59 protein-coding genes and 2 pseudogenes (2 of these 61 cut by a window edge) are annotated in these 54,664 nt (G+C 63.2%); 22 read left to right on the forward strand and 39 right to left on the reverse strand.

The annotated features are described in order from the left end of the window. The 5 genes from FJV77_RS17065 to FJV77_RS17085 all read left to right on the forward strand — a co-directional run. A protein-coding gene (locus FJV77_RS17065) for an amino acid ABC transporter permease (RefSeq protein WP_142867945.1) crosses the window boundary here: on the forward strand, window positions 1–422 show its 3' portion. The gene continues 226 nt to the left of window position 1, outside the view; the window shows 422 of its 648 coding nt (coding positions 227–648); its start codon lies beyond the left edge, outside the window; its stop codon occupies window positions 420–422. Window positions 423–501: 79 nt separating this feature from the next. Beyond that, window positions 502–1,581: an extracellular solute-binding protein gene (locus FJV77_RS17070; protein ID WP_142868000.1), complete on the forward strand. Its 1,080-nt coding sequence runs from the start codon at window positions 502–504 to the stop codon at window positions 1,579–1,581. A 69-nt stretch (window positions 1,582–1,650) separates the two neighbouring features. Next, entirely contained in the window at window positions 1,651–2,688 is a 1,038-nt protein-coding gene (locus FJV77_RS17075) for an ABC transporter ATP-binding protein (protein WP_142867946.1), read from the forward strand. Beyond that, window positions 2,685–3,539: an ABC transporter permease gene (locus FJV77_RS17080; RefSeq protein ID WP_142867947.1), complete on the forward strand. Its 855-nt coding sequence runs from the start codon at window positions 2,685–2,687 to the stop codon at window positions 3,537–3,539. The genes FJV77_RS17075 and FJV77_RS17080 overlap by 4 nt, the downstream gene beginning before the upstream one ends. Further along, window positions 3,536–4,339: an ABC transporter permease gene (locus tag FJV77_RS17085; RefSeq protein WP_142867948.1), complete on the forward strand. Its 804-nt coding sequence runs from the start codon at window positions 3,536–3,538 to the stop codon at window positions 4,337–4,339. The genes FJV77_RS17080 and FJV77_RS17085 overlap by 4 nt, the downstream gene beginning before the upstream one ends. 496 nt (window positions 4,340–4,835) lie before the next feature. Here FJV77_RS17085 and FJV77_RS17090 read toward each other — a convergent pair whose 3' ends face one another. Beyond that, window positions 4,836–5,729, reverse strand: coding sequence for a LysR family transcriptional regulator (locus FJV77_RS17090; protein WP_142867949.1), 894 nt, complete (start codon window positions 5,727–5,729; stop codon window positions 4,836–4,838). Between the two features lie 154 nt (window positions 5,730–5,883). Here FJV77_RS17090 and FJV77_RS17095 point away from each other — a divergent pair, with 154 nt between their 5' ends. The 3 genes and pseudogenes from FJV77_RS17095 to FJV77_RS17105 all read left to right on the forward strand — a co-directional run. Further along, window positions 5,884–6,537, forward strand: coding sequence for a hydrolase (locus FJV77_RS17095; RefSeq protein WP_142867950.1), 654 nt, complete (start codon window positions 5,884–5,886; stop codon window positions 6,535–6,537). Between the two features lie 328 nt (window positions 6,538–6,865). Then, window positions 6,866–7,605 (forward strand): annotated as a pseudogene (locus tag FJV77_RS17100) (SDR family oxidoreductase). A gap of 355 nt (window positions 7,606–7,960) precedes the next feature. Further along, window positions 7,961–8,533, forward strand: a pseudogene (locus FJV77_RS17105) (ABC transporter permease subunit); the annotation flags it as partial. Window positions 8,534–8,795: 262 nt separating this feature from the next. Here FJV77_RS17105 and FJV77_RS17110 read toward each other — a convergent pair. From FJV77_RS17110 to FJV77_RS17150, 9 genes are all read right to left on the reverse strand, one after another. Beyond that, window positions 8,796–8,954, reverse strand: coding sequence for a DUF1127 domain-containing protein (locus FJV77_RS17110; protein ID WP_112560041.1), 159 nt, complete (start codon window positions 8,952–8,954; stop codon window positions 8,796–8,798). Window positions 8,955–9,083: 129 nt separating this feature from the next. Continuing rightward, on the reverse strand, window positions 9,084–9,380 hold the full coding sequence (locus FJV77_RS17115) for a nickel-binding protein (RefSeq protein WP_112560016.1): 297 nt from the start codon (window positions 9,378–9,380) through the stop codon (window positions 9,084–9,086). Between the two features lie 193 nt (window positions 9,381–9,573). Beyond that, window positions 9,574–11,373, reverse strand: a complete 1,800-nt coding sequence (locus tag FJV77_RS17120; RefSeq protein ID WP_142867951.1) for a winged helix-turn-helix domain-containing protein — start codon at window positions 11,371–11,373, stop codon at window positions 9,574–9,576. Window positions 11,374–11,513: 140 nt separating this feature from the next. Beyond that, window positions 11,514–12,917, reverse strand: a complete 1,404-nt coding sequence (locus FJV77_RS17125; RefSeq protein ID WP_142867952.1) for an MATE family efflux transporter — start codon at window positions 12,915–12,917, stop codon at window positions 11,514–11,516. A 290-nt stretch (window positions 12,918–13,207) separates the two neighbouring features. After that, on the reverse strand, window positions 13,208–13,969 hold the full coding sequence (locus tag FJV77_RS17130; protein ID WP_142868001.1) for a glucose 1-dehydrogenase: 762 nt from the start codon (window positions 13,967–13,969) through the stop codon (window positions 13,208–13,210). Between the two features lie 11 nt (window positions 13,970–13,980). Further along, a complete protein-coding gene (locus tag FJV77_RS17135; RefSeq protein ID WP_142867953.1) occupies window positions 13,981–14,793 on the reverse strand; it encodes an ABC transporter permease in 813 nt (270 codons plus the stop codon). Further along, window positions 14,793–15,656 carry an ABC transporter permease gene (locus FJV77_RS17140; protein WP_142867954.1) on the reverse strand — a complete coding sequence of 288 codons (864 nt, stop codon included), beginning with the start codon at window positions 15,654–15,656 and terminating at the stop codon, window positions 14,793–14,795. The genes FJV77_RS17135 and FJV77_RS17140 overlap by 1 nt, the downstream gene beginning before the upstream one ends. Before the next feature lie 62 nt (window positions 15,657–15,718). Further along, complete coding sequence (locus tag FJV77_RS17145; protein WP_142867955.1) at window positions 15,719–16,882, reverse strand: spermidine/putrescine ABC transporter substrate-binding protein; 1,164 nt, start codon at window positions 16,880–16,882, stop codon at window positions 15,719–15,721. Further along, entirely contained in the window at window positions 16,863–17,999 is a 1,137-nt protein-coding gene (locus FJV77_RS17150; protein WP_142867956.1) for an ABC transporter ATP-binding protein, read from the reverse strand. The genes FJV77_RS17145 and FJV77_RS17150 overlap by 20 nt, the downstream gene beginning before the upstream one ends. A 119-nt stretch (window positions 18,000–18,118) precedes the next feature. Here FJV77_RS17150 and FJV77_RS17155 point away from each other — a divergent pair, with 119 nt between their 5' ends. The 7 genes from FJV77_RS17155 to ugpC all read left to right on the forward strand — a co-directional run bounded on the left by FJV77_RS17155 (window position 18,119) and on the right by ugpC (window position 25,493). Beyond that, window positions 18,119–18,922: a LuxR C-terminal-related transcriptional regulator gene (locus FJV77_RS17155; protein WP_142868002.1), complete on the forward strand. Its 804-nt coding sequence runs from the start codon at window positions 18,119–18,121 to the stop codon at window positions 18,920–18,922. 194 nt (window positions 18,923–19,116) lie between these two features. Further along, a complete protein-coding gene (locus FJV77_RS17160; protein ID WP_142867957.1) occupies window positions 19,117–20,034 on the forward strand; it encodes an AraC family transcriptional regulator in 918 nt (305 codons plus the stop codon). Window positions 20,035–20,263: 229 nt separating this feature from the next. Further along, the gene (locus FJV77_RS17165) at window positions 20,264–21,535 is read left to right on the forward strand and encodes a sugar ABC transporter substrate-binding protein (RefSeq protein WP_142867958.1); all 1,272 of its coding nucleotides are present in this window, start codon (window positions 20,264–20,266) and stop codon (window positions 21,533–21,535) included. A gap of 103 nt (window positions 21,536–21,638) precedes the next feature. Continuing rightward, a complete protein-coding gene (locus FJV77_RS17170; RefSeq protein WP_142867959.1) occupies window positions 21,639–22,505 on the forward strand; it encodes a sugar ABC transporter permease in 867 nt (288 codons plus the stop codon). Then, the gene (locus FJV77_RS17175; protein WP_246691291.1) at window positions 22,502–23,329 is read left to right on the forward strand and encodes a carbohydrate ABC transporter permease; all 828 of its coding nucleotides are present in this window, start codon (window positions 22,502–22,504) and stop codon (window positions 23,327–23,329) included. Before FJV77_RS17170 ends, FJV77_RS17175 begins: the two co-directional genes overlap by 4 nt. 14 nt (window positions 23,330–23,343) lie before the next feature. After that, a complete protein-coding gene (locus FJV77_RS17180; protein WP_142867961.1) occupies window positions 23,344–24,390 on the forward strand; it encodes an NAD(P)-dependent alcohol dehydrogenase in 1,047 nt (348 codons plus the stop codon). A 2-nt stretch (window positions 24,391–24,392) separates the two neighbouring features. Next, window positions 24,393–25,493 carry a sn-glycerol-3-phosphate ABC transporter ATP-binding protein UgpC gene (gene ugpC / locus FJV77_RS17185; RefSeq protein ID WP_142867962.1) on the forward strand — a complete coding sequence of 367 codons (1,101 nt, stop codon included), beginning with the start codon at window positions 24,393–24,395 and terminating at the stop codon, window positions 25,491–25,493. Here the strand turns inward: ugpC and FJV77_RS17190 are convergent. From FJV77_RS17190 to FJV77_RS17235, 10 genes are all read right to left on the reverse strand, one after another. Next, on the reverse strand, window positions 25,486–27,072 hold the full coding sequence (locus FJV77_RS17190; RefSeq protein WP_142867963.1) for an FGGY-family carbohydrate kinase: 1,587 nt from the start codon (window positions 27,070–27,072) through the stop codon (window positions 25,486–25,488). The genes ugpC and FJV77_RS17190 overlap by 8 nt on opposite strands. Next, on the reverse strand, window positions 27,069–27,752 hold the full coding sequence (locus FJV77_RS17195) for an HAD family hydrolase (protein WP_142867964.1): 684 nt from the start codon (window positions 27,750–27,752) through the stop codon (window positions 27,069–27,071). The genes FJV77_RS17190 and FJV77_RS17195 overlap by 4 nt, the downstream gene beginning before the upstream one ends. An 11-nt stretch (window positions 27,753–27,763) precedes the next feature. Further along, window positions 27,764–29,242 carry a mannitol dehydrogenase family protein gene (locus FJV77_RS17200; RefSeq protein WP_142867965.1) on the reverse strand — a complete coding sequence of 493 codons (1,479 nt, stop codon included), beginning with the start codon at window positions 29,240–29,242 and terminating at the stop codon, window positions 27,764–27,766. 172 nt (window positions 29,243–29,414) lie between these two features. Continuing rightward, a complete protein-coding gene (locus tag FJV77_RS17205) occupies window positions 29,415–30,185 on the reverse strand; it encodes an L-iditol 2-dehydrogenase (protein WP_142867966.1) in 771 nt (256 codons plus the stop codon). After that, window positions 30,182–31,186, reverse strand: coding sequence for an ABC transporter ATP-binding protein (locus FJV77_RS17210; RefSeq protein ID WP_112560003.1), 1,005 nt, complete (start codon window positions 31,184–31,186; stop codon window positions 30,182–30,184). The genes FJV77_RS17205 and FJV77_RS17210 overlap by 4 nt, the downstream gene beginning before the upstream one ends. 106 nt (window positions 31,187–31,292) lie before the next feature. After that, a complete protein-coding gene (locus tag FJV77_RS17215) occupies window positions 31,293–32,117 on the reverse strand; it encodes a carbohydrate ABC transporter permease (RefSeq protein ID WP_112560002.1) in 825 nt (274 codons plus the stop codon). Between the two features lie 208 nt (window positions 32,118–32,325). After that, on the reverse strand, window positions 32,326–33,198 hold the full coding sequence (locus FJV77_RS17220; protein ID WP_142867967.1) for a sugar ABC transporter permease: 873 nt from the start codon (window positions 33,196–33,198) through the stop codon (window positions 32,326–32,328). A 119-nt stretch (window positions 33,199–33,317) separates the two neighbouring features. Continuing rightward, window positions 33,318–34,628, reverse strand: a complete 1,311-nt coding sequence (locus tag FJV77_RS17225; protein WP_112560000.1) for a sugar ABC transporter substrate-binding protein — start codon at window positions 34,626–34,628, stop codon at window positions 33,318–33,320. Window positions 34,629–34,861: 233 nt separating this feature from the next. Continuing rightward, entirely contained in the window at window positions 34,862–35,143 is a 282-nt protein-coding gene (locus FJV77_RS17230) for a hypothetical protein (protein ID WP_142867968.1), read from the reverse strand. A gap of 179 nt (window positions 35,144–35,322) precedes the next feature. Continuing rightward, a complete protein-coding gene (locus tag FJV77_RS17235; RefSeq protein ID WP_142867969.1) occupies window positions 35,323–36,231 on the reverse strand; it encodes a LysR substrate-binding domain-containing protein in 909 nt (302 codons plus the stop codon). 110 nt (window positions 36,232–36,341) lie between these two features. Between FJV77_RS17235 and FJV77_RS17240 the strand changes: the two genes are divergently transcribed. Next, the gene (locus FJV77_RS17240) at window positions 36,342–36,527 is read left to right on the forward strand and encodes a hypothetical protein (RefSeq protein ID WP_142867970.1); all 186 of its coding nucleotides are present in this window, start codon (window positions 36,342–36,344) and stop codon (window positions 36,525–36,527) included. 40 nt (window positions 36,528–36,567) lie between these two features. On the opposite strand, the gene FJV77_RS17245 is transcribed toward FJV77_RS17240, so the two are convergent. Next, window positions 36,568–37,524, reverse strand: coding sequence for a sugar-binding transcriptional regulator (locus FJV77_RS17245; protein ID WP_142867971.1), 957 nt, complete (start codon window positions 37,522–37,524; stop codon window positions 36,568–36,570). Between the two features lie 215 nt (window positions 37,525–37,739). On the opposite strand from FJV77_RS17245, the gene FJV77_RS17250 reads away from it, so the two are divergent. Further along, window positions 37,740–38,372, forward strand: a complete 633-nt coding sequence (locus tag FJV77_RS17250; RefSeq protein ID WP_142867972.1) for an HAD family phosphatase — start codon at window positions 37,740–37,742, stop codon at window positions 38,370–38,372. Between the two features lie 217 nt (window positions 38,373–38,589). On the opposite strand, the gene FJV77_RS17255 is transcribed toward FJV77_RS17250, so the two are convergent. The 9 genes from FJV77_RS17255 to ureC form a co-directional block, all read right to left on the reverse strand. Then, a complete protein-coding gene (locus FJV77_RS17255; RefSeq protein ID WP_142867973.1) occupies window positions 38,590–39,357 on the reverse strand; it encodes a class II aldolase and adducin N-terminal domain-containing protein in 768 nt (255 codons plus the stop codon). Between the two features lie 80 nt (window positions 39,358–39,437). Beyond that, on the reverse strand, window positions 39,438–40,070 hold the full coding sequence (ureG, locus tag FJV77_RS17260) for an urease accessory protein UreG (protein WP_142867974.1): 633 nt from the start codon (window positions 40,068–40,070) through the stop codon (window positions 39,438–39,440). Then, window positions 40,067–40,507, reverse strand: a complete 441-nt coding sequence (locus FJV77_RS17265) for a DUF3995 domain-containing protein (protein ID WP_142867975.1) — start codon at window positions 40,505–40,507, stop codon at window positions 40,067–40,069. Before FJV77_RS17265 ends, ureG begins: the two co-directional genes overlap by 4 nt. Next, a complete protein-coding gene (locus tag FJV77_RS17270) occupies window positions 40,504–41,175 on the reverse strand; it encodes an urease accessory protein UreF (protein WP_142868003.1) in 672 nt (223 codons plus the stop codon). The genes FJV77_RS17265 and FJV77_RS17270 overlap by 4 nt, the downstream gene beginning before the upstream one ends. Then, complete coding sequence (gene ureE / locus FJV77_RS17275) at window positions 41,168–41,743, reverse strand: urease accessory protein UreE (protein WP_142867976.1); 576 nt, start codon at window positions 41,741–41,743, stop codon at window positions 41,168–41,170. The genes FJV77_RS17270 and ureE overlap by 8 nt, the downstream gene beginning before the upstream one ends. Window positions 41,744–41,836: 93 nt before the next feature. Next, window positions 41,837–42,445, reverse strand: coding sequence for a glutathione S-transferase family protein (locus FJV77_RS17280; RefSeq protein ID WP_142867977.1), 609 nt, complete (start codon window positions 42,443–42,445; stop codon window positions 41,837–41,839). Between the two features lie 44 nt (window positions 42,446–42,489). Continuing rightward, entirely contained in the window at window positions 42,490–43,083 is a 594-nt protein-coding gene (locus FJV77_RS17285; RefSeq protein WP_142867978.1) for a hypothetical protein, read from the reverse strand. Window positions 43,084–43,105: 22 nt separating this feature from the next. Continuing rightward, window positions 43,106–43,624: a hypothetical protein gene (locus FJV77_RS17290; protein WP_142867979.1), complete on the reverse strand. Its 519-nt coding sequence runs from the start codon at window positions 43,622–43,624 to the stop codon at window positions 43,106–43,108. Further along, on the reverse strand, window positions 43,573–45,288 hold the full coding sequence (gene ureC, locus FJV77_RS17295; protein ID WP_185970356.1) for an urease subunit alpha: 1,716 nt from the start codon (window positions 45,286–45,288) through the stop codon (window positions 43,573–43,575). The genes FJV77_RS17290 and ureC overlap by 52 nt, the downstream gene beginning before the upstream one ends. Before the next feature lie 176 nt (window positions 45,289–45,464). On the opposite strand from ureC, the gene FJV77_RS17300 reads away from it, so the two are divergent. After that, window positions 45,465–45,827 carry a hypothetical protein gene (locus FJV77_RS17300; protein WP_112559985.1) on the forward strand — a complete coding sequence of 121 codons (363 nt, stop codon included), beginning with the start codon at window positions 45,465–45,467 and terminating at the stop codon, window positions 45,825–45,827. 129 nt (window positions 45,828–45,956) lie between these two features. Beyond that, window positions 45,957–46,442 carry a hypothetical protein gene (locus FJV77_RS17305; RefSeq protein WP_142867981.1) on the forward strand — a complete coding sequence of 162 codons (486 nt, stop codon included), beginning with the start codon at window positions 45,957–45,959 and terminating at the stop codon, window positions 46,440–46,442. Window positions 46,443–46,468: 26 nt separating this feature from the next. Here FJV77_RS17305 and FJV77_RS17310 read toward each other — a convergent pair whose 3' ends face one another. The 5 genes from FJV77_RS17310 to FJV77_RS17330 are packed head-to-tail and all read right to left on the reverse strand — an operon-like array spanning window position 46,469 to window position 48,844. Next, window positions 46,469–46,774 carry an urease subunit beta gene (locus tag FJV77_RS17310; RefSeq protein WP_142867982.1) on the reverse strand — a complete coding sequence of 102 codons (306 nt, stop codon included), beginning with the start codon at window positions 46,772–46,774 and terminating at the stop codon, window positions 46,469–46,471. Window positions 46,775–46,782: 8 nt separating this feature from the next. Beyond that, complete coding sequence (locus FJV77_RS17315) at window positions 46,783–47,376, reverse strand: HupE/UreJ family protein (RefSeq protein WP_142867983.1); 594 nt, start codon at window positions 47,374–47,376, stop codon at window positions 46,783–46,785. A 27-nt stretch (window positions 47,377–47,403) separates the two neighbouring features. After that, window positions 47,404–47,658 carry a DUF1272 domain-containing protein gene (locus FJV77_RS17320; RefSeq protein ID WP_142867984.1) on the reverse strand — a complete coding sequence of 85 codons (255 nt, stop codon included), beginning with the start codon at window positions 47,656–47,658 and terminating at the stop codon, window positions 47,404–47,406. Between the two features lie 10 nt (window positions 47,659–47,668). Beyond that, the gene (locus FJV77_RS17325; protein WP_023671228.1) at window positions 47,669–47,971 is read right to left on the reverse strand and encodes an urease subunit gamma; all 303 of its coding nucleotides are present in this window, start codon (window positions 47,969–47,971) and stop codon (window positions 47,669–47,671) included. 30 nt (window positions 47,972–48,001) lie between these two features. Continuing rightward, on the reverse strand, window positions 48,002–48,844 hold the full coding sequence (locus FJV77_RS17330; RefSeq protein ID WP_142867985.1) for an urease accessory protein UreD: 843 nt from the start codon (window positions 48,842–48,844) through the stop codon (window positions 48,002–48,004). 214 nt (window positions 48,845–49,058) lie between these two features. Here FJV77_RS17330 and FJV77_RS17335 point away from each other — a divergent pair, with 214 nt between their 5' ends. From FJV77_RS17335 to FJV77_RS17345, 3 genes are all read left to right on the forward strand, one after another. After that, window positions 49,059–49,313 carry an acyl carrier protein gene (locus FJV77_RS17335; protein ID WP_142867986.1) on the forward strand — a complete coding sequence of 85 codons (255 nt, stop codon included), beginning with the start codon at window positions 49,059–49,061 and terminating at the stop codon, window positions 49,311–49,313. Next, window positions 49,314–50,522, forward strand: a complete 1,209-nt coding sequence (locus FJV77_RS17340; RefSeq protein WP_142867987.1) for a beta-ketoacyl-[acyl-carrier-protein] synthase family protein — start codon at window positions 49,314–49,316, stop codon at window positions 50,520–50,522. A gap of 140 nt (window positions 50,523–50,662) precedes the next feature. Continuing rightward, entirely contained in the window at window positions 50,663–51,367 is a 705-nt protein-coding gene (locus FJV77_RS17345; RefSeq protein WP_142867988.1) for a glutathione S-transferase N-terminal domain-containing protein, read from the forward strand. 88 nt (window positions 51,368–51,455) lie between these two features. Here FJV77_RS17345 and FJV77_RS17350 read toward each other — a convergent pair whose 3' ends face one another. From FJV77_RS17350 to FJV77_RS17370, 4 genes are all read right to left on the reverse strand, one after another. After that, window positions 51,456–51,806: a hypothetical protein gene (locus tag FJV77_RS17350; protein WP_142867989.1), complete on the reverse strand. Its 351-nt coding sequence runs from the start codon at window positions 51,804–51,806 to the stop codon at window positions 51,456–51,458. A gap of 85 nt (window positions 51,807–51,891) precedes the next feature. Next, a complete protein-coding gene (locus FJV77_RS17355; RefSeq protein ID WP_142867990.1) occupies window positions 51,892–52,512 on the reverse strand; it encodes a nucleoside triphosphate hydrolase in 621 nt (206 codons plus the stop codon). Window positions 52,513–52,601: 89 nt separating this feature from the next. After that, a complete protein-coding gene (locus FJV77_RS17360) occupies window positions 52,602–53,693 on the reverse strand; it encodes a hypothetical protein (RefSeq protein ID WP_142867991.1) in 1,092 nt (363 codons plus the stop codon). Window positions 53,694–54,051: 358 nt separating this feature from the next. Then, on the reverse strand, window positions 54,052–54,664 hold the end of the coding sequence (locus FJV77_RS17370) for a methyl-accepting chemotaxis protein (protein WP_142867992.1). The gene runs 1,199 nt beyond the window's last position; the window shows 613 of its 1,812 coding nt (coding positions 1,200–1,812); the start codon falls outside the window, past its right edge; it ends in the stop codon at window positions 54,052–54,054.

Here is a 54,664-nt window from a genome sequence, read left to right on the forward strand (position 1 = left end):
TGCCGATGCTCGGCCTGCGCATCGAGCCGTGGACGGCCGCCGTGCTCGGCCTCACCTTCTTCGCCAGCGCCTATCTGGCCGAGATCTGGCGCAGCGGCGTCGATGCGCTGCCGCGCGGCCAGTGGGATGCCGGCGCCAGCCTCGGCCTGCACCGCCTGCAGGAACTGAGGCTGATCATCCTGCCGCAGGCCTTCTCGATCACAAGGGCGCCGATCGTCGGCTTCCTGGTGCAATTGATCAAATCGACGGCTCTGACCTCGATCATCGGCTTCGAGGAGCTGGTCAGGACCTCGAACGCCATCAACAACGCCACCTTCGAGCCGTTCAAGGTCTACGGGCTGGTGGCGCTGATCTTCTTCGTCATGTGCTTTCCACTGACGCAATACGCCCGTACGCTCGAACAACGAGCGGCGGCCCACTGACGCCCAAGCGGCGTACAGTGTGTGAAGGGAACCTGCCGGATAAAAACGGCATCAACTGAGGAGAAATCGGATGAACAGACTGATCGGAAAATCCCTGACACGGCGCGGCGTGCTTGGCGCCGGCCTCGCCATATCAGGCGTACTCGCCATGCCGTCGATCCTGCGCGCGCAGGACAAGTCGCTGAAAGTCGGCGTCTATGGCGGCTATTTCAAGAAGTCCTTCGACGAGCACGTCTTCCCCGACTTCACCAAGGCCACCGGCATTGCCGTGGAATCGGTCGCCGAGCCGACCGGCGAAGCCTGGCTGGTGCAGCTCGAGCAGGCGGCCAAGGCCGGTCAGGCGCCCGCCGACCTTTCGATGATGTCGCAGACCTCGACGCTGAAGGGCCAGTCGACCGAATTGTGGACGCCGCTCGATACGTCGAAGTTCAAGCACTATGGCGACCTCTTGCCGCGCTTCATCAACAAATATCCGGATGGCCGCGTCGCCGGCATCGGCGCCGTCGCCTGGTGGATCACGCTGGTCTCTAACACCGACGTCTACAAGGACGCGCCGACATCGTGGGCAGCCCTTTGGGACAAGGCCAACGAGGATAAGCTCGGCCTGCTGGCGCTTGCCTCCAACTCGTTCCTGCTCGAAGTGACGGCCAAGACCTTCATGGGCGGCACCAATGCGCTCGACACCGAAGAGGGGCTGAACAAGGCGTTCGAAAAGCTCGCCGAGGTCAAGCCGAACGTTCGCCTCTGGTATCGCGACGAGGCGCAGTTCGAGCAGGCGCTGAAGTCGGGCGAAATCCCGATGGGCCAGTATTATCACGACGTCACCGGGCTCGCGATCGCCGACGGCTTCCATGTCCGCTCGACCTTCCCGAAGGAAGGCGGCATCCAGGATTCCGGCAACTGGGTGCTGTCGCGTGCCTCGACCAAGGTCGACGAGGCGCATGCCTTCATCGACTATATGAGCCAGCCATCGATGCAGGGCGTGATGTCGCGCAAGGTCGGCACCACGCCAACCTTGAAGAAAGAGGTGCTCGACCTCAAGCCGGAAGAGTTCGCCGCGGTGTCGTCGGATATCGATCCGATCATCCCGCGCTACGACCTCTACACGTCGAAGGCCGACTGGATCAACCAGAAGTGGACCGAGCTGATCGTCGGCTGAGCCGACGGCCCTGGACGTCAGCGGCCGCCGGGCATTGACCGGCGGCCCCTTTAGCACAGAGGGATGAGCATGCCCGGACTAGACATCAACAGCATCACCAAAAAATTCGGCAATTTCGCCGCCGTCGACAATGTCCAGCTCAACGTGCCGCACGGCACGTTCGTGTGCCTGCTCGGCCCGTCGGGCTGCGGCAAGACCACGCTGCTGCGCATGATTGCCGGGCTGGAGGAACCGACCAACGGCGCTATCGTCCTCGACGGCGAGGACATCACGCCGCTGCCGACGCACAAGCGCAATCTCGGCATGGTGTTCCAGTCGCTGGCGCTGTTTCCGCATCTCTCCGTCGGCGATAACATCGCCTATGCGCTGCGCATTCGCGGCGCCTCCAAGGAAGAGCAGAAGAAACGCGTCGACGAATTGCTGAGCTTGATCCACCTGACCGGCTTTGCCGACCGTCCGGTGGCCAAACTGTCGGGCGGCCAGCGTCAGCGCGTGGCGATTGCCCGGGCACTCGCTTTGTCGCCAAAACTGTTCCTGCTTGACGAGCCGCTGTCGGCGCTCGACGCCAAATTGCGCGAGGCCATGCAGGTGGAATTGCGCCAGCTGCAGCAGCGGCTTGGCATCACCACCATCGTCGTCACCCACGACCAGCGCGAAGCCATGACCATGGCCGACCTCGTCGTCGTCATGGGCCATGGCAAGATCCTGCAGGCGGCGCCACCGATCGAGATCTACCGCAAACCGGCCGACGCCTTCGTCGCCGACTTCATCGGCATCACCAATCTGTTGCCGGCCGAAGTCGACAGCACCGGCCGCACCACCATTTTGGGTACAGCCATTCCCGGCCTGGCCATGCCGGCGGGTCAGACAAAAGCGTCCGTCTCGGTCCGTCCCGAGGATGTGCATCTGGGCAGCCCCGGCGGCTCGGCCATTACCGGCGAGGTGAGTTTCGTGCGTGATCTCGGCGGCACCATCGAGACCTTCGTCGACGTCGGCGGCACCAGCATCATTGCGGTCACGACGCCGCGCGAGCGCCATGACGTGCCGGTCGGCGCCAAGGTCGGCGTCACCCTGCCGCCGGCCAGCTGCGTGGTGCTTGGCGCATGAGACGCGAAGCCCCGAAGTCGGTAGCCGACTACACGCCGCTGTTCTTTCCGGCGCTGATGCTGATCGTCTTCTTCGTCGTGCCGTTCTCGACGATGATCGCGGTCAGCTTCTTCAAGCGCAACCCGTCCGGTTTCTACACACCGGATTTCGTGTTCGACAATTACGCCCGCTTCCTGTCGGTGTTCTTCGGCGGCGTGCTCGGCTTTTCGCTGATGCTGGCGGTGCTGGTCGCGGTCTGCTGCGTCTGCATCGCCTTCCCGTTCACCTATCTCCTGACTCGCCGGCCGCGCCGCGTGCAGACACTGTGGCTGGTCGGCCTCTTGTCTGTGCTGTCGCTGTCGGAAGTCATTATCGGCTTTGCCTGGTCGACGCTGTTTTCGCGCACCGCCGGGATCACCAATCTGTTCGTGGCGATCGGGCTGATGGACAAGCCGGTGGCGCTGCTGCCGACCTTCGGCGCGGTGCTGACCGGCATGGTCTATCAGGCCCTGCCTTATACGATCCTGGTGCTGTACCCTGCCTTGGTCCGCCTCGACCCGACACTGCTGGAGGCGGCGCGCACGCTCGGCGCCTCGCCGATCCGGGCCTTCTTCAACGTCGTCGCGCCGGCGCTCCGTAACACCATCGTGGCGACGCTGATCATGGTCTTCGTCTTTGCGCTCGGCTCGTATCTTTTGCCGCAGATTCTCGGCCGGCCACAACACTGGACACTGTCGGTGCTGATCACCGACCAGGCGATCTACCAGTCCAACATGCCGTTTGCCGCGGCAATGGCCGTGTTCCTGGTGCTGATCTCGCTGGCGCTGGTCGGACTGACCCTTCTCGTCGGACGCCGGGAGAACGCCCTATGACCGCGACCTTTTTGCGCCGTTTCTATTTCACCATCGTCGCGCTGTTCCTGGCCGCGCCACTGATCGTGGTCGCCGGTGTGTCGATCAACTCACGCCAGGAACTCACCTTCCCACCGGTGGGTTTCTCGCTTGCCTGGTACGCCCAGATCTTCACCGATCCGGAATGGCGGCTGGCGCTGATCCATTCGGTGACGCTCGCCGTCTGTTCGGCGGCGATTGCCGTTGCGGTCGCGCTGCCGCTGGCCTGGTTCCTGTGGCGGCGCATCGCGCCATGGGCAAACATCTTTCAGGTGCTGGGGCTTGCCCCCTTCATCCTGCCACCGGTCATCACAGCGCTCGGCTTCCTCTCCTTCTGGGCGACGGTCGGGCTGTTCGGCCAGTTCTTCACCGCCATCATCAGCCACGCCATCTTCTTCGTGACGCTGCCGCTGGTGACGCTGTCGCTGGGCTTTGCCTCGATCGACCGCTCGCTGGTCGAGGCCGCCGCCACGATGGGTGCCGACGACCGCACGGTGCTGAAGACCGTGGTGCTGCCGCTGATCCTGCCTTACCTCGTCTCGGGCTACGCCTTCGCCTTCGTGCTGTCGCTCAACGAATACATCGTCGCCTATATGACGATCGGCTTCACCACCGAGACGCTGCCGATCAAGATCTTCAACGCGCTGCGCTACGGCTACACGCCGACCATGGCCGCCGTGTCGGTGTTCTTCGTCGCGGTGGCGGCACTGGTGTTCGGCTCGATCGCCCGGTTCGGCGATATACGCAGGCTGCTCGGCGCGATGTCGTCGGACGGCAACTGAGGAAGCTATACCGCAGTATCGCTCGCTCATTGATCAGACTTTCAATTTACACTCTCAACAGAATCTCGTGTGTCAACCGGCCGCGCTGAGCTCGAGCATCGATTCCGAAGACCTTGTCAGGAGGAGGGCCTTGACTTGCCCAAAGCAAACGGCAGCTTTGCGCCCAATGTCGGCCGTAGGAGTAAGTCTAGCCGTTGTCCGAAGCAGACATTTGCCAGCTATCTGCCGAAATGGTCGACCGCGAAGTCGATGAAGGTGCGCAACTTAGGTGTGATCCGCAGATCGGCGGCAAACAGAATATGCATTTGGGCGTCTGGCGGCCCGGTACGTCGGAAGAAGCCTCACTAGCCGTCCGTCCTCGACGGCATCCCTCACGAGCGCGAATGGCTGTAGCAGGACTCCCAATCCTGCCAGGGTCAACGTCAAAAGTGCCTGTCCATTCGCAGGAGAGCGACCGTCAAGCGCCGTCAGCCAAGGCCTAGCGGATGTCAGTGCTTTACCGGTCGAGACCCCAGAGGTGGGGATTTCTTGCGAAGTACTCGATCAGCATTTCGGTGAGCACCCGCACTTTGCGCGTGGGATGCTGACCCGGCGGGCGGACGACATACGCGGCCCCCGGAGGTACCGGATAGCGTGTCATGATCGGGACCAGCGCGCCGGAGGCCACATATTCATGGGTGATGCAGTCGGGGAGCCAGGCGATGCCGAGACCTGCCGCCGCGGCGGCGGCGAGCGCCGTGGCGCTATCGGCCTTGAACTTGCCCTGCGGCTGGACCGTAACAATCTTGCTGCCATCCATGAACTGCCAGGTTTCCGTTCCCTGCATGAGGGCCTGATGGGTGACGAGTTCGTCCAGAGTCTCGGGTGACCCGTGCGCTTTGATATAATCCGGGCTTGCGACAAGCTTTCCATGGATCGGCCCGACACGCTTCGCGATCAGGTTGGAGTCCTGAAGGTAGGCGCCCCGGATCGCGCAATCGAAACCCTCTGCGATGAGATCGACGAAGCGATCGCTGTAGGAAGTATGAATGTGCAGCTGCGGGTGCCGGCGCGCCATTTCCGCGAGCACGGAGGCAAAGTGGGTCGGGCCGAAAGTGAGCGGCATGGCAACCCTCAGGCGGCCGCGCAGCTCACCGGTGGGGAGGATCGTTTCCCTGGCCGTATCGATCTCGGCACTGGCTCGGGCCGCATGGTCTCTGAACGTGATCCCCGCTTCGGTGAGCGCGGCGCCGCGGGTCGTTCGTGCAAGAAGCTGGACGCCAAGTTCCGTCTCGATCCGGAAAAGCCGGCGACTGACGATAGACTTCGCGACGCCGAGCCGGCGCGCCGCAGCCGATATGCCCCCTGCATCGGCCACTGCCACGAATGTCTGTAGATCTTCAATGTCCAATTAGGCGTTCCTCATTTCGCGACACAGCTTGCCTGATTATGGCACTACCGCGTCACCAATAGGAACAGCAAATTGCGTCAAGGCAACGCCGCCCGCTGGCGCATGTCTCCCGTGAACCCATTGCCGTCGATAGCGGCAGAGAAAGGAAGTCTTGATGACCCCTCGTAACGGCCTCGATTCGCTTCTTCGCCCCGAAGATTCGGTCCTCGTTCTGATCGACCATCAGCCTTATCAGCTCGCAAACCTGAACAGCCACGATCCGCACATGGTGGTCAACAACACGACCGCGCTGGCGAAGCTGGCAAAAGCCTTCAATGTTCCGACCATTCTCACCAGCGTGATCGCGGCGCGCGGTGGACTTCTCTTCAAGCAGATCACCGACGTATTTCCGAACCAGGAAGTCATCGATCGCACCTGGGTGAACACCTGGCAGGACGAGAATGTGGTGAACGTCGTCAAGACGACCGGCCGCAAGCAGCTGATCATCGCCGGCCTGTGGACCGAGGTCTGCGTCGCGATGCCTGTGATCCAGGCCGCCGGCGAAGGCTGGGACGTGACCGTGATCACCGACGCGTCGGGCGGGATTTCGAAGGAGTCTCACGAAGTTGCCATCCAGCGAATGATCGCGGCCGGCGCGAACGTGATGACCGTGATGGCGCTCGCTGGCGAATGGCAACGCGATTGGGCGCGCACCGAGCATGTCGAGGAGCTGACCGAGATTCTCATCCAGCACTTCGGCGGCAGCGGCATCGCGTATCTTTGGGAGCAGCAGCTTCTCAACACGCCCGTTCCGCGCGCCGCAGCGTGAATCGAGCGGGGATGACGAGCGATCCCTCGGGCGCCCGAGCGTCGCTCGAGCCTCGTCTTTCCCCCTTCCTGGGCACGCGCCTCGCGCATGACAGGCGCGTGCCCTCGGGGCGGCAGCCCAAGATCTTCGATCGGTCGATGCGGGCCTCTCCTCCCGAGCCGCGCCGGAAAGCGGGTGGGCCGAGCTCACCCGACTAGATCGCAAATGATGCCTGAGGTCCTGGCGGGCGCGTGAACCGGCCTGGGTCCGGGGTCCAGGCCTCTCCCTCGCAATGTTAGGCGCGCCATCCGAGGTGCATGGACTAAAAATGGTAGAAAAGGACAGCGTCGTGATCGATTTGAACGGAAAGCGTGCATTGGTTACGGGAGGATCGCGGGGCATCGGGGCCGCGATCGCGTTGGCACTGGCGGAGAACGGCGCCGACGTTGCATTTACTTACCAGCGCTCCGCCGAGAAGGCCGATGCGGTGGTCAAGTCCATCGAAAGCAAGGGGCGTCGCGCAGTCGCTATCCAAGCCGACAGCGCCGCCCCGGAGGCCATCATGCGCTCTGTGAGCGAAGCCGTCTTGGCGCTCGGTGGACTCGATATCCTCGTCAATAGCGCGGCTATCGGCCACACCGGATCGATCGCGGACATCGACCTGAATGATTATCAGGCCGTATGGACGTCAACGTGCGAGCGCCGGTGCTGTTTGCGAAAGCAGTTATCCCGCATCTCACCGAAGGGGGACGCATCATCACGATCGGTTCGGCCTTGGGGGAGCGGGTCCCGTTCCCAGGTATAACGGCTTATGCGATGTCCAAGGCGGCACTTACCTCCTTCACCCGCGGTCTTTCGCGCGAACTCGGCCCGAACGGCATCACCGTGAATCTTGTGCAGCCCGGGGCGACCAATACGGATGCAAATCCGGCCGACGGGGAGGCTGCCGATTTCCAGCGAAGCCTGACGTCTTTGGGACGCTACGCCGAGCCGCGCGAAGTCGCGAACGCTGTGGTCTTTCTGGCAAGTCCCGCCGCGAGCGTGATTACGGGCACCATCCTGACCGCCGACGCGGGCGCAATCGCCTGAGCCGACTTGATGTTCGCCAGCAGGTCCGGGGAGACGTCATATCGAGCCGGGACCGGCTTCTCACCCGGCCCATCCCGGGGCCGCTTGGCAAAACGTCTGTGTCAAACAGGCCGCGACGGATGACATCGCCCTCCGGCAACAGGGATGTTGGCGTCCGCCGCGCCTGATCTTGCTTCGCCGCTTTTTAAGAATTCACGGGTCTCCTCGATGCCTCCCACCTCCGCCCCGGGTCTGCCGCTCACCCGCCGCGATGTCCTGATCTCGGCCTCGGCGCTTACCGCAAGCTTCACCTTTCCGCTGGGCGCCACGGTCCATGAAGGCGTGATCCAGAACTGGTGGCGGCAGGGCATGATGGGTAGCGCTGCCGCTGGCCTGGTTCCTGTGGCGGCGCATCGCGCCATGGGCAAACATCTTTCAGGTACTGGGGCTGGCGCCCTTCATCCTGCCGCCGGTCATCACAGCGCTCGGCTTTCTCTCCTTCTGGGCGACGGTCGGGCTGTTCGGCCAGTTCTTCACCGCCATCATCAGCCACGCCATCTTCTTCGTGACGCTGCCGCTGGTGACGCTGTCGCTGGGCTTTGCCTCGATCGACCGCTCGCTGGTCGAGGCCGCGGCCACCATGGGCGCCGACGACCGCACGGTGCTGAAGACCGTGGTGCTGCCGCTGATCCTGCCTTACCTCGTCTCGGGCTATGCCTTCGCCTTCGTGCTGTCGCTCAACGAATACATCGTCGCCTATATGACGATCGGCTTCACCACCGAGACGCTGCCGATCAAGATCTTCAACGCGCTGCGCTACGGCTACACGCCGACCATGGCCGCCGTGTCGGTGTTCTTCATCGCGGTGGCGGCACTGGTGTTCGGCTCGATCGCCAGGTTCGGCGATATACGCAGGCTGCTCGGCGCGATGTCGTCGGACGGCAACTGAGCGAAGCCAGGCAGCTTTGCATAGCGAGACTTCAAAATGCGGCCGATCTGGACCAGATTCAGAAGTACAAAGAAAACGTTCCAGCCGACGACGTTCATGAGCGGCGCCGGCTGGCTATAGAAATACAAGGCAAGACAGATTGCAGCCGCCGTGGTGAGAATCCTCAGCCGCAAAATGTCCAGCGTGAAGTAGGCGATCACATACAGGATGTTCGCCATGTTTATCAGAAAGTCCATGTCCCTGGTTCCAATGGGCTGGGCACTCAGACGAGACGGTCCTTGAAGTGTTCCCGAACGGCAAAGGCGATCGCGCCGCGGCGAATGCCTATGTCCTTCAGGATGTGGTCGGGCAGTTCCTGCAAGGCCCTCTCGGCCCTGCGTGCTCTCAGCCCGATCGAAACGCGCTTTAGGTAGTGAAACATTGCTTTCTCCATTCGTGGGAATCGCAGCACATGGAATGCGGCATGCCGCGCCAAGCGCCGTGCTGTTGATGTTTGCTGGTTGAATGACGCTGCCCCGCTTTGTTCACGCGAGGCAGCGACCGGAGGTCGTCAGGCGGCCGCCGTCATCGGATCATTGCGAAGGATGACCGTGTCGGCGACGGGGTAGAATTCCTCACCGGGCATACCGACGCGCTTGGCGTGATCCCGGATGGCCTCGCCGTCCTTGGCCTCGTAGATGCAGAAGGTGCCGATGCGCCCGTCGGGCTCATGCACGACATAGCTGCGGATCCAGCTGACCGTGCCCGCCATCTGTTCCTTGGCGACCTTTGCCGATTTGGCGCCGGCGGCTTCGAGTTCCTGCAGGGATGCCCACGCGCTTGGGCGGCGGATAACAAACAGGTTCATGATCTTTCCCTTTCGATTTCGCGCCAGCTCTTCGCCGGCGCTGATGATTGCCTGGCTTGTCTGCCTGGCTGGGGAAAAATTACCTTCGAGGCGGGCCGATCGTCCTTACCGGGACCTGATCTCTGGCTGATCTTTCGCTGCCACCGCCGATAAGCTCGATCAGGAGCTCGTCCCATCAAGGAGGCGGATTGGGTCAGAGGGTGAGTTCTTGCGTAGAACCGTGGACAAGCGGCTGGCTCTCGCGCGAAAAGCTATGGCGAAGCGTTGCAGCTTCCCCTTCCAGGTGCCGAGATCCCAGATGGCGGGCCGATCTCTCTGCCGCGGTGATCTCCACTTTCGCGCCGCTGACGTCGCCCGAACGCAACAAGGCACTGGCGAGCTGCAGCCGAACCCTCGCCGCATGATACTCGACGCCTGCACTGGTCCAGAGCTGCCGAGCCAACAGCAGAAGCCGGTTGCCGTTCGGGTCGCCTGGCTCGCAAAGCGCCGCCTTGGTTTCGGCTATCAAGGCCTGCGTTGCCGGTTGCCGCCAGCGTTCTGGCTGGGTATCGATTTCGTTGAGATAGATTGCCGCCTGGGCAGAGCGCCCGCCGCGCGCTGCAATGCAGGCTGCGTTCACCAGCAGGTTTCCGCGCCGCTGCAGATGGAACCACGACATCCCTTGCAGAGCCCGATCGAGTGCGGCAAGCGCCCCGTCCAGATCGCCTGTTTCGAACAACAGCACAGCATTGCCCGGCTCCGCGTCCCAGCCGAGTGCATAAGCCTGGTCGTAGTCGGCGCGCGCCGATGTGAGGTCGCCGATCATGGCAAAAATATCGCCGCGAACGCGGAAGCCTTCGCCTAGCGACCAGGATTCCTCCGCTGAGAGTTTGGGGAGCGCGTCGTTTATGCAGGTCAGGGCTTCAGGTAATATCTGCTGCGCCGCGACCACTTCGGCGCGATGAAGGTCACACGCGCCCGAGGTCTGCGCGAAACTTGCGGTGCACCAGCTTTCAAAGCCTTCGCTCCACTGGCGGGCACGGGGCCAATCGGCGTATGTCCTGCAGCTCCACAGGATGTTGCAGTAAACCAGACTACCGGTGATCGGGTCGACCTGGCTCGACAGAGCGATCGCCGCCGCGTGGTTTTGCTGCTCGCTGCCCTCCTCGATCTTGCCGAGGGCGAGGTTGAAAAACCCTTTGTATGTCAAAGTCAGAGCTCGCAGGCCGGGATCGTCGCAATTTTCAGCTATCGCGTAAGCGGCTGACGCCAGCTGCAGCGCTTCTTCGGGACGGCCGCCCGAGGATGCCAGGCGCGACCTCATCCACAGCAGATATGCTTGCGTGGCATCGTCCGGTGACTGAGACAGAAGCGAGGCAGCACGCTCCAGCCATCCCTCTGCAACGGCACCCGATCCGCGTTCGGCCTGGATCTTCGCTAGCGTGACAGCGGATCTGGCGGCGCGCGCGAAATCACCGGCCTCGACATGAGCCGACACCGCGCGGGCCAGCACAGGGACCGCCTCGGTCGGTCGCCCACCACATTCGACGACCAGAGCCCAGAGATCGACGTCAGCAGGAGAGAGACCTTCATTGTTCGCCAAATGCGCGAAAAGTTTTGCAGCCGCGCTCCAATCGCGCAGGGCTGCCAGCCTGCGGGCCGCGGCAAGCTTGTCGTCCCCTTGTAACGAAGCAGGCTGCACATACCCCAGCCCCGGTTCATCGATGGCGAAGCGATAGCCGTGGCGAACGTAGCTGTGTATTGCATCCTGCAGGCCCCCCGCGGCAAGCGCCTTTCGGGTGAGGCTGACGACGCGCTGAAGCGATGCTTCCGTCACGATGACATCCGGCCAAAGAGCGTCCATCAACTCGTCTTTGGGGACCACCCGGCCGGCATTGCGCACCAGGTACACCAGCAGGTCAAAGACGAGCGGCTGGATCTTCTGCCCAACGCCGCTCAGCGACAGTTTGCGCGCAGCTTCATCCAGTTCGAATTGTCCAAATGAGTGTTGCATCGTCCCTTTCCGATGCAACAATCTACCTTATCAGCTTTGACTAGGGGAGAGGCCTGGGCCGAACGGCAGCAAGGCTTAGGTTGGATCGGTAGCCAACGGCAGCTTTAGCGACAGCAACTGGCGGACCGATTGGTGCGCCATCAATGGCTGAAGACGAGCGGCGGTGCGATGTGGTCACGCCGCAGCCAGCGGGCCAGGAGCAGCACCGCCACCACGGCCAGTCCCGAAGCCAGGCCGATCCAGATGCCGACGCCGTGCAGGCCGAAATGGAAGGCAAGCAGCACGCCAAGCGGCAGGCCGATGCCCCAATAGCCGATGGCGGCATAGATCATCGGCACCTTGGTGTCGTGCAGGCCGCGCAGCATGCCGGCAGCAACAGCTTGCGCGCCGTCGAAGATCTGAAACAGCGCGGCAAAGGCCAGGAACGACACGGCAAGGGCGATCACTCGGGCATTGACCGGATCGGTCATGTCGATGAAGGCACCGATCAGCAGATGCGGCCACAGCACCATCACCAGCCCCATCAGCGCCATGAACGAGACGCCGATGACGAAGGCGGTCCAGCCGGCGCGTGAGACGCCTTCCGGATTGCCGGCGCCATGGGCCAGGCCGACGCGCACCGTGACCGCCTGGTTGAGACCGAGCGGCACCATAAAGGAGATCGAGGCGATCTGGATGGCGATGGCGTGCGCCGCCAGCGAATCCGCATCGATCAGGCCCATCAGCAGGGCGGCGGCGTTGAAGATCGTCACCTCGAAGGCGAGGATGCCGGCGATCGGCAGGCCAAGCCGCAGCAGGCCCTTGAAGCGCGGCCAGTCGGCGCGCCAGAAACGGCCGAACAGCCGGTAGCGGCGGAACTTCTTCTCCAGCATCACCACAGCGGCCAGGCCGCAGAACATCAGCATGCTCGACAGGGTGGTGGCAAGTCCCGAGCCGGCAATGCCCATCGAGGTGACGCCGAGATTGCCGAACATGAACACCCAGTTGAAGAAGGCGTTGAAGGCGACGGCGACGAAGACGATGACCAGCGCCCAGCCCGGCCGTTCCAGCGCCGAGATGAAGGAGCGCAGTACGATATAGCCGTAGAAGGGCAGAACCGCCCATTCGAGCCAACGCAGATAGATGCCGGCCTGGTGGGCCAGAACGGGCTCCTGTCCCATCGCCAGCAGGATTGCTTCACCATGCCAGAGCACGATCCAGATCGGGATAGAGATCAGGATTGCCAGCCACAGGCCCTGACGCACGGTGCGGCGCAGGTCGCGCACCGAATGGCGGCGGCGGCCGAGCTCGGTGGCAATCATCGGCGAGGTCGCCAGCATCAGGCCGAGACCGAAGATCAGCGGCATGAAATAAAGGTTGGCGCCGAGCGCGCCGCTGGCCAGCGTGTCCGCTCCCAGACGCCCCATCATCATGACGTCGGTGGCGGTCATCGCGGTCTGGCCGAGATTGGTCAGCACCATCGGCCAGGCCAGCGCCAGCGTCGCCCTGATTTCCTGACGCCAAAGATTTTCCGGCGCACGAGCGCCGGCTTCGATCGCAGACATTGTCCTGCTCTTTCCGATTGCGGCGCGTCGGCAATAGGCCGGAAGCCGCACTTCCAAACGGCAAAACCTTCGGTTTCGCAGCGTTTGCGCCGTTCTATTGGACGAAATGCGACATTAAGGCAAGGGAGGAGGGACAGGCAGCGATTGAGCCAGAGACGCGAGACCCTCCCACCCGGCCGTCCTTAGAGCGGTTCAGCGTTTTCACGGAATCGCTGAACCGCTCTAAGTATTTATTTTGACGCAATTCCGGACGGAAAACCGTTACACACTTTTCCTGGAATTGCTCTAGATCAGCCGATGCTTTCGCCGCCGTCGATGACCAGTGCCTGGCCGGTCATGAAGGATGAGCGGTCGGAGACGAGGAACAGGATCGCTTCGGCGATCTCCTCGGCGCTGGCCCAGCGACCCATCGGGATCTTGGTGCGGACATAGGTCTCGATCGCTTCGCGTCCGCCCATCTGGGCGATGAACGGCGCGTTGAAGGGCGTATCGACCCAGCCGGGGCAGAGCGCGTTGACGCGGACATTATGCCGAGCATAGTCCAGCGACATCTGTCTGGTCATCGCCACCACCGCATGTTTGGAAGTGGCATAGGCGATCATCTCGCGGTCGTAGAATACGCCGGAATTCGAGGCCGTGTTGAGGATAACGCCGCCACCTTGCGCGACCATTGCCGGCATGACGATCCGCGCGGCCAGAAACTGCGCCCGCACATTGAGCCGCCAGGACGCATCCATGCCGTCGACTTCGACCTCGGTCAGCGCCCCGCCGACCTGGATGCCGGCATGATTGTGCAGGATGTCGATCCGCCCATGCTTGTCGAGCGTGCCACCAATGAGTTGCTCGACAGCCGTGTCGTCAGCGACATCGGTCGCGATCGCTTCTGCCTGCCCGCCCGCCGCGCGGATGTCGCAAGCCGTCGCCTCGCCGCTGGCCTGTTCCCGGTCGGCGATGACCACGACCGCGCCCTCCCTGGCCATGATCATGGCGCCAGCGCGACCGATGCCGGAGCCGGCGCCTGTCACCACGGCGATGCGGTCTTTGAGGATCATGATCTCGGCTTTCAGTTTGCCGGCTTGCGCTGGCGCAGCTGCCATTGGGCAAGCACCACAAGCAGGACCGAGGCGACGAGCACAATCGTCGCAATGGCGTTGATTTCCGGCGTGACGCCGCGCCGGATCGAGGCAAAGACGTAGATCGGCAGCGTCGTCTGCGCGCCGGCGACGAAGAAGGCGACGATGAAATCGTCGAAGGAAAAGGTGAAGGCGAGCAGGAAGCCGGCGACCACCGCCGGCATGATCTGCGGCAGGACGATCGAGCGGAACGTGGTCAGCGGCGTGGCGTAGAGATCGCTCGAAGCTTCGACCAGGTTGCGGTCGAGGCTGGCGAGCCGTGTGCCGACGATCATCGTCACCAGCGCCATCGAGAACAGGCCATGCGCGGCGATGATCGATCCATAGCCGAGCGACAGGCGCGGCGGCTGGTCGTCCGGCCAGATCGAGGCGAGGAGCGGATTGAGCACGCCAAACAGCTGGACGAGCGCGACCAATGTCGAGATGCCGATGACGACGCCGGGAACGACGATCGCGGCACCTATCAGCGCGTCGAAGACGGCCCGGGTTCTGACACCGACCCGTGCCAGGCCGAGCGCGGCCGCCGTGCCGCACACTGCCGCCAGAAGCGCGCTGGTGGTGGCGATGAACAGGCTGTTCTTCAGCGCCTCAACCAGGAACGGGTTCGACAGCGCCGTGCCGTACCACTGCATCGAAAAGCCGGTGAACTCGCTGGCATGGCGGCCGGCGTTGAAGGAAAACAACACGACCAGCGCGATCGGCAGATAAAGGAAGGCGAAGACGGCGGTGACGAAGGCGCGCATCAGATCAGATCCACCCTGCGGGTGCCCGACACCCGTGTCGAAATGCGGTTGGCAGCAATCAGCACCACCACCGAAACCGCCACCAGCGTGATGGCGATGGCCGATCCGAACGGCCAGTTGCGCGACTGCAGGAACAGGTCGACCAGCGCGTTGCCGATGAAGAACACCTTGCCGCCGCCAAGCAGCGTCGGGATGAGGTATTCGCCAAGCAGCAGGATCATGACCAGCGAGAAGCCGGTCATCACGCCCGGCAGCGACAGCTTCAGCGTTACGCCCAGGAAGGTCGAGAGCGGCGTCGCGCCGAGATCGGCGGAGGCTTCCAGCAATCGCCGGTCGAGCCGTTCCAGGCTGACATAGATCGGCAGGATCATCAGCGGCAAATAGCCATAGACGATGCCGAGCAGAACGGCGCCCGGCGTGTTGATCAGCCTGACATCCTCGATGCCGATAAACGCCAGCAGCGCCGGGATGCCGCGTCCGCCCAGAATGTACATCCAGGCATAGGTGCGCATCAGAAGGCTGGTCCAGAACGGAATGACGACCAGCGCAAGCAGGATCAGCCGCCAGCGCTGCGGCGCCTTCAAGGCAAGGTAGTAGGCAACGGGGTAGGCGACGAGCAGGCAGGCAAGCGCACCCACCGGCGCCAGCATCATCGTGTTCCAGAAGGCTGTCGCCCGCGCCGGAAGATTGGCGTATTGCGCCAACGTGAAGGCGGCCTGGTAGCCACCCTCCGGCGCCCGCTCGCCGACGCTGAACACGGCAATGGCTATGAACGGCAATACCAGGAACACCACCAGCCACGCCGTTGCCGGTGCAAGCAGCAGAGCTGTCAGAAAATTGTGCCGAAATCTGTTGCCGCGCATGAAAACCGCCCCGAGGCCGGCGGACATAGGCCCGCCGGTTTTCCGTTTCATTCAGGCGAGCCTCAGGCCGATTTGAATCGGGCCATCAGTTCGGCGCGGCCGGGATCGGTCAGCGTTGCCGCCGCGCCGAATTCCAGCGGCGTCAAAAGGTCGGCCGCCGGATAGAGGATCGGATTGTCCAGCACTTCCTTGGGCAGCAGCTTGTTGACCCGCGCATCGGTCGACGGCGCGCCATTGGCGAGGTGCTCCTTCACCGCGACCTCAGGGTTCATCAGATAGTTGAGCAAGGCATAGCCGGCCGGCTTGTTCGGCGCGTCCTTCGGGATGGCGTAGAAGTCGGTCCAGATCTCACCACCCTCCTTGCCCAGCACATAGGCGATCTCTGGGATATCGCGATGCAGCTGCGCGCCGTCATTGGTCCAGCACATGGTCATCCAGGCGTCGCCCGCCCGCATTCCCGGCTGATAGTCGGACGAAACCGCGAACAGATGCGGCTTGACCTTGAGCAGCAGTTCCTCCGCCTTGGCGAGCTCGTCCTGCTTCAGCGAGTTGAAGGAATAGCCGTAATATTTCAGCGCGTTGCCGATGGTGGTCAACTGGTAGTCGTGCACCATGGTGCGGCCGTCGCCTTCGGTCATGGCGGTGTCCCAGAACTCCTTCCAGCTCGTCATCGGCTTGGTCAGCTTCTTGGTGTTGACGGCAAAGCCCGTCGTGCCCCAGTTCTTCGGCACCGCGTAGGTCGTGCCGTCGATCGTGCCTTCCGAAGTAAAGCGGGGGTCTTCCTGGGAGCCGTCGAAATTCGGCAGCTTGGCCATATCGAGCGGATCGATGATGCCAAGCTTCTTGTAGGTCGAGATCGTGTAATTGGTCGGCACGAACAGGCTCCAGCCCGAAGCGCCGGCCTGCAGCTTGGCCAGCATCTCCTCATTGGAGCCGAAGACGTTGACCTCAACGGCGACGCCGGTGTCCTTCTTGAAGTTTTCGAAGGTCTGCGGGTCGTGGTAGTTCGGCCAGGTGGCGATCGACATGCGGTCGCCAAGGTTTTCGGCGGCAAAGGCCGGCGTCGGCATGATGCCGATCTCGCGCGCCATCACCGCGGTTGCGATGCCAAGGCCGGTGAGGCCAAGGAAGTCGCGGCGGCCGATCGAGCCGCGCTTCAAACGCATCAGTTGGTCGACGAATTTCTCAGGGCTTATCGGCAGTCCGTCACGATATGATTTCGACATTTTTTGCTACCCTCTGGTTGGTCCCGTTGTTCTTGATCTCCGGGAACGCCAGCGGCGTCCCGGAGGCAAAGCCGATGGCGACGGGTTCACCCGGCTTGAAGAGATTGCTATGGCCGATCACATGGTCGGCCTTGGCCAGCAGCGTCCCGATGCCCTGGACCTCGATGGCGTATTCCGCCGTCGAGCCCAAAAAAATTCGGTTGCGCACGATGCCCTTGAACGGGCTGCCTTCCGTGGCGCCGAGGCTTAGCGATTCAGGGCGCAGGCTGACCGAAACGCTCTCGCCCTTCTGCAAGGCGGTTCGCTTGCGCGCCGCAATGACGGTGCCGTCGGCGAGCGCCACATTCACCAGATCGCCCGTATGCCCAGCCACCTTGCCGCTCAACAAATTGGTCTTGCCGACGAAATCGGCGACGAACAGGTCCGCGGGCTCGTCATAGATCTCGCTCGGCTGCCCCAGCTGGACAATGCGGCCACCATTCATGACGCAGACGAAATCGCTCATCGACAGCGCTTCCTCCTGGTCGTGGGTGACCAGCACGAAGGTGATGCCGATCTCGCGCTGCAGGTTCTGCAGCTCGATCTGCATGTCGGTGCGCAGCTTCTTGTCGAGTGCTGCCAGCGGTTCGTCGAGCAGCAGCACCGCCGGCTTGTTCACCAGCGCGCGCGCCAGTGCAACGCGCTGCTGCTGGCCACCGGAGAGTTCGTGGATCTTGCGGCCGCCATAGCCGGCAAGCCGCACCATTTCGACCGCTTCGCCGGCGCGCCGGCCGATTTCCTGCGACGACAGGCGCGGCCGTGCCTGGCGCAGCCCGTAGGATACATTGGCTTCCACATCGAGATGCGGAAACAGCGCGTATTGCTGGAACACCATGTTGACCGGCCGGCGATAGGGCGGCGTGCCGGCCATGTCCCGGCCGCGGATCAGCACCTGACCTTCGCTCGGCTGCTCGAAGCCGCCGATCATACGCAGGCATGTCGTCTTGCCGCAGCCGGACGGGCCGAGCAGGGCGACAAAGGCGGAGGGCGGAACGGCGAGATCGATGCCGGTGACCGCGGTCACCGCGCCATAGCGCTTGGTGACGCCGCGAAACTCGATGTCGGGCACTGCGGTCAAACTGCTGGCTCCAGCAACAGGGCTACTTCAAGACGCTACCAGAGCCAATGGCGGCTAGTATATACCTCGCAGGTGGTATATCTGATCTATTTTCTCGTTTAAGGGGGTATGGTTTGAGTGTGTCCCGCAGCGACGAATACGCCCAGCTCGCTGCGCTTGTCGCGGCAACGCGAGAGACCAGCGGCGACCTTTTCGGCCAGGCAATGGTCGGCTGGCTGCGGCAGCATGTCAGCTTCGACCACTGCGTGATCTTCGGTTATCGCGGCGCCTCGCGGCCACTGCTGCTGTTCGAAACCTTCTCGCCGGCCGAAAGTCATGTCTTCGTCACGCTCTATCAAGAAGGGCCTTATCTGCTCGACCCGTTTCATCACGCGGCGGTGGAGCGCAAGGAAGGGTTCTGGCGCATGCGCGAACTGGCGCCGGACCGCTTCTACGCCAGCGAGTATTTTCGCACCTACTACAGCCAGACAAGGCTCGCCGAGGAGGTCGGCTTCTTCGTGCCATTGCCCGGCAAGGATGCGCTGGTGCTGTCGCTGATGCGATTGCAGGCCTCGGGGCCCTTCGGCACCGCCGATGCCAGGCTGCTGCGCGACATGGCGCCGGCGGTGATCGGTTTCGCCCGGGTGCGCTGGCCAGCTCTTGCGTCCGATGAGCAGGACGAAGCGGAGCAAGACGAGACGATCGCCGCGATCAACGAGTTCGACCGCGCTCACATCTGGGAGAGCCTGTCGCTGACCCCGCGCGAAAAGCATGTCGTCGATCTGGTGCTGCAGGGGCATTCCACCGAATCGATCGCGAGAGCGTTGCGCATCGTGCCGGGAACCGTGAAGGTTCATCGCCGCAACATCCACCGCAAACTCGGCATCAAGTCCCAGGCCGGACTGTTCGCCCGCTTCATCGAGATCATCGAGAGCCGGCGTTGACGTCGTGAAGGCAGAGATCGTTCACTTGCCGTCGACAGACTAGAGCGTTTCCCCGTTTCAGGGAAACGGCGGAACCGCTCTATCTCTTTGTTTTTACGCAATTCCGGGCGGAAAACCGCTCACACTTTTCCTGGAATTGCTCTAGGAACTGTCCGAGACCGGATCGCATCCGGATTTCGCCCGGAGAGCGGACGATGGCATTCAGGCGCAGAAAGAACACGGCCGCGATCCCGCGCACGGTGCCTGCCTTCGAGCACATCGTCACCGAGGCGAGCGACAGTTTTCTGTGGCGACTCGACGACTATCCCTGGGAGCGCAATGTCTGGAATTTTCATCCGGAATACGAAATCCATCTCCTGAGGAAGTCTTCCGGTGTCGTGCTGGTCGGCGATCACATCGGCGAATTCGGGCCGGGCTACCTGACCATCGTCGGTGGCGGGCTGCCGCATGATTGGGTGACGTCGGTGCAGCCCGGTGAGCTGATCGAGGGCCGCGACATCGTTCTGCAGTTCGATCCCGAAAGGCTGCGCGGATCGGCCGGGTTATTGCCGGAACTGCGCGAACTGGAGCCGTTCCTGGAGCGGTCGCTGCGCGGCATCGTCTTTCACGGCAAAACCGCGCTCGAAGGTGCCGCGCTGATGGAGCGGATGGGCACGGTGCATGGGCTGGCCCGGCTCTGCCTGTTCCTTGAGCTGGTCGACCTGCTGGCCAGGACCGACGAATACGAATTGTTGTCCTCGCCGGATTTCTCACCCGCCCTGGATGCAACCTCGCTGGACATCATCCAGCGCACGCTGACTTATCTGTTCCAGCATTTCGCCGAGGATCTGAAGCTGCCGGAGGTGGCCGAACTGGCCGGCATGAGCGAAAGCACGTTTTCGCGCTTCTTCCAGAAGAACACCGGCAACTCTTTCAGCGACCACATCGCCAAGCTCCGGCTCTGGCAGGCCTGCAAGCTGCTGGCGGACACGGACATTCCGATCACCGACATCTGCTTCCAGGTCGGCTATATGAACATCTCCAACTTCAACCGCGCCTTCCTGCGCAAGCACAGGATGACGCCGTCATCCTATCGCAAGCTGTCGCGGCAGCGGCTGACGATGCGCGCCTGAAACCCGGCCTTCCCGGCCTATCGGTACTCATCTGACGGACACCGTTCCCAAGGAGCCGATTTTGCAGCGCACAATGCATAAAAGTACAGGTCTGCTGCAACGGGGCTTCTAGCGCGGCCTTTAGCAACTCCTCATTTTGGCGATGGGTGGCTTGTCGCTCGGGCGATGGCGAGGATCGCGCAATCCGAGGACTTCCGCTTCCTGCGACTGTACCTGGAGGAGAAAATCGATGAAACCAATTCGGCTCGCTGCGAGCATAAGCGCAGCTTTCATGCTTACAACGACCCTCTCGACCATGGCACTGGCGGCGCCGGTCTGCTCGGCGCCGGTCAAGGTGCTGGCGCAGCCGCGTGACGGCCTGACGCTGCTGGAAGAGTCCAAGGACGAGTTCCAGAAGCTCGCCGGCGCCAGCTTCCAGATCGACTATCTCAACGAGAACGACCGCCGGGCAAAATCGCGCGCCGATGCGTCCACCGTCGGCAACTACAACGTCTACTACGTTGACGAAGCCAATGTCGCGCTGTTCGCCTCGTCGAAATGGATCGTGCCGCTCGCCGATTATTATCCGGCTGATTATGACTATGCAGATTTCGATCCGGGCCGGCAGAAGGTCGCCACCTATGACGGCAAGGTCTGGTTCGCGCCGCTGACCGGCGGCGGCGACCTGATGGTCTACCGCAAGGACGTTCTGGAAGCCGCCGGGATCCAGCCGCCGAAGACGCTGGACGAGCTGATCGCCGACGTTCCTAAGCTGACCGATCCGGCCAAGGGCATGTATGGCATTGCACTTCGCGGAGCGCGTGGTTCGGGCGCCAATGTCTGGCGCTGGATGCCGTTCTTCAAGGCCTATGGTGGGAAATGGTTCGACGGCGACAAGCCGGCTTTCAACTCCGAGGCTGCCGTCAAGGCGACCGAGACTTATCTGAAGCTGTTCAAGGATTCGGCGCCCGGCACACAGACCGGCAGCTGGGATGAATCGACCGGCGCGTTCCTGTCGGGACAGGTCGCCATCCTCGTTGAATCGACACCGCTGTCGGGCATGGCGGTCGACCCGAAGACGTCGCAAGTGGTCGGCAAGATCGGCTTCCTGCCGCCGCCTTCGCCGCTGACCGGCGGCGGCTATGGTCATGGCCTTGCCATTGCTGCCAAGGCCAATGCCGATGACGCCTCGAAGCAATGCGCCGGCCTGTTCATCGCCTGGGCGACGTCGAAGGAGAATGAAAAGCGCCGGCTTGACGCGCACCAGTTCGGCGAGCTCAACCGCACCAGCATCTTGTCCAGCAAGGAGTTCGCCGACATCTATGGCGCCGATCTCGGCCAGGCACTTGCCGAGACCGGCAAGGTGACGGCGGTCAACTTCTGGCAGGATCCGCGCTGGCCGGATCTCGGCGACCGCTTTGGCATCATCCTGGAAGAGCTGGTCACCGGCACACGCACCGACGTCAAGGGCGGCCTCGACGAACTCGAGGCCTACGCCAACGAGCTGGTGAAGAAGAAGTAATCCTCCCGCCCGCGGCGCGCGGCCCACGGCATTCGATTGGATGCCGAGACCTGTGCGCCGCGGGTCTCCCACCACTCTTGCAAGGCTCAGCCGAGGATTGGTAATGCGCCGACGCTCTTCCCTGCCCGTGACGTTTCTGGTTCCGACGCTCGCCATTCTCCTGGTGCTGTCGATGGTGCCGACGCTCTACGCCATCGTCATCGCCTTGCAGAACCGCGAACTGAGTTCGTCGGACTATTCCTGGGTCTGGTTGTCGAACTTCATCGATCTCTTCCTCGACCGGCGTTTCCTCAACGCCGTCTGGGTGTCGGTGAAATGGGAAATCGTCACCGTCGTGGCGACAATGGTTGTGGCGATCGGACTCGGCGTGCTGATGTTCGAAGTCGCGTCACCGAGGCTGCGCAACATCTACTGCCTGCTGTTCATCATCCCGGTGCTGTTGCCGCGCGTCTCGGCGGCCTTCGTCTGGAAGTTCGCCTATCATCCGCTCTACGGCATCGCCACCTACCCCTACCGGTTGATCACCGGCGGGCTCATTTTCGACCCGCTGTCGAAACCATCGACGGCGCTGTTTGCCGTCGCCTCGGTCGATGTCTGGCAGTGGGGACTGTTCTTCGCCGTCATCGTGCTGAAGCTTTTGGAGACCTTGCCGCCGCAGCCGATCGAGGCGGCGCGGCTCGACCATGCCAGACGCTGGCAGATCCATGCCTATGTGACCTTGCCTATGCTGAAGGCGCCGCTGATCAGCCTGATGTTCGTCAAGATGATCGAGTCGTTGCGCTCCTTCGACCTGATCTATGTGATGACGCGCGGCGGGCCGGGCGTAGCGACCGAGACGCTCGACATGTACGCCTTCTCGCAGGGCTTCATCGAATCCGGCAAGGTGTCCTACGCCTCGGCCATGGCGGTGCTGATGATGATCGCGACCGTCATCACCTTCACCATGCTGTGGAAGCGGGTGCAGGCATGAGACCATATCGCATCAGACTGGGGCGCCTCGTCGGCAAAACAATCCTGGCGCTGGCCGGCTTCGTCGCCGTGTTCCCGCTTGCCTGGACCGCGCTCAACTCGCTGAAGAACAATGTCGACATCATCACCCGCGTGCCGCGTCTGGTGTTCACGCCGACCTTCGACAACATCGCCTACATCCTTGGCCGCGACAGCGTCATGACCGGGCTCTACAACTCTGTCGTCGCCTGCGGCTGCGCGGTGCTGATCGGCGTCGTGCTCGGCCTGCCGGCGGCCTATGCGGTGGCGCGCTATCCCAACCGCTTCGCCGGCGACATCCAGTTCTTCGTGCTGTCGCTGCGCTTCCTGCCCCCGGTCGCGGTCGCCATACCGCTGATGGTGATCTGGCTGCAGATCGGCCTCTACGACACGCTGCCGGCGCTGATCGTCACCTACTCGCTGCTCACCATCTCGGTGATCATGTGGCTCGCCATCCCTGCCTTCCAGAGTGTGCCGAAGGAGATCGAGGAAGCGGCCTTCGTCGACGGCTACGGCGCCTATTCAGTGTTCTGGCGGATCGCGCTGCCGGTTGCGGCGCGCTCGCTGATCGGCGCCGTGGCCTTCAGCTTCGTGCTGGTGTGGAACGAGTTCCTGATCGCGCTGATGCTGTCCAGTTCCAACGCCAAGACCTTGCCGATCGTCGCTTCCGAACTTTCCCAGCAAGGCATGAACGTGCCGTGGGGCATCCTCAACGCCTCGGTCGTGCTGTTGTCGCTGCCGCCATTGCTGTTCCTCGGCGTGCTCAGCGGCTTCCTGAATTCCGTTTTCCGGCCAAAAAAGACTTGATGCGAGGATTTTCGATGCGGGCACTGGTGCTTGAGAAAAAAGGCGAACTGTCGCTGCGCGAAATCGCGCTGCCGCTCGACGTCGGACCGGACGACGTCAAAATCGCCATCCACACGGTCGGCGTCTGCGGCAGCGACGTGCACTATTACACGCACGGCGCCATTGGCAGCTATGTCGTGCGGGCACCTATGGTGCTCGGCCATGAAGCCTCCGGAACGATCGTCGAGGTGGGCGCCAATGTGGAGACGTTCAAGGTCGGCGACCGCGTCTGCATGGAGCCGGGCGTGCCGAACCTGTCGTCGCGCGCGACAAGGCTCGGGATTTACAATGTCGACCCGGACGTTTCCTTCTGGGCGACGCCACCGGTGCACGGCATTCTTGCGCCTTATGCGGTGCACCCGGCCGCCTTCACCTATAGACTGCCGGACAATGTCTCTTTCGCCGAAGGCGCGATGGTCGAGCCCTTTGCCATTGGCATGCAGGCGGCCAGCCGCGCCCGCATCGTGCCGGGCGATGTCGCTGTGGTGGTCGGCTGCGGGCCGATCGGCATCATGATCGCGCTTGCCGCCCTTGCCGGCGGCTGCTCGAAGGTGCTGATCTCCGATTTTTCCGCGCCCAAGCTCGAGATTGCCGCGCAATATCCCGGCATCGTTCCGGTAAACATCGGCGAGCAGGCGTTGGCCAACGCGGTCGCGGCTGCTACCGACAATTGGGGCGCGGACATCGTCTTCGAGGCGAGCGGCAGCCCGAAGGCTTTCGCCGATCTGTTCGACGTCGTGCGACCCGGCGGCGCCGTGGTGCTGGTAGGCTTGCCGGTCGAGCCGGTCAGCCTCAACGTTCCGGCGGCGATCTCCAAGGAAGTGCGCATCGAGACGGTGTTCCGCTACGCCAACATCTTCGACCGCGCGCTGCAGCTCATCGCCTCGGGCAAGGTCGACCTCAAGCCGCTGATCACCGGCACCTATGATTTCTCCGACAGCATCGAGGCGTTCGAGCGCGCGGCGCAAGGCAACCCGCAAGACGTCAAACTGCAAATCCTGCTCACCGGCGAGAAGGGCTGATCATGTCCGCAATCGTTTGCTCCCATGTCGATAAATCCTACGGCGCCACCACCGTCATCCACGATCTCAATCTCTCGATCGAGGAGCATGAGTTCGTCGTGTTCCTCGGGCCCTCCGGCTGCGGCAAGTCGACCTTGCTGAGGATGCTGGCGGGGCTTGAGGATATCAGCGGCGGCGAGGTGTCTATCGGCGGCAGAGTGGTCAACGATCTCGAACCCGGCGATCGCGGCATCGCCATGGTGTTCCAGAACTATGCGCTCTACCCGCACATGACGATCTTCGACAACATCGCCTTCGGCCTAAAGCGGCAGAAGGTGCCTGCGGCCGAGATCCAGAAGCGGGTCGAGGCTGTGGCAAGGACGCTGGGCCTCGAACCCTACCTCGCCCGCAAGCCGACGGAGCTTTCCGGCGGCCAGCAGCAGCGCGTGGCGATTGCGCGCGCCATGATCAAGACGCCGAAGGTGTTCCTGTTCGACGAACCGCTGTCCAATCTCGACGCCAAGCTGCGCAACCATATGCGGGTCGAGATTGCCCGGCTGCATCAGTCGCTGAAGACCACCACCGTCTACGTCACCCACGACCAGCTCGAAGCGATGACGTTGGCCAACCGCATCGTGTTGCTCAAGGACGGCGTCATCGAGCAGATCGGCTCGCCGGCGGAGATTTACAGGCAGCCGGGCAATCTGTTCGTCGCTGGCTTCATCGGCACGCCGAACATGAATTTCATTGATGTGGCGGTCGGTCGGAAGGACGACCGCTGGGCGCTGACCGGCGCCGGCACGACCTTTTCCTTCGAAGGCTCCGGTTTCGACCTGCGAGGCGTCGATCGCGCGGTGCTTGGGGTCCGGCCTCCGGACCTGAAGACCGCCGACGCCGGGGACAGCACCAACCTCCTGCAAGGCACTGCCGATCTCATCGAGTTCCATGGCAATGACGCGCTGGTGACGTTCGCCTGCGGTGGCAAGGAGGTCAGCGCGCTGGTGCCGGCCCGCGAATGCCCGGCATTGCGTGCGCCGGTGCGCTATACGTTCGAGGAGGAAAGCATCCACCTGTTCGATGCGACGTCTGGCGTGTCGTTGCGCAGGCAAGAGAAGCTCAGTTGATCGCGTCGAGCGCCTGCCGCTGGCGGTGCATTTCGAGGAAGATCTTGTAGTCGCGGTCGAAGCGGCCTGAAGCAGCGGGGTTCGAGGCGCGTGTCCTGCCGCCTTGCTGCATGGCGACGCAGGCGGCGTTCAAGTCCGGAAACAGCCCTGCGGCGGTTGCAGCGACCATGCCGGTGCCGAGCAGCACCGCTTCATCGGCGAGCGGCTCGATCACCGCGCAGCCGGTGGCGTCGGCATAGAGTTCCATCAGCAGCGGGTTCTTGGTGTGGCCGCCGGTGACATGCAGCGTATCGATGAGGTAGCCATTCTCGTTCAGCGCCTCCAGCACATGGCGCACGCCGAGTGCGATGCCGACGGCGGTGCGCCAGTAGAGCTTGCACAGGCTGTCGAAGGAAGAGTCCAGCGTCAGCCCGCTGACGACGCCGACGGCATGCGGATCGGCAAGCGGCGAGCGGTTGCCATGGAAATCCGGCAGTACGTGCAGCCTGGCGGCGAGCTTGTCGCCCTCGGCCATGCGTAGTTCGGCGACGCGCCTGGCAATTTTGGCATGCATGGCGGCGTCCGGCTCGCCGCCGGCGCCATGCCAGCGGATGATGTGGTCGAGCAGCGCGCCTGTCGCAGACTGGCCGCCTTCCGACAGCCACAGCTTCGGCAGTGCGGCGCCAAAGTATGGGCCCCAGACGCCGGCAAAGGGCTGCGGGTCGGGCGACATAGCCATGACGCAGCTCGATGTGCCGGCGATCAAAGCGAGATGCCGGCCGATATTTCGTTCGTCGCCGGCGAAACCGCCGAGCACGCCAAGCGCACCGGCATAGGCGTCGATGACACCGGCGCCGACCCGGCAGTTCTCGGTCAGGCCAAGCTCGGCCGCCGCATCGGCCGAGAGCATGCCGATATTGGCGCCAACCGCACTCGCCTTCTCCGGCAAATTGCCGTGCTCGAACAGATCGCTTAGCCCGACAGTCTCGAAGAAGTCGCGACGCCAGCCGGTTTCTTCGTGCGCGAGATAGGTCCATTTGGCGGTCAGCGTGCATTGCGAGCGCGCCAGCGACCCGGTCGCCTTCCAGGTCAGGAAATCGGTGAGATCAAATAGATAGCCGGCTTCATGCCATGTGCCGGGCAGATTGCGCTTCAGCCACATCAGCTTCGGCGTCGCCATCTCCGGTGACATGACGCCTCCGATATAGTCGAGCACGGCGTGGCCGCTTGCCGTGCATTCGTCGGCCTCGGCGATGGCGCGGTGGTCGAGCCAGACGATGGTGTCCCAGCGCCGCTCGCCTGTCACCGATACACTGAGCTGGCCGCCATCCCTGTTCAGCACCACCAGCGAGCAGGTGGCGTCGAACGAGATGCCGACAATATCTTGCGGCGCCACGCCTGCCTTTTCGCGCGCGGCGCGCACCGCAATGCACACTGCCGACCAGATATCCTGCGAATTGTGCTCGGCGTGGTCGGCCTTCGGCTGGTTCATGACGATCGGATGCTCGGCGCGGCCGAGCAAGGTGCCTGACGTGTCGAGAATGCCCGCGCGGGCGCTCCCGGTGCCGACATCGACCGCGCAAACGAAGCTTTTCGTCAAGATGCTTTTACTCTCGCTCCCAGGCCTGCAATCAGATCGGGCAATTGCAGCATGTCAGCGAATATAAAGTCCGGTTCACTCGACGCAAGCCGCGCTTTCAAGGCCGGGTTGCCGGCGTGCGAGCCGCCGGTGAAGGCAAAGACGCGCATGCCGGCGGCCCGGGCCGCGGCGATGCCGGCTGGGCTGTCCTCGACGACGAGGCAGTTGCTCGGATGGGCCCGCATCGAGGCGGCGGCGTGGAGAAAAAGATCCGGCGCCGGCTTGCCGCGCGCGACCATGGCTGCGCTGAACAGATGCGGCTCGAGCAGGCCGAGCAGGCCGGTGACGTCGAGCGCATAGCGGATGCGGTCGAGCGTGCCGGAAGAGGCGACGCAGCAAGGTACGCCCAGTTTCGGCAGGACCTCCCTGATGCCGGGTATCGGTTTCAGCTCCTCGCGGAATTTGCGCATCAGTTCGACGCGCATGTCGGTCAGATGACCGTCGGTGATGTCAATCGCGAAATCGCGGCCGAGAATTTCCCGCACGCTCTTCATGCTCTTGCCGAGGAAATGCTCGTAGGCCGCATCCTCGCTGACCGAGCCGCCGGCAGCCGAGATCATGCCGAGCAAAGCCGAGACGGACAGCGCCTCGCTGTCGACCAGCACGCCGTCACAGTCGAAGATGACCAGTTCGGGCGTCATTGCGGCTCGCGTCAGAGCTTGCCGGCGATGTAGCGCGTCAGCGTCGCGCGCGCGCCATTCGCCCACAAGACGTTGAGCGCATGGGCGAAGGCCTCGGCGAAAGGCGCCGAGCGGCCGACATCGCCATAGATATCCTCCATCGCAAGCCAGGCGCCGGGCGTGTCCTTCGCCGCCTTGGCGGCTGCCTGCAGCCGGTCCCAGCTCGGATCGTTGGCTTCGATGACGGCGCCGCTGTCGGTGGTGCCGAAGCAGTAGCGGCACCACAGTGCTGATTCCAGCGCGAGACCCGCGACGCTTTTGCCGGCTTTCAGCCGGTTTGCAATGGTCGGGATTATGAATTTCGGCTGCCGGTTGGAACCGTCGAGGCAAAGCCGGCGGATGGTGTCGCCGATCTTGGGGTTGGAAAAGCGATGCTCGATGAGCTGGTAATAATCCTCCAGCACGGTGTCCGGCACCGGCGGCACGGTCGGGATGATCTCGTCATGTTCGAGCTTGGCCAGGAAGCCGCGCACCAGCGGCTCCTGCATCGCCTCATGGACGAAATGGATGTCCATCAGTCCTGCCGGATAGGCGATGGTGGCATGGCCGCCATTGAGGATGCGGATCTTCATCAGCTCATAGGGGGCAACGTCCTTGACGAACTGCACGCCGACCTTTTCCAGCGGCGGGCGACCGTCGGTGAAATGATCCTCCAGCACCCATTGCTTAAACGGCTCGCAGAACACCGGCCAGTTGTCTTCGAGGCCGAACTCCGTGGCCAGGATGCCGCGCTCGCGATCGGAGGTCGCCGGCGTGATGCGATCGACCATGCCATTCGGGAAGGCGACGTTGTCGCTGACCCAGTTGGCCAGATCCTCATCGATCAGGCGGGCGAGGCCGATGACGCCGTCCGATGTGACATGGCCGTTGTGAGGAATGTTGTCGCAGGACATGACGGTGAACGGCACGATGCCGTCGGCGCGGCGGCGCATCAGCCCGGCAAGGATGAGGCCGAACACCGTCTTCGGCGTCGTGCCTGCCTGCGCATCGGCGACGATGTCGGGATGGGTCGGGTTGAACTTGCCCGACGCCGGATCGATGAAATAGCCGCCTTCGGTGATGGTCAGCGAGACGATCTTGATTGCTGGATCGGCAAGCTGGTCGATGATGGCATCCGCATCGCCGGGCGTCAGGAAGTCGATCATCACGCCCGTAACGCGGGCGCTCATATGATCGGAATCCTGCTCGACCACGGTGGTCAGCCAATCCTGTTCCTGCAGCTTGGAACGGCCGACCTTCTCGCCCTCGAAGACGCCGGCGCCGATCAATGCCCAGTCATGGCCGATGCCCGCATTGAAGAGGTCGTCGAGATAGACGGCCTGGTGCGAGCGGTGGAAATTGCCAACGCCGAAATGGACGATGCCGGGTTTGAGCCTGGCGCGGTCGTACTGCGGACCGGCAACCTTGGCGGGGAGCTTGGAGAGGGTGGAGGAAGAGAGTTTCACGGTCATCTGCTTTACCCTTTTGCCGGTGCTTACCCGTTCGCCGGCCTGACAATTCCGCCCTCAACCCTTCAGGAGAGTGCGGGGCGGCACGCGCCTTTGGCATTCATGCCGCCCCGCCCCGCGACGCCTTTCTCCCCGGAGGAAAGGGATAGGCGCCTCCCCCCTCAACTCGTCCGCCTCAACTCATCCATTGGCCGCCATCGACATTGTAGGTCTGGGCGACGATGTATTCGGCGTCATCGCTGGCCAGGAACACGGCCATGCCGGTCAGGTCCTCCGGCTTGCCCATGCGGCCGTAAGGCACGCCCTCGCCGACCAGCCGCTTCTTCTCGCCCTTCGGCCGGTTCTCATACTTGGCGAACAGCGCGTCGACCTCATCCCACATGTCGCTGTCGACGACACCCGGTGCGATGCCATTGACGTTGATGCGGTGCTTGATCAGGTCGAGCCCCGCCGATTGGGTCAGCGAGATGACCGCGGCCTTGGTGGCGCAGTAGACACCGACCAGCGGCTCGCCGCGCCGTCCGGCCTGACTCGCGATGTTTATGATCTTGCCGCCCTTGCCGCGTGCGATCATTGAGCGGGCTGCGGCCTGCAGCATGAACAGCGTACCGGCGACGTTGACCGAAAACAATTTGTCGTAGCTCGCCTTGGTGATATCGATGATCGGCGCCAGGTCGAACAAAGCGGCGTTGTTGATCAGTATGTCGAGGCCGCCGGTTCTTGTCTCGACCGCCTTGACCGCCGCCTCGATCGAAGCGAGGTCGGAGACGTCGAGCCTGACCGCATAGGCCTTGGCGCCAATCTCTGAGGCTGTCTTTTCGGCAGCCGCCAGATTGATATCGGCAATGGCGACGGTCGCGCCCTCGCGCACATAGGCTTCGGCGAAGGCCCTGCCGATGCCGCGCGCGGATCCGGTGATCAGCGCCGATTTGCCTTTCAGCCTCACTGCGTCAGCGCCTTTCCGTCGGGGCCGAAGCGATGCATCCGAACCTTGTCGGGCGTGAGGTAGATGGTGTCGCCGTGACGGACGGGCATTTCGCCGTCGGCGCGCACGGTCAGCGTGCCTACCCCATCGGCCTGGACGTGCAGGAAGGTGTCGGATCCGAGATGCTCGGCAACGCCGACGGTGGCTTTCCAGTCGCCCGCCGTGGTCGAGATGTTCATGTGCTCGGGACGGATGCCGATGGTCTTTGCGTTGTATTTCGCGGCTGGCGCGCCTTCGATCAGGTTCATCTTCGGCGAACCGATGAAGCCGGCGACGAACAGGTTCTTCGGCGACTTGTAGAGTTCCATCGGCGAGCCGACCTGTTCGATGTTGCCAGCGTTGAGCACGACGATCTTGTCCGCCATGGTCATGGCCTCGATCTGGTCGTGGGTGACGTAGATCATCGTCGTCTTGAGCTGATGGTGCAGCTCGCTGATTTCCAGCCGCATGGTGCCGCGCAGTGCGGCATCTAGGTTGGACAGCGGTTCGTCGAACAGGAAGGCCGAAGGCTGGCGCACGATGGCGCGGCCGATGGCGACGCGCTGGCGCTGGCCGCCGGAGAGCTGGCCGGGCCGGCGCTCGAGGTAGTTGGTGAGGTTGAGCACGCGGGCGGCGTCCTTCACCTTCTTGTCGATGGTCGCTACATCCTCGCCGGCCATCTTCAGCGGGAAGCCGATATTCTTGGCCACCGTCATATGCGGGTAGAGCGCATAGGACTGGAACACCATGGCCAGCTTGCGCTTGGCCGGCGCCTCGCCGGTGACGTCGCGGCCATCGATGTTGATGGTGCCGCCGCTGGTATCCTCGAGACCGGCGATGAGACGCAGCAGCGTGGACTTGCCGCAACCCGACGGGCCGACGAAGACGACGAACTCGCCATTCTCGATGACCAGGTCGAGACCCGGAATGATGACCGTCGATCCGAAATGCTTGGAGACGTTCTTGAGCGTGATGTTTCCCATGGTTTCCTCCCCGAGGGGTAACTATTTGGTTTACGCAATTCCGGACGGAAAACCGCTACACACTTTTCCTGGAATTGCTTAGCCGGTTGCTTCAGGCAGTTTCGGTTTACTTCACGGCTCCGAACGTCAGGCCGCGCACCAGCTGCTTCTGGCTGAACCAGCCCATGATTAGGATTGGGGCGATGGCCAGCGTCGAGGCCGCCGAAAGCTTGGCCCAGAACAAGCCTTGCGGGCTTGAGAACGAACTGATGAAGGCCGTCAGCGGCGCCGCCTCGGTGGTGGTCAGACGGATGGTCCAGAACGCTTCGTTCCATGCCAGGATGATGTTGAGGAGCATGGTCGACGCTATGCCCGGCACAGCCATCGGGGTCAGCACATAGGCGATCTCGCCCCACAGGGTAGCGCCGTCCATGCGCGCCGCTTCGAGGATTTCGCCAGGGATTTCGCGGAAGTAGGTATAGAGCATCCAGATCACGATCGGCAGGTTGATCAGCATCAGCATGACCATCAAGCCGATGCGGCTGTCGAGCAGGCCGGTGTCGCGGAAGATCAGGTAGATCGGGAACAGCACCGCGACCGCCGGCATCATCTTGGTCGAGAGCATCCACATCAGGATGTCCTTGGTCCGTTTGCCCGGCGAAAAGGCCATCGACCAGGCGGCCGGAACCGCGACGATCAGGGCCAGGATGGTCGAGCCGACCGAGAGCAGCACCGAGTTGAAGAAGAACTTGAAGTAGCCGCTCTGCGCCTGGACCTCGGTATAGCTCTCGAACGTCCCCGACGGGATCAGGGCGAAGCCCTGGATGGCCTCCTGCTCCGACTTGAACGAGGTGATGATCGTATAGAGGATCGGGAAGAAGATCAGCAGCGCGACGATCCAGGCGGCGCCGGTCGCAATGACCTTGTGTTGGGTGGTGACTGCACGTGCCATGGATCAGGTCCTCCCGTATCTGCGATGGTGGAGGCAGGGTCGACCCCCACTCCGGTTTGCTGCGCAAACCACCTCTCCCCCGTTCGACGGGGTAGAGGAAAGGCGCGGCTTCGATGCAGGCGTTTCCTCTCCCCCGGGCAGGGGGAGAGGTGTCCCGCGCAGCGGGACGGAGTGGGGGTGGTTCAGCGCAAGCGACATCATCTCCCCCTTACTTGTCCAGGTTCTTGCCGACTGCGCGCATGGCGAAGAAGGCGACGATGTTGGCGAGAATGACGGCGATGACACCGCCGGCGGATGCCTGGCCGATTTTGAACTCCAGCAGCGCCTTCTGGTAGACGAGGAAGGGCAGGTTGGTGGAGGCGTAGCCGGGGCCGCCATTGGTGGTGACCAGGATCTCGGCATAGACCGACAGCAGGAAGATAGTCTGGATCAGGATGACGACGGTGATGGCGCGCGACATGTGCGGCAGCGTCAGATAGATGAAGCGGCTGACGAAGCCGGCGCCGTCCATCTCGGCGGCTTCCTTCTGTTCACCGTCCAGCGACTGCAGCGCGGTCAAAAGGATCAGCGTGGCGAAGGGCAGCCATTGCCAGGCGACGATGATGATGATCGCCATCATCGGATGCTGCCCGAACCAGTCGATCGGTTGAGCCCCGAGGAAGCGCGCAATGTCGGCAAAGACGCCGTATTGCGGGTGCATGATCATGTTCTTCCAGACAAGCGCCGCCACCGGCGGCATGACGAAGAACGGTGAGATGACGAGGATGCGCACGATCCCCTGTCCCCACATCGGCTGATCGATCAAAAGCGCCAGCAGGATGCCGCCGATGACGGTGATCAGCAGCACGCTGCCCACCAGAACAAGCGTGTTGAGGATCGACTGCAGGAAGGCCGGGTTGGAATAGAACAGCGCGTAGTTGGAGAAGCCGACGAACCCGTCGCGGATCGGATTGAGCGGATTGTACTGCTGGAAGGAGAACCACAGGGTGATGACCAGCGGCACGATCATCCAGACGAACAGCAGCACCACGGATGGCGCCATCATGAAACGGGCAAGCGAACGGGTCTGCTGAGTAGCCATGACGGTCACCCTTCAAGGTCAGCCAAATTTTCAAGTGTGTGAAAGAGGCCGCCCGAACTGGGATTCGGGCGGCCGTTGCCGACCAGGAAGGCGGCCGGCAGTCGGCACCGGGAGGAGCCTTACTTGATATAACCGCCTTCGGTCATCGTTGCCGTGGCGGCGTCCTGGGCCTGCTTGAGCGCATCGTCGACGCTGGACTGGCCGGCAAGCGCCGCCGAGAACAGCTGACCGACGGTGGTGCCGAGACCCTGGAACTCAGGGATGGCGACGAACTGGACGCCGACATAGGGCACCGGCTTGACGGTCGGATGCGTCGGGTCGGCGGCGTTGATGGAGTCCAGCGTCATTTTGGCGAACGGAGCCGCCTTCTGGTATTCGGCATTGGCGTAGAGCGAGGAGCGCGTGCCCGGAGGAACGTTGGCCCAGCCTTCCTTCGCCGCGACGAGCTCGGCATAGTGCTTCGAGGTCGCCCAGGAGACGAACTTCTGAGCCGCATCAGCCTTCTGCGTACCGGCGGGAATGGCCAGAGACCATGCCCACAGCCAGTTGCCGCGTTTGCCCAGACCGTTGTCGGGAGCAAGAGCATAACCGACCTTGTCGGCGACAGTGGACGCTTTCGGGTCAGAGACGAATGAGGCGGCGACGGTGGCGTCGATCCACATGCCGCACTTGCCCTGCTGGAACAGCGCCAGGTTTTCGTTGAAGCCGTTGGAGGAGGCGCCCTCCGGGCCGTCGGCCTTCATCAGGTCGACATAGAATTGCAACGTGTTCTTCCACTCCGGCTGATCGAACTGCGGCTTCCAGTTCTCATCGAACCAACGAGCGCCGAAGGAGTTCGACATCGCGGTCAGGAAGGCCATGTTCTCGCCCCAGCCGGCCTTGCCGCGCAGGCAGACGCCGTTCACGCCATTGGCGCGATCGGTCATCTTGTCGGCGGCCTGCTTGATGAAGTCCCAGGTCGGGGCATCGGGCATGGTCAGCCCTGCCTTCTCCATCAGGTCCTTGCGGTACATGACGAAGGAGCTTTCGCCGTAGAAGGGCGCGGCATAGAGCTTGCCGTCGACCGATAGGCCGCCGGCGATGGCCGGGATGATGTCCTTGGCGTCATAGTCGTCGCCGAGCTTGTCGAGCGGCAGCAGCCAGCTCTGCTTGGCCCAGATCGGAACCTCGTAGGTGCCGATGGTCATCACGTCATACTGGCCACCCTTGGTGGCGATGTCGGTGGTGACGCGCTCGCGCAGCACGTTCTCCTCGAGCGTGACCCAGTTGAGCGTGATGTCGGGGTTTGCCTTGGTGAAGTCGTCCGTCAGCTTCTGCATGCGGACCATATCGCCATTGTTGACGGTGGCGATGGTGATGGATTCGGCATGCGCGGCGAAAGCGAAAGCGCTGGCCGACAACAGGCCCAGAGTGAGCGTGCGAAGTTTCATCAAATTCCTCCCATGAACCAAGATGAGCATTTGCCTTGGTGCTGAGCAATTACTCACTCGGTGTTAATTATGTCAAGCCGGATTCGATGCTGCAGCGCAGCAAGCGAGGGCGCCGCGCGGTGTCGGGCGGGGAGAGAATATTGAATGGATTGGGAGGGCTGTCGGGCGCGATTACCAGACCGGCTTGATGCCAGCCATCGCAACCCCATCAATCATGGAGCCAGGGCAAACCCTCAGCCGTGGGCCGGATAGCTTCCGACGGAATATTCGAAAACCCCGCCATCGCGGGTTTGCTTGGCTCTGGTCAGCGTTTCCGTCACCCGGATCCAGCTAGCTTCATCCTTGCGCAGCCTAACTTCCCGGCCGATAGCCTTTACGGCAGCTTGAAACGGCGCCAATGCTTCGATCACATGCGTCATGCGCACGGTGTTGTTTTCGATTTCTTCGACACGATAGACTTTCATCAGCCCGCTGATCGATCCTGTTTCAATCTGCTCAGGATTGATCCAATTCAATTGGGCCGCCACAAGCGCGCGGTCGGGTCGAGCCGGCGATATTGACAGTGTTTTTGTCAGGCTTGGTTAACCGGGCGGCCCGGCCGCGCCATGTCAGCCCACGAAAAGCGAGAATTGTCGAGAATCTGCGGCTCGACCCTGGAGACTCGACAAGCACCATTCCCGACTCAGTTTTCGCCTTAAGCGCAAGCGATCTCGGCCAGGATCCAGTCGCGGAAGGCGCGGATCTTCGGCACGTTACGGCGCGCCGTCGGATAGACCAGCCAATAGGCGTGGCCGTCGTCGCCAACCAGATTGAAGGGCTGGATCAGGCGGCCGGCGGCGAGCTCGGTCTTGAACAGCGCCGTGGTCAGGATCGCCACGCCATGGCCGGCGATCGCCGCATTCGCCTCATAGGCCTGCGCGCCCATGCTGGTGCCGGGACGGCTGGCAAGTTCATCCGCCGGCACGCCGGCCAGGGCGAACCATTCCCGCCACCAGATGTCGCCGGGATCGAGAATGGGCAGTTTGAACAGGTCGGCCGGTTCGTGGACGCCACCGATGCTGGCGGCGAGTGCCGGGCTGAGCACCGGGGTGAAATCGGCCTTGAACAGAAGGTGCGTTTCCACCCCCGGCCATTTGCCGCTGCCTGAGCGGATGGCGATGTCCATGTCCTCGCGGGCGAAATCGATCACCCTGTTCGAGGTATCGACGCGCACCGCCAGCGACGGATTCGAGAGCTGGAAGGAGCCGAGATGCTGCGCCAGCCAGTTCGAGGCGAAGGTCAGCAGCGTCGACACGCACAGCACGCCATCAGCGCCGCCACGCGCGGCGGAATAGGCGCTCGAGAGCAGGCTGAACGCCTCGCTGACGGCGGGCGCCAGGCGCTGGCCGGGTTCGGTCAGCACGATCTGGCGCGGTTGGCGCAGGAACAGCGGCGAGCCGATACGCTCTTCCAGCAGCTTGATCTGGTAGCTGGCGGCGGCCTGCGTCATGCCCAGCTCCTGCGCGGCCTTGGTGAAGGAGAGATGTCGCGCGACGGCCTCGAACACCCTGATTGCCTGCAGCGGCGGCAGTTGGGCGAGCTGTGGTGCCTTGAGTTCGGGCATAAGCCCTCCTTATGAGTCATGATCGACGTTTGATTGGAAGCAAGAGTCAATCAGACCGATATTTGGTGTCGAAGATCAATACAGTTCAAGCATAGCGGAGACTGAAGATCATGACCACGGTACAGCAAAAGCTCCATTCGACCCCGGCGCAGAGCTGGTTTTCCGTGCTGGCGCACGAATTCTCGCAGCTTTTGAGCCGCCGGCGCGGCTACGTCGACGTCCGGGAATTGTCACCGCATCTGCAGCGCGACATGGGCTTCCTCGATGGCAACGACGTTTGCGGGCGGCATAAATAGCCGTGCCGATTTTATCAGCCGTGCCGATTTTATCGCTGGCTCAGGCGTCGAGCAGGGCCGCGGCGGTCCGCTCGTCGGTGATGAGGCCATTCACCAGCCGCCGGTTCACCGCGGCCAGAATGCCTGGCAATTTGCGCTCGCCCATGGCGAGCGCAATGACCAGCGACTTTTCGCGTGACGGCAAGGCGGCCGACGACACCCGGTCGTTGGTGATGCCGTCGATCATGCGGCCTTCCCTATCGAACACCCAGCCGACGATCTCGGCGACCCCGCCGGCCTTCTGCAGCGCCTTCAATTCACTTTCCGAGATGAAGCCGTCCTCATAGAGCGGCGCCTTCGGGCCGAGATCGCCGATGCCGACAAAGGTGACGTCGGCTTCCGCTGCCAGCGCCAGCGTCGGCTGGATCATCGGCTGGGCAAGCAGCATCTCGCGCTCTTCAGGCGACGAGGCGATGACCGGCAGCGGCATCGGGAACGAGCGCGCCTTGACCCTGTCGGCCATGGTGAAGATGACGTTGTAGAAGGCGGCGGAACCGTCGGGCGAGATGTTGCCGGTCAACGACACCACCTTGTGCTGCGAGCATTCCATCGGCGGCAACTGCTCGATCGCCGCCTTCAGCGTGCGGCCGGTGCCGATGGCCATGACGATCGGCGTCGGCGACCTGAGCCGCCGCTCGATCTCGGCGGCGGCCGCCTCGGCAATGCCGATCGTGGTCGAGGACGAGGTCGGATCGCTCGGCACCACTTCAACCAAATCGAGCGCGAAGCGCGACCTCAACCGCGCGGCCAGGTCGAGGCAATTGGCGATCGGGTGGTCGACGCGCACCTTGATCAGCCCTTCCGATACCGCCAGCGACACCAGCCGCTGCGCCGTCTGCCGGGAAATCCCGAGCGTAGCGGCGATCTGGTCCTGCGTGTTGCCGGCGACATAATAAAGCCAGCCGGCGCGCGCCGCCTCGTCCAGCCTGTTGCTGCCACCGTCCTGCCGCGAATTCAAAGTCTGCCTCCCGAGAGCCCGCCCCCTTTGGGCGAAGCGTCATAGTTTTGCATGGGAATGCTCCGGCGCGCAATTGTCTATGCGGAGGGCAATTGCTTGCTACGTTTGCCTGACTGCAGCGAGGCAATCGCCCCAGCCAAAATTGCCGGCGAGCGGGTTCGGCGGTTTATCTCCCGATACAAACGCTTTAAGGGGATCGGCAAAAGGAGCCTCGCATGACGTCGAAAGCGGTTTTCTGGGATATGGACGGTACGCTGGTCGACAGTGAGCCGCTGCATGAGGCCGCCCTGGTGGCGGCGCTGCGCAGCGTCGGCATCGCGCCGCCGGTCAACCTGCACGAGCGGGTGCTGGGCATCGCCGCCGGACCGGTCTACCAGATGCTGCGCAGCGAGTTCGGCCTCGACCTCCCCTTCGACGACTGGATCGTGCGCAAATACGATCACTATCTGCCAATGGCAGCGACGCTGAAGCCGCGCCCCGGCGCGATCGAAGTGTTCAACGCATTGCGGGCGCTCGGCGTGCAGCAGGCAGTGGTGTCCAATTCCGACCGGGTGATCGTCGACGCCAATCTGAGCGCGGTTGGCCTGATCTATCCGGGCATGCGCACGATCAGCCGCAACGATGTGCGCGAAGGCAAGCCGCATCCCGAGCCCTTCCTGCGCGCCGCCTGGCTGGCCGGCGTCAATCCCGAGGATGCGGTGGCTGTCGATGACAGCGTGACCGGCGCCACATCCGGCCTGGCGGCGGGGATGCGGACGATCTTCTGGCCTGAGGCGCCGATGGAAGGCCCGCCGGGTGCGGTGGTGATCAATAGCGCTGAAGAACTGCGGGCTCAGTTGGGGCTCTGATCAGCCTCCTTCTCCCCGTCACTATACGGGGAGAAGGTGCCGGCAGGCGGATGAGGGGCAGCGCTGACCTGGCAAGCTTCGGCGTGTCCAGACGCTGATTTCTGAAACCTTGGCACTGCCCCTCATTGTCCTGCCGGACATTTCTCCCCGTATAGTGACGGGGAGAAAGTGGCTGTGGTGACGGCTTCGCCAAGTACCGGCGTTGCGAAATGGTCGCTCAGCTCCGGTAAACCGGCTCCTCCTCGTCGAGGATCGCCTTGAGCTCGGCAAGATGACGCTCGGCCTGACCGGGATAGTCGTCCATCTCGCTGGCGGCCTTTTCGGCAACGGCGTCGGAGAGCGTGCGCAGCGGACGGCCGGTCCACAGCGCCTTGATGTAGGTTTCGGCGGCGCGCTCGAAATAGAACATGCGGTTGAAGGCATCGGCTACGGTGTCGCCGATGACCATCACGCCATGATTGCCCATCACCATCACCTTGACCTTGGGGTCGGTGAGCAGTTGCGAGCAGCGCTCGCCCTCTTCCTCGAAAGCCAGTCCGCCATAATGGGCGTCGACGACGTGGCGGTTGAAGAACATCGCCGAGTTCTGGTCGATCGGCGGCAGGGTCGAGTCGGCCAGCGAGGCCAGCACAGTGGCGTGTATCGAATGCACATGCATGGCGCAGCGGGCGTGCGGCACGTTGCGGTGGATGGCGCCATGCAGGCCCCAGGCGGTCGGATCGGGCGCATTCGGACCGGACAGTGTCTCGGGATCGTTGGCGTCGATCAGCAAAAGGTCGCTCGCCTTGATGCGCGAGAAATGCACCTGATTGGGATTCATCAGGAATTTCGTGCCCTCATCGTTGACCGACAACGAAAAATGATTGGCCACCGCCTCATGCATGTTGAGCCGTGCGGTCCAGCGGAAGGCAGCGGCAAGATCGACGCGCTCTTCGTAGTAGGGCAGGTTGGTCAGCGTTTCTTTCTGCAGGCGGGCAATGCTCATCTGAACCTCCGTTTTCGAAAGAATGCCGCGCCTGACCCCGGCCAGCAACGGCAAACTGGTGGGTCAGGCCGGCTTGCAGGTCAAGCGGCCGGCCGGGCCGATTGCAGCCCACCATGCTCGACGATGAAGTCGATCACCTCCTGCAGGCCCTTGCCGCGCGACAGGTCGGTGAAGCCGAACGGGCGCTTGCCGCGCATGCGGGCGGCGTCGCTCTCCATGACATCAAGGTTGACGTTCACATAGGGCGCGAGATCGCTCTTGTTGATGATGAGGAAATCGGAACGGGTGATCGCCGGCCCGCCCTTGCGCGGGATTTCCTCGCCCTGGCAGACCGAGATGACATAGAGGGTCAGGTCGGCAAGGTCGGGCGAGAAGGTGGCGGCAAGATTGTCGCCACCGGATTCGATGAAGACGATGTCGAGATCCGGAAATCTTTTGTTCAGCCCGGCGATCGCCTGCAAATTGATCGAGGCGTCCTCGCGGATGGCGGTGTGCGGGCAGCCGCCGGTCTCGACGCCGACGATGCGGTCTTCCGGCAGCGCCTGCAGGCGGGCCAGCATCATGGCGTCTTCCTTGGTGTAGATGTCGTTGGTTACCACGGCGATGGAAAAGTCGTCACGCAGTGCCTTGCAGAGCTTTTCCGTCAGTGTCGTCTTGCCGGAGCCGACGGGGCCGCCGATGCCGATGCGAAGGGGACCGTTGGCCTGGGTCATGCCGAAAACTCCGTTATGGCGAGAATTGCGAAGCTGAGCCCGATCAAAAGGCACAGCGGCGAATAGAGACTGACATCGAGCCGCGCAAAAGGTTGCTCCGGCGCCAGCCGGCGCCACCAAGGGGTGAAGCCAGCAATGCCACGACCGAGGAAAACCAGCCCGATGAGCAGCGCTGTGGCGGCGAGGCCTTCCCTTGGAAAGGGCGAAGCAAAGACGCCTTCAAGCGCCAGCGGCCACAGCGTTGCCAGACACAGGCAGGCGGCAACGGCAAAACAGGCAAAGGGCGTCGGCATCTCGTCGACGCCGCGAAAGCCGACAACGGCGTGGGCGCAGGAGGCGCCGTCCCTGCCCGGCCAGATGCCGCCAAGGCCCCAATAGACATGCAGCGCGGTGATCAGCAGCAGGACGGCCGAAAGTGCGAAGGCGAGTGTGGTCATGAGCGGAACAGCCTGGAGTATTGCGTCTCGTGCTTCATCGCCATGACGTCGGAGATGAAGGCGCATCCGCCGAGATCGGCCAATGTCGAGCCGGCGGCGCGCGCGGCAGTCGACAGCGCCAGCGGTTCGAAGCCGGCGAGCAGCACAGTCGCTCCGCTTTGGCCGACGACGCCGAGCCGGATCGCGGCTTGGACGAGGTTGGAGAAGAAAGTCTGCAGGAAGGCTGACAGCGCGTCCTGAAGCGCGATGCCGTTGCCGCCGGCAACGGCGCCGACAGCGACACAGTAAGCGCATTCAGCCGGCAAGCGGCCCAGCACCGGATTGGGCCAGGCCGACCCAGCTTTCAGGAAAGCAGCGCCTTGCAGCATGGTTTCGGTGTGGCGCTCCTGCGAGCCGGCCAGCGCTTCGGCGAGATCGGCAATTTCATGGAGGTTACCGCCGTCGCGGGCGCGCCGCCAGGCCTCTGTAAACAGCACGGCGTCGTTCCAGCCCGAGCCCATCTCGATCAGCGTTTCCAGCCAACCGGCGAGGCTTTCGCCGTCGGCGACCAACCCGTCATGCACCGCCCGTTCGAGACCGTGGCTGTAGGAGAAGCCGCCGACTGGAAAGGCCGGCGACAGCCAGGCCATCAGCCGCAACAGAGCGATGCCGGACGGCTGATCAGTCATGATCGTGATGATGCCCGTCATGGGAATGGCTGTGGGAATGGGAATGCGACCCGCTGTGTGCGTGAGAATGCGCCTCGGCGTGCGCATGGCCGTGATCATGGCCGCCGGAATAGGCGCCACGCACCGGCTTGAACGGCTCGGAGACCTCGCGCACGGTGGCGCCGAGCCCTTCCAGCATCGCCTTGATCACATGGTCGCGCAAAATCAGGATACGGCCGGGCTCGATCGCCGCCGCCAGATGCCGGTTGCCGATATGCCAGGCTAGTTCGGTCAGATGTACGGCGTCGCGGGCGCGGATGTCGTAGACCTCTTCGGGTGCTGCTGTGATTTCGACATGGCGGCCGTCCTCCAGCACCAGCCGATCGCCATCGTTCAGAGTGACCGGTTCAGGCAGGTCGACCAGCACCTTGCTGCCGTCGGCAAGCTCGATGGCGCGGCGGCGCAGATGCCGCTCGTCATGGGGCAGGACGGCGCGGCCGGACGGCGCTGTGGTTCCGGCGCCCCCGGCAGGCAGCACCGATACGGCGCGTGGAAACTTGGTGAAATCGGTGTTGAGGTTGAGTTTCATCGTATAGCTCCGCCAATAGAGCGCCGCGCGTCCTCTTGGACGCGCAAAGGACGCTCTAACACTTTTGAATCTATGCATCGGCCCAAAAATCGATCACGATTTTTGGGCCGATGCATTGGCTTGCGCCCGCGCGCGGGCCGGCCGCGACAGCAGGCGGTCGAAATAGGCGTTGACGCGCTCGGACTCGATCGGGAATTTTCCAGCGCGAGCCCAGTTGCCCATGTCGCCCAACAACACGTCGACGGCAGAGAACCGGTCGCCGAGTGCAAACGGCCGGTCGCCCAGCCGGCGATCAAGCGCCTTGGTCTCCGAGGCAAAGTCGTAGGCGGCGGCCGGGCCGACATCGACCCGCACTTCCTTCGGCAGCAGGAAGCGATGGCGCACCTTGTTCCACAGCGGCGCCTCGAACTCGCTCTGGGCGAAATGCATCCAGGAATCCATCTCGGCGCGCCCGGCGACACCGGGGCTGGCGCCCATGCCTTTGTCGGCATGCTTGTCGGCGAGATAGACGCAGATCGCTGCCGAATCGGTGATCGTCAACTCGCCGTCGATGAGGATCGGCACCTTGCCCGACGGATTGAGCGCATAGGCTTCGGGCGATCGCAATTTGACCTCGACGAATTCATAGGGCTGCCCGAGTTCCTCGAGCATCCACAGAACGCGGCTGACCCGGGATCCGCGCGATCCGATGGCCTTGTACATTGGTTGAACCCTCTTTCCTCGCGACCCTAAATGATTGCGCTCGCTCAGACGATGGTGTCGAAGAGCCGCAGGATGAACGAGACCTGGTAGATCAGCGTGCCGACGACGAAGGCGATGTGGAAACGGCGGTCGTGCACCAGGATGGCGGCAATGCACAGCACCACGAACACCGGCGTCCGGAACAGATATTCATTGCCGTAGCGGGCGAAATGCTCGGGACCTTTCAGCAGCGTGTCGACGACATCGAGCAGGTAGGTGGTCGCCAGCAGGCCGAAAAACCAGCCGCGGCGCGAATAGAAGAAATCCTCGTAGCTGGTGTAGTCGAGCATCGAATCCGGAAACAGCAGCGCGCACAGCAGGAACAGCGTGATGGCGTAGAAGATCAGGAACAAATATTTGCCGAAGATCCAGATCTCGATGGCATAGAGACCGAATTCCCACCACCAGAAATGCACCAGCAGCAGCAGCATGGAGGCGACCCAGGCTAGGTGCACGGGGTAGAGCTTGTACTGGCCGGGATGCTGGACGATGCGCGCGAGCCCCGACAGCAGGCGAGTGACGCCGAGGCCGATCACCATACCCATGACGATGCGGATGTGCGGGAAGATGTCGTGGGCAGAGGCGATTTCGGTGGCCATTCGTCTGCTCTATCGGCTGCTTCTAATCATACCAGAGCCACAGCATTCTATATCCGGCAGGAACTTCAACCTGTTCGGCGGGCAGATGATCCACATCCCCCTCCCAGGTTTCGTCCGGCTCAAAGCCTGAAGGCAGCCAGCCAATCACATGTTCTTCGCTGGCGCGGGTTGTGATGACGATCTTGTCTGAGAACGGCCATTCTCCATCATCACATTGGACGATTGCTATGCGGACGTCATGAACGTCAGGCCTTTTTCGTACCGACTGCAATGCAGCTAGAATTGTATCGTTATCCGGCTGCTCCGGACTGTTGCACAGCAGTCCGGCTTCGCCTTCAGCCCCATCGAAATACTCTTCCAAAGTAACAAGCGGCATAGCGAGCGGAGCGACGCCGCCATTATATTTTTGCAGCGCGCCCATTCGCGAAATCAACGCCAGTTTCTTTTGTTCATCCATGATGGGTTCGATGCTTTGCGGTTGCATCAACCCTAAAACAGAAAATACCGCTGCGCCATCGGCAGCACGGTTGCCGGCTCGCAAGTCAGTAGCTCCCCGTCGGCGCGAACCTCGTAGGTTTCGGGATCGACCTCGACATGCGGCGTGGCGTCGTTGAGCACCATCGAATGCTTGCCTATACCGCCGCGGGTGTTTTCCACCGCAACGAACTGCTTGTCGACGCCGAGGCGGCCATGCAGGCCCGACTCCAGTGCTGCCTTGGAGACGAAAGTCACCGACGAGTTGGTCCTGGCCTTGCCGTAGGCGCCGAACATCGGGCGGTAGTGCATGGGCTGCGGGGTCGGGATCGAAGCGTTGGGGTCGCCCATCGGGGCCGCTGCGATCATGCCGCCGATCAGCACCATATCAGGCTTCACACCGAAGAAGGCCGGGTTCCACAGCACCAGATCGGCGCGTTTGCCGACCGCGATCGAACCGATGTCCTTCGACAGGCCATGCGCGATGGCCGGGTTGATGGTGTATTTGGCGATGTAGCGGCGGACGCGGAAATTGTCGTTGTTGCCGGTTTCCTGCGGCAGCGAACCGCGCTGGCGCTTCATCTTGTCGGCAGTCTGCCAGGTGCGGATCGCCACTTCACCGACACGGCCCATAGCCTGCGAGTCCGAGGAGATGATCGAGAAGGCACCGATGTCGTGCAAAATGTCTTCGGCGGCGATGGTCTCCTTGCGGATGCGGCTTTCGGCAAAGGCGATGTCTTCGGGGATCGACGGCGACAGATGATGGCAGACCATCAGCATGTCGAGATGCTCGGCCAGCGTGTTGACGGTGTAAGGCCTGGTCGGATTGGTCGACGACGGGATGACGTTGGGCAGGCCGCAGATCTTGATGATATCGGGCGCATGGCCGCCGCCGGCGCCTTCGGTGTGGAAGGCGTGGATGGTGCGGCCCTTGATGGCGGCAACGGTGTTTTCGACAAAGCCGGATTCGTTCAGCGTGTCGGTGTGGATCATCACCTGCACGTCATAGTCGTCGGCTACCGACAGGCAGCAATCGATGGCCGCCGGTGTCGTGCCCCAGTCCTCGTGTAGCTTCAGAGAGCAGGCGCCGCCCAGCACCATTTCCTCAAGCGCCGCCGGCAGCGCGGCATTGCCCTTGCCCGACAGGCCGATGTTCATCGGGAAAGCGTCGAAGGACTGGATCATACGCGCCATGTGCCACGGCCCGGGCGTGCAGGTCGTGGCCAGCGTGCCATGCGCCGGGCCGGTGCCGCCGCCAAGCATGGTGGTGATGCCTGACATCAGCGCTTCCTCGATCTGCTGCGGGCAGATGAAGTGGATATGCGCGTCGAAGCCGCCGGCAGTGAGGATCTTGCCCTCGCCGGCGATGATCTCGGTGCCGGGGCCGATGATGATGGTGACGCCGTCCTGCGTATCGGGATTGCCGGCCTTGCCGATGGCTGCGATGCGCCCGTCGCGAAGGCCTATGTCGGCCTTGAAGATGCCGGCTGTGGCATCGATCACCAGCGCGTTGGTGATGACGGTGTCGGCCGCGCCCTGCGCGCGAGACACCTGGCTCTGGCCCATGCCGTCGCGGATGACCTTGCCGCCGCCGAATTTCACCTCTTCGCCATGGATGGTGAGGTCCTTTTCGACCTCGATGAACAATTCGGTGTCGGCAAGCCGTACCTTGTCCCCGACGGTGGGACCGTACATCTGCGCATAGGCGGCGCGGGTGATTCTAGCCATCAGCAAATGCTCCCAAAAACCGGTCTGGCCGAAGCCGAACTCCACATCGTCGCCATCCAATGGTCATGCAATGACCCGCTCGGTGACACCTTCTGATCCCATTTGGCGGTTGAGGTGGGCGTGCCACCCTGAACCAACCGTTTGCCAAAAACTTGGCCCAATCGATGGAAGGAATATCCATGCGCAAAATCATCGTTCTTGCAGCCGCCGCAACGCTCGCCTCCGCGACAATTGCCGGGGCCCAGCAGCAGCCGGCGCCGCAACCGAAACCAACCGCACCTAGCGCTCAGCCGGCGGCGCCGGCGATCCAGAGCGTCAACATCGTCGATATCACCGAGCTGCCTGAGGCCACCCAGACGCAGGTCAACCAGGTGATCGCCAAGCGCGGCGATGCCGGGCTGCAAAAACTGCGCAGCTCGATCGATGCGACACCACAGCTCAAGTCGGCGCTCGAAGCCAAGGGGCTCACCTCGGCACAGGTTGTCGCCGCCAGCATGACCACCAATGGCGCGCTGACCCTGGTCACCAAGAAGGCGAGCTGACGACAGCGCCTGGCGGGCCGATGTCCGGCCCGCCGGCCCTATCGCGGAGGGAACCTTCGCCGGACGGGAGTCGTTTGGCTTCTTTGGCGCCGAACGGCGTTGCGCAGAAAAGTTCGCCGGGAGCGATCTATGCCGACCATTCCCTTTGCCGACGCCAGATGGCTCCAGACCATAGCGACTTGCGTGTTCCTCGCGGCCTACGGACCGCCTGCCGTGCAGGCCGTTGAAAGTGCGGACACCGTCAACCGGATCGTCGGCTCCGATGTCCGGCAGGAGGAGACACGGACGGCGACGCAGACCAAGAAGATCATCTCCGCGATCGAGCGGACGCGTGAAAACATCGGCACCGTGCGCAAGACATCCAAGCTCGACAGCGTCGATATCGTTTTCCTCACCGATGCGGCGCGTAGCGAGGGCGGCCCGCCGCCGGCTGTCGAGAACAAGGTCAAGGAGCACCAGGACGACATTACGGAATTGCGCGAGGAGATCGAGGCCAACGCCTTGCTGTTCAACGCGATCGATTCCAGGCGCGTGCTGGCCCAGGACGTACTGGCCGTCGAATTCGACGATCCCGGAAGGCTCGTCATCTATGCGGCCGCCAAGCCGCCGAGCTGAATTGGAGACGCTCGACGCCGTCGATCTCACAGTCTGCCCATGATTTTCTGCTGAAAACCGTAGACCTCGCGTTTCCCCCCGAGCGGCACCAGCGTGACGTCGCGCTGCTGTCCCGGCTCGAAGCGCATCGCGGTACCGGCGGCAATGTCGAGACGCATGCCGCGCGCTTTGTCGCGATCGAATTTCAACCCCTCATTGGTTTCGAAGAAATGGTAGTGGCTGCCGACCTGGATCGGCCGGTCGCCGCTGTTGGCGACTTTGAGCGTCACGGTCGGCAGACCCTTGTTGAGCTCGATGTCGCCGCTTGCGGTGATGACTTCGCCGGGGATCATCTCAGGCCTCACAGAACGCCGAAGACCATGCCGACGCCGACCGCAGCACACGCCGCACCGGCAGCGCGGGCAAGGCCGCGAAAGCGCATGCCGAGACCGAGGCCCGCCGCGATGCCTATGGCATGGAGAAGCGCGGTGGCGACGGCAAAGCCTGCCATATAGCCAAGCCCGCCGGCATTTTCCGGCACTTCGGTGCCATGGGCATGGCCATGGAACAGCGCGAACAGGCCGATGATGGCGACGCCGGCCGAGACCGGCAGATCGACCGCCAGCGCAACCAGCAGGCCAAGAGCGACGACGGAGGCCAAAATGCCCGGTTCGACGAAAGGCACCGGCACATGCAGCATGCCGAGCACGCCACCGGCCAGCATGACACCGACAAAGGCGAGCGGCCAGGCCCAGATCGCCTTGCCGCCCTTGAGCGCGGCCCACAGGCCGACGGCGATCATCACCGTCATGTGGTCGAGCCCGGACAGCGGGTGTGCGAAGCCCGCCGCGAAGGACGAGGTCGTGCCGATGCCGACATGGGCATAGGCGGGCATGGCCGCCGCCAGCAGCAGGATTGCGGCGAGCGTGGTGCGTTTGGTCGAAGCGGAGATCATCGGTCTACCTTCCAATTCAGGATACAATCACGCGACCTTGCGGGGACCGCAGCCTTCGGCCTTGAGCACGCGGCTGGTCGATGCCGGATATTTCTTCAGCTTCTCTGTCGGCCGGATCGGCCTGGCCGAAAAATTGCCACCGCAGTTCGGGCAGACGCCACCCAGCACGTTCTCAACGCAGTCGGCGCAAAAAGTGCATTCGAAGGTGCAGATCAGCGCATCCATCGCTTCCGGCGGCAGGTCCTTGTCGCAGCATTCGCAGTTGGGCCTGAGTTCAAGCATGTTTTCCTCTTCACCTGATCGGTTCGTGCACGGTGACCAGCTTGGTGCCGTCGGGAAAGGTCGCCTCGACCTGCACGTCGTGGATCATCTCGGCGATGCCTTCCATCACCTGCGCGCGGGTGATGACATGGGCGCCGGCCTCCATCAGTTCGGCGACCGGGCGGCCGTCGCGGGCGCCCTCGACGACGAAATCGGTGATCAGCGCGATTGCTTCGGGGTGATTGAGCTTGACGCCGCGTTCCAGCCGCTTGCGCGCCACGATCGCCGCCATGGCGATGAGCAGCTTGTCCTTTTCACGCGGCGTAAGGTTCATGCGCTTTCCTGGATTTGGCCTGGATTTGGTTCAGAGTGACCATAATTTGGGCAGACCGGCCCGCCCGTTGAGCAGTTCGACGAGCGGAACCAGCCGCTTGCGCAGCTGGTAACCGTCCTCGGCAAACAGCCTCGCAAGAAGCTTGCCAGATTGTTGCACGCTCCAGGCGCTGGCATCGCCATTCGTGCCGATGATGTCGCGGGCCGACTCGAGCAAGGCTTCGGCCTGCGGTGAAACCATTAGCAGCGTCGCCACGGCAATGGCGCCGCCGGCAACCGCCGGGCGGCGAAGGGCGGCTGCAATCGCAGGTCCGATGCGGAAATCCTCGGCATGAATGAGCGCACCGTCCTGGCGGACCCGCCAACGGTCGTGGAAATGGCCGTGCGCGGCCTGTTCGCCCATGGCCAGGCGGCCAAAGACGGTGGCCTCGAGCAGCAATGCCTCGGCGCCTGCTTCAAGCTCGACGTCGAGGGTGCGGGCAAAGGCCGAGCGGTCGAAGACGATGGTTTCCTGCGGCAGCCAGGCAATACGGCCATCCGCGCCGACGCTGAGCTTTACCCGCACTTCGGCACGGTCGCCTTCGGCGCGATAGATCTTTTCGCAAGCCTGGGTGGTTATGGAAGCGGAGGCACCTGGCCCGATATCGATCTCCCAGCCAAGCCGATCGCCGCCGGTCAGCCCGCCCGCGGTGTTGATGAGCACGGCTTCGAGCGGATCGGCCGCGACCGCCGGCATGCGGATCTTGGCCGATCCATCCTGATAGAGGCGCGACAGCCTGGTGCGGCCGGCGCTGACGCCGCATGCAAGCCGGGCCGCACCAGCGACGCGCTGGGCCGGCAGCACCGGGGTCAAGCCATGTTGCAACGTATCCATCGCCCCAACGTTAAGCACTCCGGCTGCTTTGTCGATATGTAGCTTGTTGATATAGCTTGTTGCTTGACAGCGTTTCCGTTTCTATAGAGGGAGCCTCTTTGGAACGGTCATGCCGCGCCTGGCGGGGTTTTGAAGGCGACGGCGATTTTCAGTCCAGGCAACAGGGCGCCAACCAATCGGCACCGTGAAATGATAAAATTGGGGAAGGAAACGAATGGCTGACGAGCTGGCAACGGAAATCATCGCCAAGATCAAGGCACATGCAGAGCCCGGCGGCGAAGAGATCACCACCAATACGGAATTGACCGCGCTTGGCATCCATTCCCTGGAACTGACCGAGATCATCTTCGATCTCGAGGAGCAGTACGGCATCGAGATCGAGATGAACACGGTCGATGCCTGGAGCAATCTGAAGAATGTCGGCGACATGGTCGAGGCTGTTCGCGCGCTGATCGCGAAGAAAGCCTGAATGCACAAGCGCGTCGTCATTACCGGCATAGGCGGCATATGCGGCCTCGGCACCAATGCGCCCGCGATCTGGAACGAGATGCGCGCCGGACGTTCCGCCATCGGCCAGATCGACAATCCGCTGCTGCATGATTTGAAGACCAAGGTCGGCTGCGAAATCAAGGCGATGCCCGACCATGGCATCGGCCACAGGCAGACGGTGTCGATGGACCGCTTCAGCCTGCTGGCGGCGATTGCCGCGCGCGAGGCCATGCAGCAAGCGGGGCTCACCACTGACGAGGCCACCACCAGGCGGATGGGCACGGTTGTCGGCGTCGGCGTCTGCGGCTGGGAGGCGATCGAGGAAAATTATCGCGCCATCCTGATCGACGGAAAGAACCGGGCAGGCATCTTCACCGTGCCGAAAGTGATGCCAAGCGCCGCGGCCGGCCAGGTCAGCATGGTGCTTGGCCTGCGCGGCCCGGTGTTCGGCGTCACCTCGGCCTGCTCGTCCTCCAATCACGCCTTTGCCTCGGCGGTCGACCAGATCCGGCTGGGCCGCGCCGACGTCATGGTCGCCGGCGGCACCGATGCGCCGCTGGTCTGGGGCATTCTGAAGGGCTGGGAAGCGCTGCGGGTGCTGGCGCCCGACACTTGCCGGCCGTTCTCGGCCGACCGCCAGGGCCTGTCGCTGGGCGAAGGCGCCGGCATGGCGGTGCTGGAAACCTACGAACACGCCATGGCGCGCGGCGCCGACATTCTGGCCGAGATTGCCGGCGCCGGGCTTTCCGCCGATGCCTCCGACATCGTCGCGCCGACCGTCGAGGGTCCGACGACGGCGATGCAGGCCTGTCTTGCCGAGGCCGGGCTTAACCCCGAGGACGTCGACTATCTCAACGCCCACGGCACCGGCACCAAAGCCAACGACCAGATCGAGACGGCGGCGATCAAGCGCGTGTTCGGCGACCACGCCTACAAGCTCTCGGTGTCGTCGACCAAGTCCATGCATGCCCATTGCCTCGGCGCCTCGGGCGGCCTGGAGATGATCGCCTGCGTGATGGCGATCCGCGAAGGCATCGTGCCGCCGACGGCCAATTTCCGGCAGGCCGACCCCGATTGCGATCTCGACGTCACGCCCAATGTGGCGCGCGAGCGCAAGGTGCGGGCGGCGATCAGCAACGGTTTTGCCTTTGGCGGCACCAATGCCGTGGTGGCGTTCAAGGCGGTCTGACGGCAAACGGCTGACCCTTGACCGCTGGTAAACACGGTGTGTGCACCGCCGGCCGGTTGATCGGCAAACACGTGGCGGATAATCCTTCGCAACCCGCCGAACGGCGCGACGCCAGCGCCAAATTCCCGACCGGAGCTTCGATGACCGACCTGTCCGCTTTTCCGATCACCAAGCGTTGGCCGGCCAGCCATCCCGACCGCCTGCAGCTCTATTCGGCGACGACGCCGAACGGCGTGAAAGTGTCGATCGCGTTGGAAGAACTCGGCCTGCCCTACGAGGCGCATCTGGTCGACATCGGCAAGGACCAGAGCTGGACGCCGGAATTCCTGGCGCTGAACCCGAACGGCAAGATACCGGCCATCATCGATCCCGATGGCCCGGGCGGCAAGCCGTTCGGCCTGTTCGAATCGGGCGCCATCCTGCTCTATCTCACCGACAAGACCGGCAAGCTGATCCCGGCCGACCCGGCGCGGCGCTACGAAACCATCCAGTGGGTGTTCTTCCAGATGGCGGCGATCGGGCCGATCTTCGGACAGGTCGGCTTTTTCAACAAATTCGCCGGACGCGAGATCGCCGACAAGCGACCGCTGGATCGCTACCGCAACGAGTCGCGGCGGCTGATCGGCGTGATGGAGACAAGGCTGAAGGGCCGAAAGTGGATCATGGATGACGATTTCACCATCGCCGACATTTCGATGCTGGGCTGGGTGCGCAATCTGATCGGCTTCTACGAGGCGCGGGACCTCGTCGGCTTCGACGATTTCCCCACCGTCGCGGCATGGCTGGAACGCGGCTTGGCGAGGCCGGCCGTACAACGCGGCCTCACCATCCCCGCCAAGGCCTGATGATCAAAGCCGCTTGAAAGCGGCTCCGACCTCTTTTGCTTGACGCAATTCCGGACGGAAACCGCTTCACACTTTTCCTGGAATTGCTCTACTTTGCCTTGGCTTTGCCCTTGGAACCGCCTCTGCCGATCACAGACGAGGCGAGCGAGGCCGCGCCCCTGGCGGTGGCGACAACCGCGCCGGCGGCAACGTTGGCTACATTGCGCATGGTGCCCACCGAGCTGCCGCTGGCTGCCGGCTTCTTGGCCTTGGCAGGCTTTGCCGCCGCCTTGGCCGCTACGCCCGGCACCACCTTCTTCGGCGCCGCCTTGCCGAAAGCCGGCTTTACATCCTTGGAACGCGCCGCAATCGCCGGGCCGGCGCCTGCTTTTGCCTGGGTGGCTTTTGCCGGCGTTGCCCTGGACTTGGCGGCTGCGGGTTTTCTTGCCTTGGTTGCCATCGGACGAAATCCCTCTGTGGCAGAATTGCCTCGTCCGCGATAACGACCTGAAAGTCTTAAGGTTCCCGTTCGGAAATCCTGAGAATTAAGCGGGATCGCCCACAACCAGGTCGGCGGACCTACGTCGGCCTAGCACGCGGTCGATATTGGGCATGTCGTTGGAAGCGATCCAGGCGCGGGCGTCTTCGTCGGAACGGCCATGCTCGTGCCAGCGCTCCAGCAGGCGGCGCTCGAGTTCGGCGCGCGGCACATCGACAAAGATGGTGAAGTCGAACAGCGGCGCCAGCCGCGACCACGGCTCCTCGTCGAGCAGCAGGTAATTGCCCTCGACCAGGATGAATTTGGCCTCGGCGGCAACGATGGACGCCGCGGCGCGCGACAATTCCATGTTGCGGTCGAACACCGGAATGGCGATGTCGGGCTCGCCCGAACGAATGCGCTTCAACAGCGTCTCAAAACCGGCGAAATCGAAGGTTTCGGGCGCGCCTTTTCTTGGCCGCAGACCGCGCTGGTCGAGCACGATGTCATCATAGTGAAACCCGTCCATCGGCACGACTTCCGAAGCGCCTTCCGGCAACAGATCATGCAGGCCGGCCGACAGCGTCGACTTGCCGGCGCCGGGCGGGCCGGCAATGGCGACGATGAAGCGCTTCGCCTTGCCGGCGCGCTTGAAGATGGTGGCGGCGAGATGGGCGATTTCGGACATGAGAGCCTTTTGGCAGCCGGATGGTTCCAGCCCGCATCTTGGCTGCTGTTGGCGGAAATTTCAAACCCTGAACTTGCGATGCCGGAAGGCTATGCTGACTTGCCGATGCGCAGGAAATCGCTGTCGAAAGCGACGTCGCGGGTCGAACCGTCGGCTGCAGTCACGCGCATATGCCCATCGGCCGTCGCGATATCGCGCGGCGGCTCGCCGCCTGCCTGCCGCAGCGCGCCGATGACATGGCGGAAGGAGACTTCGCCGCCGAGCGCAAAGGCGGTAGCCACGCCTTCGCGCTTCAGCCAGTTGTCGCCGATGGAGGCGGCATGGCCGACGGCGGCGCGGCCATCCTCGATGCCGAGCACGCCGCGATGGCGGCCGCTCCATGGCGCGTAGTCGCGGCCGCCATTGCTGAACCACAGCATGGTGACCGGCAATTCGGCCGGGTTCTTCAGCACCAGCACCAGATCCTGCTCGGCCCGGCGCGCCAGCGCCGTCCAGCCCGGGCCGCCATGATCGGCCTCGACCATGGTGATGAAATCCTCGCGCTGATCCTCCATGCGGTAGTCTGTGAGATCGAGCGTGCCGCCGCCGGCGGCCGGAAAGCGCGTCAGATCGGCCGAGCGCGCGGGATAGGCAAGCTTGAAGCGGCCGCGGGCCGGATCGGGCTCTAACGGTGTGTCCAGCGTCGCGGCAAAGCGCTTGGGTGAAAAGGCCAGCCGGCCGCCGTCGCGCATTGCCGTCATCGGATGGTGAGCGGCGGAAACGGCACCCGAGCCGCCGGAAAAGACATGTTCCTGGTAGAGGAACGGATGGCCATCGCGCAGGGTGAAAATCTTGTCGACCGTGGCGCCCATCACCGTGCGGCGCAAGCGGAAGACCGCCCGCCAGCCGTCTGATGTCGCCTCATTGGAGACGACATCCCAGCCGCTGTTGGCAGGCCAGCCATGCAGCGGCGCGGCCTCGATATCGCTCGCCGAAAACGGCGCGCACAGGAAATCGCCGGACAGCCGCACCGTGCCCTCGGGCAGGTCCGGCGGCAGCGTCTCGCCGGCATCAACCCAGGGCGCGCGGTGCAGTGCTTTCAGCTGGCGGCCATCGCTGTCGACGGTCATGTCCGCGATATGGCCGACGGTAAGGTCGACCGTGACCGAGATGCCTTTTGCCTTGATCGTGACCGTATCCATCCGTGCACCTGCTGATTCTGATGGCAGCGAACAGACCCGCTCCGCGCAGCTCGCGCAAGCGCAGCTTCCGGCATTTTGCATCAGACCAGTTCGCTGCCCATCATCGAAGGTGGCTAACTTATCGAAGGTCAGCGCCGCCCCTCACCTGCCTGCCGGCATCCTCTCCCCGTATAGTGACGGGGAGAGGGCGCTTGCGTCGCGACTTTCGCCAATCACCAGCGCTGCAAGAAGGGCGCCGGCGTTGCGGCCAGCCCCTTTCTCCCCGTCACTATACGGGGAGAAATGCCCGGCAGGGCAATGAGGGGCGGCGCAAACGGTCGGAACGGCAAGGCATATAGACCAAGACCGGCCCCGCCCCCTACTGCCGCTTGTATTCCCGCACCGGCGACTTGGTGCCGTCGGTGTAGGTGACCTGCACCGCCATCGAGGTCACGCTGTCGGCGACCTTGAAGTAGGGCTGGTAGTCGTAGGGGATGGCGTAGGGATCCTTCTTGTCGCAAGGCGGCAGCTTGATCTCCTTGTCGAGCGCGGTGCCGTTCAGGCTGTAGCGCACCTCCTTGATGCCGCAACGGAACGACAGCATCTGGGAGAAGTAGACCAGGCCATGATTGCCGCTGGCATCGAAGGCGATCCACGACGTCCAGAACTGGTCGAGGATCTGCTTGTTGCCCTGCTGGAGGGCGGCTTCCGGATCGAAACTTATGTTGAACGGCCCGGTCTCGCGGCCCCTGAGATCGAGATATTTTACCCCGATGACGGTTGCCGTGGTGCTGTCGGGCAATTCGAAGCTTGGATTGGGCATCGGCTTGCCGGTGCGCTGGTCGTTCATCGCCATCAGCCCGGTATCGGTGAACGGACCGGACTCGCCCAGGCGCCAGGAAATGCCGGTTGCCGCCTCGGGCAGCGAGATGGAGATCGTCCAGCCGGCATTGGAGCGCATCGGCGTCAGCGACGGGGCAAAGCGGGCGGGG

The sequence above is a fragment of the Mesorhizobium sp. WSM4306 genome, from assembly GCF_007003975.1.
Taxonomy (GTDB): Bacteria; Pseudomonadota; Alphaproteobacteria; order Rhizobiales; family Rhizobiaceae; genus Mesorhizobium.

What these genes read in the sequence shown, in the direction of transcription:
- FJV77_RS17075 (WP_142867946.1), top strand. Translation starts at nt 1,651, where the DNA reads ATGCCCGGACTAGACATCAACAGCATCACCAAAAAATTCGGCAATTTC.
- FJV77_RS17080 (WP_142867947.1), top strand. Translation starts at nt 2,685, where the DNA reads ATGAGACGCGAAGCCCCGAAGTCGGTAGCCGACTACACGCCGCTGTTC.
- FJV77_RS17085 (WP_142867948.1), top strand. Translation starts at nt 3,536, where the DNA reads ATGACCGCGACCTTTTTGCGCCGTTTCTATTTCACCATCGTCGCGCTG.
- FJV77_RS17095 (WP_142867950.1), top strand. Translation starts at nt 5,884, where the DNA reads ATGACCCCTCGTAACGGCCTCGATTCGCTTCTTCGCCCCGAAGATTCG.
- FJV77_RS17110 (WP_112560041.1), bottom strand. Translation starts at nt 8,954, where the DNA reads ATGTTTCACTACCTAAAGCGCGTTTCGATCGGGCTGAGAGCACGCAGG.
- FJV77_RS17115 (WP_112560016.1), bottom strand. Translation starts at nt 9,380, where the DNA reads ATGAACCTGTTTGTTATCCGCCGCCCAAGCGCGTGGGCATCCCTGCAG.
- FJV77_RS17120 (WP_142867951.1), bottom strand. Translation starts at nt 11,373, where the DNA reads ATGCAACACTCATTTGGACAATTCGAACTGGATGAAGCTGCGCGCAAA.
- FJV77_RS17125 (WP_142867952.1), bottom strand. Translation starts at nt 12,917, where the DNA reads ATGTCTGCGATCGAAGCCGGCGCTCGTGCGCCGGAAAATCTTTGGCGT.
- FJV77_RS17130 (WP_142868001.1), bottom strand. Translation starts at nt 13,969, where the DNA reads ATGATCCTCAAAGACCGCATCGCCGTGGTGACAGGCGCCGGCTCCGGC.
- FJV77_RS17135 (WP_142867953.1), bottom strand. Translation starts at nt 14,793, where the DNA reads ATGCGCGCCTTCGTCACCGCCGTCTTCGCCTTCCTTTATCTGCCGATC.
- FJV77_RS17140 (WP_142867954.1), bottom strand. Translation starts at nt 15,656, where the DNA reads ATGCGCGGCAACAGATTTCGGCACAATTTTCTGACAGCTCTGCTGCTT.
- FJV77_RS17145 (WP_142867955.1), bottom strand. Translation starts at nt 16,882, where the DNA reads ATGTCGAAATCATATCGTGACGGACTGCCGATAAGCCCTGAGAAATTC.
- FJV77_RS17160 (WP_142867957.1), top strand. Translation starts at nt 19,117, where the DNA reads ATGGCATTCAGGCGCAGAAAGAACACGGCCGCGATCCCGCGCACGGTG.
- FJV77_RS17165 (WP_142867958.1), top strand. Translation starts at nt 20,264, where the DNA reads ATGAAACCAATTCGGCTCGCTGCGAGCATAAGCGCAGCTTTCATGCTT.
- FJV77_RS17170 (WP_142867959.1), top strand. Translation starts at nt 21,639, where the DNA reads ATGCGCCGACGCTCTTCCCTGCCCGTGACGTTTCTGGTTCCGACGCTC.
- FJV77_RS17175 (WP_246691291.1), top strand. Translation starts at nt 22,502, where the DNA reads ATGAGACCATATCGCATCAGACTGGGGCGCCTCGTCGGCAAAACAATC.
- FJV77_RS17180 (WP_142867961.1), top strand. Translation starts at nt 23,344, where the DNA reads ATGCGGGCACTGGTGCTTGAGAAAAAAGGCGAACTGTCGCTGCGCGAA.
- ugpC (WP_142867962.1), top strand. Translation starts at nt 24,393, where the DNA reads ATGTCCGCAATCGTTTGCTCCCATGTCGATAAATCCTACGGCGCCACC.
- FJV77_RS17195 (WP_142867964.1), bottom strand. Translation starts at nt 27,752, where the DNA reads ATGACGCCCGAACTGGTCATCTTCGACTGTGACGGCGTGCTGGTCGAC.
- FJV77_RS17200 (WP_142867965.1), bottom strand. Translation starts at nt 29,242, where the DNA reads ATGACCGTGAAACTCTCTTCCTCCACCCTCTCCAAGCTCCCCGCCAAG.
- FJV77_RS17210 (WP_112560003.1), bottom strand. Translation starts at nt 31,186, where the DNA reads ATGGGAAACATCACGCTCAAGAACGTCTCCAAGCATTTCGGATCGACG.
- FJV77_RS17215 (WP_112560002.1), bottom strand. Translation starts at nt 32,117, where the DNA reads ATGGCACGTGCAGTCACCACCCAACACAAGGTCATTGCGACCGGCGCC.
- FJV77_RS17220 (WP_142867967.1), bottom strand. Translation starts at nt 33,198, where the DNA reads ATGGCTACTCAGCAGACCCGTTCGCTTGCCCGTTTCATGATGGCGCCA.
- FJV77_RS17225 (WP_112560000.1), bottom strand. Translation starts at nt 34,628, where the DNA reads ATGAAACTTCGCACGCTCACTCTGGGCCTGTTGTCGGCCAGCGCTTTC.
- FJV77_RS17235 (WP_142867969.1), bottom strand. Translation starts at nt 36,231, where the DNA reads ATGCCCGAACTCAAGGCACCACAGCTCGCCCAACTGCCGCCGCTGCAG.
- FJV77_RS17240 (WP_142867970.1), top strand. Translation starts at nt 36,342, where the DNA reads ATGACCACGGTACAGCAAAAGCTCCATTCGACCCCGGCGCAGAGCTGG.
- FJV77_RS17250 (WP_142867972.1), top strand. Translation starts at nt 37,740, where the DNA reads ATGACGTCGAAAGCGGTTTTCTGGGATATGGACGGTACGCTGGTCGAC.
- FJV77_RS17255 (WP_142867973.1), bottom strand. Translation starts at nt 39,357, where the DNA reads ATGAGCATTGCCCGCCTGCAGAAAGAAACGCTGACCAACCTGCCCTAC.
- ureG (WP_142867974.1), bottom strand. Translation starts at nt 40,070, where the DNA reads ATGACCCAGGCCAACGGTCCCCTTCGCATCGGCATCGGCGGCCCCGTC.
- FJV77_RS17265 (WP_142867975.1), bottom strand. Translation starts at nt 40,507, where the DNA reads ATGACCACACTCGCCTTCGCACTTTCGGCCGTCCTGCTGCTGATCACC.
- FJV77_RS17270 (WP_142868003.1), bottom strand. Translation starts at nt 41,175, where the DNA reads ATGACTGATCAGCCGTCCGGCATCGCTCTGTTGCGGCTGATGGCCTGG.
- ureE (WP_142867976.1), bottom strand. Translation starts at nt 41,743, where the DNA reads ATGAAACTCAACCTCAACACCGATTTCACCAAGTTTCCACGCGCCGTA.
- FJV77_RS17280 (WP_142867977.1), bottom strand. Translation starts at nt 42,445, where the DNA reads ATGTACAAGGCCATCGGATCGCGCGGATCCCGGGTCAGCCGCGTTCTG.
- FJV77_RS17285 (WP_142867978.1), bottom strand. Translation starts at nt 43,083, where the DNA reads ATGGCCACCGAAATCGCCTCTGCCCACGACATCTTCCCGCACATCCGC.
- FJV77_RS17300 (WP_112559985.1), top strand. Translation starts at nt 45,465, where the DNA reads ATGCGCAAAATCATCGTTCTTGCAGCCGCCGCAACGCTCGCCTCCGCG.
- FJV77_RS17305 (WP_142867981.1), top strand. Translation starts at nt 45,957, where the DNA reads ATGCCGACCATTCCCTTTGCCGACGCCAGATGGCTCCAGACCATAGCG.
- FJV77_RS17310 (WP_142867982.1), bottom strand. Translation starts at nt 46,774, where the DNA reads ATGATCCCCGGCGAAGTCATCACCGCAAGCGGCGACATCGAGCTCAAC.
- FJV77_RS17315 (WP_142867983.1), bottom strand. Translation starts at nt 47,376, where the DNA reads ATGATCTCCGCTTCGACCAAACGCACCACGCTCGCCGCAATCCTGCTG.
- FJV77_RS17320 (WP_142867984.1), bottom strand. Translation starts at nt 47,658, where the DNA reads ATGCTTGAACTCAGGCCCAACTGCGAATGCTGCGACAAGGACCTGCCG.
- FJV77_RS17325 (WP_023671228.1), bottom strand. Translation starts at nt 47,971, where the DNA reads ATGAACCTTACGCCGCGTGAAAAGGACAAGCTGCTCATCGCCATGGCG.
- FJV77_RS17330 (WP_142867985.1), bottom strand. Translation starts at nt 48,844, where the DNA reads ATGGATACGTTGCAACATGGCTTGACCCCGGTGCTGCCGGCCCAGCGC.
- FJV77_RS17335 (WP_142867986.1), top strand. Translation starts at nt 49,059, where the DNA reads ATGGCTGACGAGCTGGCAACGGAAATCATCGCCAAGATCAAGGCACAT.
- FJV77_RS17340 (WP_142867987.1), top strand. Translation starts at nt 49,314, where the DNA reads ATGCACAAGCGCGTCGTCATTACCGGCATAGGCGGCATATGCGGCCTC.
- FJV77_RS17345 (WP_142867988.1), top strand. Translation starts at nt 50,663, where the DNA reads ATGACCGACCTGTCCGCTTTTCCGATCACCAAGCGTTGGCCGGCCAGC.
- FJV77_RS17350 (WP_142867989.1), bottom strand. Translation starts at nt 51,806, where the DNA reads ATGGCAACCAAGGCAAGAAAACCCGCAGCCGCCAAGTCCAGGGCAACG.
- FJV77_RS17355 (WP_142867990.1), bottom strand. Translation starts at nt 52,512, where the DNA reads ATGTCCGAAATCGCCCATCTCGCCGCCACCATCTTCAAGCGCGCCGGC.
- FJV77_RS17360 (WP_142867991.1), bottom strand. Translation starts at nt 53,693, where the DNA reads ATGGATACGGTCACGATCAAGGCAAAAGGCATCTCGGTCACGGTCGAC.